Annotated in this window: 49 protein-coding genes and 1 tRNA gene (2 of these 50 only partly in view); 20 read left to right on the top strand and 30 right to left on the bottom strand. The window is 65.4% G+C overall.

What is annotated here, in order from left to right:
• Positions 1–1556: the 3' portion of an ABC-F family ATP-binding cassette domain-containing protein gene (locus ACRVY7_RS02035; RefSeq protein ID WP_431815804.1), read on the top strand. It extends 316 nt beyond the left edge of the window; only the last 1556 of its 1872 coding nucleotides appear in the window; its start codon lies beyond the left edge, outside the window; it ends in the stop codon at positions 1554–1556.
• Between the two features lie 28 nt (positions 1557–1584).
• On the opposite strand, the gene ACRVY7_RS02030 is transcribed toward ACRVY7_RS02035, so the two are convergent.
• Positions 1585–2436, bottom strand: a complete 852-nt coding sequence (locus tag ACRVY7_RS02030; protein WP_431816374.1) for an SGNH/GDSL hydrolase family protein — start codon at positions 2434–2436, stop codon at positions 1585–1587.
• A 175-nt stretch (positions 2437–2611) separates the two neighbouring features.
• On the opposite strand from ACRVY7_RS02030, the gene ACRVY7_RS02025 reads away from it, so the two are divergent.
• Together ACRVY7_RS02025 and ACRVY7_RS02020 are read left to right on the top strand one after the other, a co-directional pair.
• Positions 2612–4900: a carbon starvation CstA family protein gene (locus ACRVY7_RS02025; protein ID WP_431815803.1), complete on the top strand. Its 2289-nt coding sequence runs from the start codon at positions 2612–2614 to the stop codon at positions 4898–4900.
• Between the two features lie 11 nt (positions 4901–4911).
• On the top strand, positions 4912–5106 hold the full coding sequence (locus ACRVY7_RS02020; RefSeq protein WP_270483158.1) for a YbdD/YjiX family protein: 195 nt from the start codon (positions 4912–4914) through the stop codon (positions 5104–5106).
• A gap of 190 nt (positions 5107–5296) precedes the next feature.
• Here the strand turns inward: ACRVY7_RS02020 and ACRVY7_RS02015 are convergent, their stop codons facing one another.
• Both ACRVY7_RS02015 and ACRVY7_RS02010 read right to left on the bottom strand, forming a co-directional pair.
• Entirely contained in the window at positions 5297–6061 is a 765-nt protein-coding gene (locus tag ACRVY7_RS02015; RefSeq protein WP_431815802.1) for an alpha/beta fold hydrolase, read from the bottom strand.
• A gap of 74 nt (positions 6062–6135) precedes the next feature.
• Entirely contained in the window at positions 6136–7677 is a 1542-nt protein-coding gene (locus tag ACRVY7_RS02010) for an ABC-F family ATP-binding cassette domain-containing protein (protein WP_431815801.1), read from the bottom strand.
• A 232-nt stretch (positions 7678–7909) separates the two neighbouring features.
• Between ACRVY7_RS02010 and ACRVY7_RS02005 the strand changes: the two genes are divergently transcribed.
• Entirely contained in the window at positions 7910–8911 is a 1002-nt protein-coding gene (locus tag ACRVY7_RS02005; RefSeq protein ID WP_431815800.1) for an enoyl-CoA hydratase/isomerase family protein, read from the top strand.
• A gap of 5 nt (positions 8912–8916) precedes the next feature.
• Here ACRVY7_RS02005 and ACRVY7_RS02000 read toward each other — a convergent pair whose 3' ends face one another.
• The 4 genes from ACRVY7_RS02000 to ACRVY7_RS01985 all read right to left on the bottom strand — a co-directional run bounded on the left by ACRVY7_RS02000 (position 8917) and on the right by ACRVY7_RS01985 (position 13271).
• Complete coding sequence (locus tag ACRVY7_RS02000) at positions 8917–9801, bottom strand: hypothetical protein (RefSeq protein ID WP_431815799.1); 885 nt, start codon at positions 9799–9801, stop codon at positions 8917–8919.
• A gap of 20 nt (positions 9802–9821) precedes the next feature.
• Positions 9822–11432 carry a peptide chain release factor 3 gene (locus ACRVY7_RS01995; RefSeq protein WP_049697983.1) on the bottom strand — a complete coding sequence of 537 codons (1611 nt, stop codon included), beginning with the start codon at positions 11430–11432 and terminating at the stop codon, positions 9822–9824.
• A gap of 70 nt (positions 11433–11502) precedes the next feature.
• Positions 11503–12519, bottom strand: coding sequence for a beta-ketoacyl-ACP synthase III (locus ACRVY7_RS01990; RefSeq protein WP_049697984.1), 1017 nt, complete (start codon positions 12517–12519; stop codon positions 11503–11505).
• A gap of 50 nt (positions 12520–12569) precedes the next feature.
• Positions 12570–13271 carry a PadR family transcriptional regulator gene (locus tag ACRVY7_RS01985; RefSeq protein ID WP_431815798.1) on the bottom strand — a complete coding sequence of 234 codons (702 nt, stop codon included), beginning with the start codon at positions 13269–13271 and terminating at the stop codon, positions 12570–12572.
• Positions 13272–13537: 266 nt separating this feature from the next.
• Here ACRVY7_RS01985 and ACRVY7_RS01980 point away from each other — a divergent pair, with 266 nt between their 5' ends.
• The gene (locus tag ACRVY7_RS01980) at positions 13538–14551 is read left to right on the top strand and encodes an ATP-binding cassette domain-containing protein (RefSeq protein WP_431815797.1); all 1014 of its coding nucleotides are present in this window, start codon (positions 13538–13540) and stop codon (positions 14549–14551) included.
• On the top strand, positions 14548–15309 hold the full coding sequence (locus ACRVY7_RS01975) for an ABC transporter permease (RefSeq protein WP_270483147.1): 762 nt from the start codon (positions 14548–14550) through the stop codon (positions 15307–15309). Before ACRVY7_RS01980 ends, ACRVY7_RS01975 begins: the two co-directional genes overlap by 4 nt.
• A gap of 116 nt (positions 15310–15425) precedes the next feature.
• Here the strand turns inward: ACRVY7_RS01975 and ACRVY7_RS01970 are convergent, their stop codons facing one another.
• The 4 genes from ACRVY7_RS01970 to ACRVY7_RS01955 all read right to left on the bottom strand — a co-directional run bounded on the left by ACRVY7_RS01970 (position 15426) and on the right by ACRVY7_RS01955 (position 19782).
• On the bottom strand, positions 15426–16496 hold the full coding sequence (locus tag ACRVY7_RS01970; RefSeq protein ID WP_431815796.1) for a beta-ketoacyl-ACP synthase 3: 1071 nt from the start codon (positions 16494–16496) through the stop codon (positions 15426–15428).
• Positions 16497–16609: 113 nt separating this feature from the next.
• Positions 16610–18445 (bottom strand): SLC13 family permease, encoded by a 1836-nt coding sequence (locus ACRVY7_RS01965; RefSeq protein ID WP_431815795.1) that lies wholly within the window; start codon positions 18443–18445, stop codon positions 16610–16612.
• Positions 18446–18538: 93 nt separating this feature from the next.
• Entirely contained in the window at positions 18539–19105 is a 567-nt protein-coding gene (gene pth / locus ACRVY7_RS01960; RefSeq protein ID WP_064862490.1) for an aminoacyl-tRNA hydrolase, read from the bottom strand.
• A 50-nt stretch (positions 19106–19155) separates the two neighbouring features.
• Complete coding sequence (locus tag ACRVY7_RS01955) at positions 19156–19782, bottom strand: 50S ribosomal protein L25/general stress protein Ctc (protein ID WP_064869452.1); 627 nt, start codon at positions 19780–19782, stop codon at positions 19156–19158.
• Between the two features lie 236 nt (positions 19783–20018).
• Here ACRVY7_RS01955 and ACRVY7_RS01950 point away from each other — a divergent pair, with 236 nt between their 5' ends.
• Complete coding sequence (locus ACRVY7_RS01950; protein ID WP_064869498.1) at positions 20019–20474, top strand: limonene-1,2-epoxide hydrolase family protein; 456 nt, start codon at positions 20019–20021, stop codon at positions 20472–20474.
• A 10-nt stretch (positions 20475–20484) separates the two neighbouring features.
• On the opposite strand, the gene eutC is transcribed toward ACRVY7_RS01950, so the two are convergent.
• Genes eutC through eat form a run of 3 tightly spaced genes read right to left on the bottom strand, consistent with a single transcriptional unit; the run spans position 20485 to position 24112 of the window.
• Positions 20485–21273 (bottom strand): ethanolamine ammonia-lyase subunit EutC, encoded by a 789-nt coding sequence (gene eutC / locus ACRVY7_RS01945; RefSeq protein WP_431815794.1) that lies wholly within the window; start codon positions 21271–21273, stop codon positions 20485–20487.
• Positions 21270–22676, bottom strand: coding sequence for an ethanolamine ammonia-lyase subunit EutB (locus ACRVY7_RS01940; RefSeq protein ID WP_064869450.1), 1407 nt, complete (start codon positions 22674–22676; stop codon positions 21270–21272). Before ACRVY7_RS01940 ends, eutC begins: the two co-directional genes overlap by 4 nt.
• Positions 22673–24112, bottom strand: a complete 1440-nt coding sequence (gene eat, locus ACRVY7_RS01935; RefSeq protein ID WP_431815793.1) for an ethanolamine permease — start codon at positions 24110–24112, stop codon at positions 22673–22675. The genes ACRVY7_RS01940 and eat overlap by 4 nt, the downstream gene beginning before the upstream one ends.
• A gap of 210 nt (positions 24113–24322) precedes the next feature.
• On the opposite strand from eat, the gene ACRVY7_RS01930 reads away from it, so the two are divergent.
• Together ACRVY7_RS01930 and ACRVY7_RS01925 are read left to right on the top strand one after the other, a co-directional pair.
• Complete coding sequence (locus tag ACRVY7_RS01930; protein WP_431815792.1) at positions 24323–25825, top strand: APC family permease; 1503 nt, start codon at positions 24323–24325, stop codon at positions 25823–25825.
• Between the two features lie 43 nt (positions 25826–25868).
• Positions 25869–26606, top strand: coding sequence for an IclR family transcriptional regulator (locus ACRVY7_RS01925; protein WP_431815791.1), 738 nt, complete (start codon positions 25869–25871; stop codon positions 26604–26606).
• A gap of 22 nt (positions 26607–26628) precedes the next feature.
• Here ACRVY7_RS01925 and arsC read toward each other — a convergent pair whose 3' ends face one another.
• From arsC to glmU, 4 genes are read right to left on the bottom strand one after another with little or no spacing between them, the layout of a single operon-like run.
• Positions 26629–26985, bottom strand: coding sequence for an arsenate reductase (glutaredoxin) (arsC, locus tag ACRVY7_RS01920; RefSeq protein ID WP_064869442.1), 357 nt, complete (start codon positions 26983–26985; stop codon positions 26629–26631).
• A 43-nt stretch (positions 26986–27028) separates the two neighbouring features.
• The gene (locus ACRVY7_RS01915; RefSeq protein WP_431815790.1) at positions 27029–28225 is read right to left on the bottom strand and encodes an MFS transporter; all 1197 of its coding nucleotides are present in this window, start codon (positions 28223–28225) and stop codon (positions 27029–27031) included.
• 7 nt (positions 28226–28232) lie between these two features.
• The gene (locus tag ACRVY7_RS01910; protein WP_049697995.1) at positions 28233–29210 is read right to left on the bottom strand and encodes a ribose-phosphate diphosphokinase; all 978 of its coding nucleotides are present in this window, start codon (positions 29208–29210) and stop codon (positions 28233–28235) included.
• Positions 29211–29267: 57 nt separating this feature from the next.
• The gene (gene glmU / locus ACRVY7_RS01905; RefSeq protein WP_431815789.1) at positions 29268–30743 is read right to left on the bottom strand and encodes a bifunctional UDP-N-acetylglucosamine diphosphorylase/glucosamine-1-phosphate N-acetyltransferase GlmU; all 1476 of its coding nucleotides are present in this window, start codon (positions 30741–30743) and stop codon (positions 29268–29270) included.
• A gap of 215 nt (positions 30744–30958) precedes the next feature.
• On the opposite strand from glmU, the gene ACRVY7_RS01900 reads away from it, so the two are divergent.
• The 3 genes from ACRVY7_RS01900 (at position 30959) to ACRVY7_RS01890 (ending at position 33054) form a co-directional block, all read left to right on the top strand.
• The gene (locus ACRVY7_RS01900; protein WP_049698121.1) at positions 30959–31714 is read left to right on the top strand and encodes an SDR family oxidoreductase; all 756 of its coding nucleotides are present in this window, start codon (positions 30959–30961) and stop codon (positions 31712–31714) included.
• Positions 31715–32045: 331 nt separating this feature from the next.
• Positions 32046–32117, top strand: a tRNA-Gln gene (locus ACRVY7_RS01895).
• A gap of 151 nt (positions 32118–32268) precedes the next feature.
• Positions 32269–33054 (top strand): TspO-related membrane protein, encoded by a 786-nt coding sequence (locus tag ACRVY7_RS01890; RefSeq protein ID WP_431815788.1) that lies wholly within the window; start codon positions 32269–32271, stop codon positions 33052–33054.
• Here ACRVY7_RS01890 and ACRVY7_RS01885 read toward each other — a convergent pair.
• The 6 genes from ACRVY7_RS01885 to ACRVY7_RS01860 all read right to left on the bottom strand — a co-directional run bounded on the left by ACRVY7_RS01885 (position 32997) and on the right by ACRVY7_RS01860 (position 41423).
• On the bottom strand, positions 32997–34523 hold the full coding sequence (locus ACRVY7_RS01885; protein WP_431815787.1) for an amidase: 1527 nt from the start codon (positions 34521–34523) through the stop codon (positions 32997–32999). The genes ACRVY7_RS01890 and ACRVY7_RS01885 overlap by 58 nt on opposite strands.
• Positions 34520–35803, bottom strand: coding sequence for a M20 family metallo-hydrolase (locus tag ACRVY7_RS01880; protein ID WP_431815786.1), 1284 nt, complete (start codon positions 35801–35803; stop codon positions 34520–34522). The genes ACRVY7_RS01885 and ACRVY7_RS01880 overlap by 4 nt, the downstream gene beginning before the upstream one ends.
• A gap of 49 nt (positions 35804–35852) precedes the next feature.
• Complete coding sequence (locus ACRVY7_RS01875; RefSeq protein WP_270483094.1) at positions 35853–37220, bottom strand: MFS transporter; 1368 nt, start codon at positions 37218–37220, stop codon at positions 35853–35855.
• A 267-nt stretch (positions 37221–37487) separates the two neighbouring features.
• Positions 37488–38402, bottom strand: coding sequence for a LysR family transcriptional regulator (locus ACRVY7_RS01870; protein ID WP_431815785.1), 915 nt, complete (start codon positions 38400–38402; stop codon positions 37488–37490).
• Between the two features lie 115 nt (positions 38403–38517).
• Positions 38518–39897: an aspartate aminotransferase family protein gene (locus tag ACRVY7_RS01865; RefSeq protein ID WP_431815784.1), complete on the bottom strand. Its 1380-nt coding sequence runs from the start codon at positions 39895–39897 to the stop codon at positions 38518–38520.
• A 32-nt stretch (positions 39898–39929) separates the two neighbouring features.
• A complete protein-coding gene (locus ACRVY7_RS01860) occupies positions 39930–41423 on the bottom strand; it encodes a CoA-acylating methylmalonate-semialdehyde dehydrogenase (protein ID WP_431815783.1) in 1494 nt (497 codons plus the stop codon).
• A 168-nt stretch (positions 41424–41591) separates the two neighbouring features.
• Between ACRVY7_RS01860 and ACRVY7_RS01855 the strand changes: the two genes are divergently transcribed.
• The 5 genes from ACRVY7_RS01855 (at position 41592) to ACRVY7_RS01835 (ending at position 50026) form a co-directional block, all read left to right on the top strand.
• Complete coding sequence (locus ACRVY7_RS01855; RefSeq protein WP_431815782.1) at positions 41592–43214, top strand: PucR family transcriptional regulator; 1623 nt, start codon at positions 41592–41594, stop codon at positions 43212–43214.
• 156 nt (positions 43215–43370) lie between these two features.
• Complete coding sequence (locus tag ACRVY7_RS01850; protein ID WP_431815781.1) at positions 43371–44069, top strand: YceI family protein; 699 nt, start codon at positions 43371–43373, stop codon at positions 44067–44069.
• A 706-nt stretch (positions 44070–44775) separates the two neighbouring features.
• On the top strand, positions 44776–46389 hold the full coding sequence (locus ACRVY7_RS01845; RefSeq protein ID WP_431815780.1) for an ABC transporter substrate-binding protein: 1614 nt from the start codon (positions 44776–44778) through the stop codon (positions 46387–46389).
• The gene (locus ACRVY7_RS01840; protein WP_431815779.1) at positions 46386–47351 is read left to right on the top strand and encodes an ABC transporter permease; all 966 of its coding nucleotides are present in this window, start codon (positions 46386–46388) and stop codon (positions 47349–47351) included. Before ACRVY7_RS01845 ends, ACRVY7_RS01840 begins: the two co-directional genes overlap by 4 nt.
• Positions 47348–50026, top strand: coding sequence for a dipeptide ABC transporter ATP-binding protein (locus tag ACRVY7_RS01835; protein ID WP_431815778.1), 2679 nt, complete (start codon positions 47348–47350; stop codon positions 50024–50026). Before ACRVY7_RS01840 ends, ACRVY7_RS01835 begins: the two co-directional genes overlap by 4 nt.
• Before the next feature lie 21 nt (positions 50027–50047).
• On the opposite strand, the gene ACRVY7_RS01830 is transcribed toward ACRVY7_RS01835, so the two are convergent.
• A complete protein-coding gene (locus ACRVY7_RS01830; RefSeq protein WP_064869682.1) occupies positions 50048–50398 on the bottom strand; it encodes a UBP-type zinc finger domain-containing protein in 351 nt (116 codons plus the stop codon).
• A gap of 147 nt (positions 50399–50545) precedes the next feature.
• Here ACRVY7_RS01830 and msrB point away from each other — a divergent pair, with 147 nt between their 5' ends.
• Entirely contained in the window at positions 50546–51028 is a 483-nt protein-coding gene (gene msrB, locus ACRVY7_RS01825) for a peptide-methionine (R)-S-oxide reductase MsrB (RefSeq protein ID WP_431815777.1), read from the top strand.
• Positions 51025–51579, top strand: coding sequence for a peptide-methionine (S)-S-oxide reductase MsrA (gene msrA / locus ACRVY7_RS01820; RefSeq protein ID WP_431815776.1), 555 nt, complete (start codon positions 51025–51027; stop codon positions 51577–51579). The genes msrB and msrA overlap by 4 nt, the downstream gene beginning before the upstream one ends.
• 91 nt (positions 51580–51670) lie before the next feature.
• On the opposite strand, the gene ACRVY7_RS01815 is transcribed toward msrA, so the two are convergent.
• Positions 51671–53188, bottom strand: a complete 1518-nt coding sequence (locus tag ACRVY7_RS01815) for a DHA2 family efflux MFS transporter permease subunit (RefSeq protein WP_049699764.1) — start codon at positions 53186–53188, stop codon at positions 51671–51673.
• Positions 53189–53289: 101 nt separating this feature from the next.
• On the opposite strand from ACRVY7_RS01815, the gene ACRVY7_RS01810 reads away from it, so the two are divergent.
• Positions 53290–53985 carry a TetR/AcrR family transcriptional regulator gene (locus ACRVY7_RS01810; RefSeq protein ID WP_431815775.1) on the top strand — a complete coding sequence of 232 codons (696 nt, stop codon included), beginning with the start codon at positions 53290–53292 and terminating at the stop codon, positions 53983–53985.
• Positions 53986–53991: 6 nt separating this feature from the next.
• Here ACRVY7_RS01810 and ACRVY7_RS01805 read toward each other — a convergent pair whose 3' ends face one another.
• The 4 genes from ACRVY7_RS01805 to ACRVY7_RS01790 all read right to left on the bottom strand — a co-directional run.
• Positions 53992–54918 carry an AurF N-oxygenase family protein gene (locus tag ACRVY7_RS01805; RefSeq protein WP_431815774.1) on the bottom strand — a complete coding sequence of 309 codons (927 nt, stop codon included), beginning with the start codon at positions 54916–54918 and terminating at the stop codon, positions 53992–53994.
• Between the two features lie 103 nt (positions 54919–55021).
• The gene (locus ACRVY7_RS01800; RefSeq protein ID WP_431815773.1) at positions 55022–56017 is read right to left on the bottom strand and encodes a glycine betaine ABC transporter substrate-binding protein; all 996 of its coding nucleotides are present in this window, start codon (positions 56015–56017) and stop codon (positions 55022–55024) included.
• Positions 56014–56754 (bottom strand): ABC transporter permease, encoded by a 741-nt coding sequence (locus tag ACRVY7_RS01795; protein ID WP_005207242.1) that lies wholly within the window; start codon positions 56752–56754, stop codon positions 56014–56016. The genes ACRVY7_RS01800 and ACRVY7_RS01795 overlap by 4 nt, the downstream gene beginning before the upstream one ends.
• Positions 56751–57360, bottom strand: the end of a protein-coding gene (locus tag ACRVY7_RS01790) for an ABC transporter ATP-binding protein (RefSeq protein WP_049699760.1). The gene runs 677 nt beyond the window's last position; the window shows 610 of its 1287 coding nt (coding positions 678–1287); its start codon lies off the right edge, out of view; its stop codon occupies positions 56751–56753. Before ACRVY7_RS01790 ends, ACRVY7_RS01795 begins: the two co-directional genes overlap by 4 nt.

The following is a 57360-nucleotide window of genomic DNA, read 5'->3' as shown; positions in this document are numbered from 1 at the left end:
ATGCGCGAGTGCGCGGCGTCCTCGCGGGAATCGGTATCGACGGCCTTCTCGATCGACGCGTCGACGAGCTCTCCGGCGGGCAGCGGCGTCGCGTCGCGCTGGCGGCCGCGCTGGTCACCGACTCCGACGTGCTGATCCTCGACGAGCCGACCAACCACCTCGACGTCGAAGGCGTGCAGTGGCTTGCCGAGCACCTCGTTTCTCGACGCGGCGCGCTCGTCGTCGTCACCCACGACCGCTGGTTCCTCGACACCGTCGCCACGCGCACCTGGGAGGTGCACGACGGTCAGGTCGACGAGTACGAGGGCGGCTACAACGACTGGATCTTCGCGCGCGCCGAGCGGGCACGACAAGCCGACGTCGCGGAGGAACGTCGCCAGAATCTTGCGCGCAAAGAGTTGGCATGGCTGCGGCGCGGACCGCAGGCGCGTACCTCCAAACCTCGGTATCGGGTCGAGGCGGCCGAGAAGTTGATCGCTGACGTCCCGCCACCGCGAGACTCGGTGGCGCTCTCGGCATTTGCGCGACGCAGACTGGGTCGCGTCGTGATCGAACTCGAGGACGCGCACATCGAGACACCTCCGAGCGACGACGGCGCGCCGGGCCGGGTCCTGCTCGACGACCTCACCTGGCGACTCGCGCCAGGCGAACGTGTCGGTCTCGTCGGGGTCAACGGCTCGGGTAAGACCACATTGCTGCGGGCGCTGGCCGGTGAGGTCGACGTCGAGCCAGGGCGTCGGGTCGAGGGACTGACAGTCAGCATCGGTTGGCTCAAACAGGAACTCGACGACCTCGACCCCGACCAGCGGGTGCTCGACGCCGTGGAGTCGGTGGCAACGCGAATCACGCTGGGCGACAAAGAGATCTCGGCCAGCCAGCTCGCCGAGCGACTCGGTTTCTCGCCGGCACGCCAGCGCACCCCAGTCGGGGATCTCTCCGGCGGCGAGCGGCGTCGACTCCAGTTGACCCGCATCCTGATGGGCGAACCCAACGTGCTGCTACTCGACGAGCCGACCAACGATCTCGACATCGACACCCTGCAACAACTCGAGGACCTGCTCGACAACTGGGCCGGAACCATGGTCGTGATCAGTCACGACCGCTACCTCATCGAGCGCATCGCCGACAGCACGTGGGCTCTGTTCGGCGACGGCAAGCTCACCAATCTTCCCGGTGGGATCGAACAATATCTGCAGCGGCGCAAGGAGATTGCGGCGAGCAGCTCCGGCGACAACCGTTCTGCGGTGCTGTCGGGCGTGGCAGACAAGGCACCGGTGTCGACAGGGGAGGAGTCGGCGGTGACGGCCGGCACCTCGCAGCCCGCCGCGCCTTCGTTGAGCGCTTCGGAGCACCGCGAGGCGCGCAAGGTGATGAACCGACTCGAGCGGCGGATCGCGCAGCTGGACGAGCGGGAGGCGAAGCTTCACGTCGAATTAGCCGATGCGGCAAGCGATCCCGAGCGTCTCGTGACTCTCGGCGCGGAATTGCGCGGCGTCGTCGACGAGAAGGAGACGGCCGAGATGGAGTGGCTCGAAGTCGCCGAGCAGCTCGAATAAGTTTGCGAGAGTAGTTATTTGCGCGTAGTCAGCGGCGGATCGCGCCGTTGACAAGTGTCGCGACACCGATCGACCCCGCCTTGTTCAGGTGATAGGGATACGCGATGCGATTACTCAGACTCGACTCGTACCATGACGTGAGACCGCACGGATCATGGCCTGCCGACGCACGATTGACGTCGACGAACTGTCCGTCGATCTTCGCGGTGGCTCGTGCGAGAGCACGGTTGGCCCGATCGAAAACCCCGTGAAGCCACCGCACGTCTGGATCGCTGATCGGTACCAGCGGCCAGCAGCCGTGCGAACCCATGAAACCGCCGATACCCACGACGATGATCTGAGCGTGTGGGGCTTTTCTGCGGATGGCGGCGAGCGCCGGTGTGACCGCGTTCTCCATGACGGCGATGCGGTTGACGGCGAGCTGCGCCAGCCCGCGGTTGGAGCGGCAGTGTCTGTCGCCGAACGGCGAAGTGCCGCAGGGTCCGACGATGCGTCCCCACGCCATGTCGTTTCCGCCGATACTCACGGTGACGACCTGCGCATCCGACGGGACTGACCACACCTGGGGCGGCTTGTACCCACCGCTGGTCTGCTGGCCGACGCGGTAGAGATGCTCGGCCAACGCGCCCGAGCAGGAGATGTCGATGAAGCGTCGCGGCAATGTCAGCGCCGCGACCACGGTCGGGTAGTTCAGTGCCGAGCGTTTGCATCCTCCGAAGTAGCCGGGTGTCGGAGTGAAGAAGCTGCCCGAGGCGCGTGAATCGCCCAGCGCCACGTACGGCCCGCCCGAGTAGCGCACCGGTGTGCTGCCGGGATCCGCGCCGGCTCGCGAGGACGTGAATCCGCCGCTGGCCAGCAGGATCGCAGTGCACAGCACCACGAGCGCGATCGCGACGATCGGCCGTCGTAGGAACCGCTTCAGATCAAGCCCATCAGGTTGCACAGAATGAACTTTAGGTTGTCTCGCACACATTTTTGGTATGCGGTGTGAATCACATATCCGTGAGTAGAGTGATCCGCGGCATGTGCGAGCTTCCAAGGAAGGGCAGTGAGCGATGACAACCGTGTCAGAATCTTCGACGTCGACGCGTGACGAGTTTCCCGACGTCGAGTTCGTGACTACCGATCCCGACCGACCACCCGTAGCGGTGATCGACCGGAGTCCGATGACACCCGCGAAGAAGGCGATCTTCGCGGTGATCGGCCTCCTCGGTGCCATTGCCTGGGTGGTCATCGCCCTCGTCCGTGGCGAATCGGTGAACGCGGTGTGGTTCGTCATCGCGGCGCTGTGCACCTACGTCGTCGCGTATCGCTTCTACGCTCGGCTCATCGAGATGAAGGTCGTGAAGCCGCGCGACGACATCGCGACTCCCGCCGAGGAGTACGACAACGCTCGCGACTACATGCCGACCGACCGTCGGGTGCTGTTCGGTCACCACTTCGCGGCGATCGCCGGAGCGGGACCACTTGTCGGGCCGGTGCTGGCCGCGCAGATGGGCTACCTGCCGGGCACGATCTGGATCATCATCGGCGCGGTGGTCGCCGGATGTGTGCAGGACTACCTCGTGCTCGCGATCTCGACTCGACGTCGAGGACGCAGCCTCGGCCAGATGGCCCGTGACGAACTCGGGTCCGTCGGCGGCACGGCCGCGATCGTGGCGGTGCTCGTCATCATGGTCATTCTGATCGCGGTGCTCGCGCTCGTCGTCGTCAACGCACTGGCCGAGAGTCCGTGGGGTGTCTTCTCGATCGCGATGACCATCCCGATCGCGCTCTTCATGGGTGTCTACCTGCGATATCTGCGGCCGGGCCGGATCAGCGAGGTGTCGGTGATCGGCGTCGTGCTGCTCCTGTTGGCCATCGTCGCCGGCGGGTACGTCGCCGAGACGTCGTGGGGGCAGGACTGGTTCAGCCTCTCGCCGGTGGTGCTCAGCTGGGCGATCATCATCTACGGCATCGCAGCGGCCGTGCTGCCGGTCTGGTTGCTGCTCGCTCCGCGCGACTACCTGTCGACGTTCATGAAGGTCGGCACCATCGCGCTGCTTGCCATCGGAATCCTGGTGGTACAGCCGGTCATGAAAGCCCCCGCGGTCAGTGAGTTCGCGTGGAACGGAAACGGCCCGGCGTTTGCCGGTGCCCTGTTCCCGTTCCTGTTCATCACGATCGCCTGCGGCGCGCTCTCGGGCTTCCACTCGCTCATCGCGTCGGGCACCACCCCCAAGCTGCTGGCCAAGGAGGGGCAGGCTCGGATCATCGGCTACGGCGGCATGCTCACCGAGTCCTTCGTCGCGATCATGGCGCTGATCACCGCATGCATCCTCGATCAGCACCTCTATTTCGGCATGAACGCACCGAAGGCGCTCACTCAGGGAACCAATCAGGGAGCTGCCGACTACGTCAACGGCCTCGGACTCAGCGGAAAGCCGGTCGACGCACAGTATTTCGCCGACGCCGCACAGAGCGTCGAGGAGAAGTCGATCGTCTCCAAGACCGGCGGTGCGCCGACCCTCGCGATGGGAATGTCGGAGACGCTGCAGCGTGGGTTCGGCGGAGAATCGTTGCGCGCCTTCTGGTATCACTTCGCGATCATGTTCGAGGCCCTGTTCATCCTCACCACGGTCGACGCCGGGACCCGCGTGGCGCGGTTCATGCTGTCCGACGGTATCGGCAACCTGCCGGGCGCTCGTCGTTTCAAAGATCCGTCGTGGCGCCCCGGAGCGTGGGTGTGCACCCTGATCGTCTGTGCCGCATGGGGTTCCATCCTGCTGATGGGTGTCACCGATCCACTCGGCGGTATCAACACGTTGTTCCCGCTGTTCGGCATCGCCAATCAGCTGCTCGCCGCTATCGCGCTGACGGTCGTGACGGTGGTCTTGATCAAGCGGCGCCAGTGGAAGTGGGCGTGGATACCCGGTGTGCCGTTGGCATGGGACCTCATCGTCACCATGTCGGCGTCGTGGCAGAAGATCTTCTCGTCGAATCCGGCCATCGGCTACTGGGCGCAGCACCGGGCATTCGTGAACGCCAAGGACGACGGTCTGACCACGTTCAAGACCGCCAAGACCATCTCGGAGATCGACGCGGTCATCCGCAACACATTCATTCAGGGAACACTGTCGATCATCTTCGCCGTGCTCGTGTTGATCGTCGTCGCGGCGGGCCTCTGGGTCGCGGTCAAGGCCGTGCGCGCGGGCGGACTACCCACCACCGAAGAGAAACCCGTTCCGTCGAAGATCTTCGGGCCGCGCGGACTGTTCCCAACACGCGCCGAGAAGGCGGTGCAGCGCGAATGGGACGAATATGATGCCGCGCACGGGATTTCAGCTCGAAGTAGCGGACACTAGAAGGCGATGACATGAAGACCGGCCTCACCCACGCCCTGACCTCGGTGCGCTGGTACGTGCAGAGCGTCATGGGCGATCGAGACTACGACCGCTACCTCGCACACCACGCATCGGAGCACGGGACGTCGGCTCCACTGACCGAGCGCGAGTACTGGCGACAACGCTTCGCCGACCAGGACCGCAACCCGCAGGGGCGCTGCTGCTAGGCGGAGATGGGGAGCCCCGCCCCAAATGTGTGTCCAATTGAAGGATGTGGGCGCTGCAGCACCCACATCTTTCGATACGACACACATTTAGGAGCGGGGGGCTCGTATGGGCGGGTGATCTCGACAAGCTCGATCAGCGGAGCGGGGCTCGATCGGCGGGCAGAGGCTCGATCAGCGGGCAGAGGCTCGATCAGCGAGTGGTTGCCCGGTCGGCGGAGTCGACCCTGTCCGCGAAGTCGTCGATGAGCCCGGCGGTGAATTCCGGCTGGATGAGTGGGAACAGGTGCATGGCCCGCGGTACGACGACGAGGCGTCCGTCGGCCGCGGTCTCGACGAACCTCTTCTCGTGCAGCCGGAACTGGTCCCACGCGCCGTTCGCGAACAGCGTCGGTCCGGGATAGGCCGCGACGGCGGCGAGGGCGTCGAAGTGGAGCACCGCGTCGACGACGTCGCGGATCGAATGCAGCGCGAGCCCGCCGGCCTCCATGTCGTCGGACACCTCCCGGCCGACGGCGATGCGCGTCAGAACCCTGCTGACCTGGGCGGCTTCGGATGGAAGGACGCTGGTCGCCGCGCCGAAGAGGCGAAACGGCGCGGCGAGCAGGCCACTCGGCTGCGCGGTTGCGCACAGCACACCGAGGCCTGCGACGCGGTCGGGATGTCTCGCGGCCGTCGCCATCGCGACGTAGCCGCCCATCGACATTCCGACGACCAGCGCTGAGCCGCCGACCGAGTCGATCGCGTCGCCCACCGCGGCGACGGCTCCGTCCAACGTGAACGTCTCATCGGCGCGTGAACCGTGGCCAGGCATGTCGGGGCACACCACCTCACGGTCGGCGAGCGAGCCGGCCACACGTCGAAAGGTCTGTCCGCTCACGCGCAATCCGTGCACCAGAACGATCGGTGTGCGTGCTTTGGTGGGGGGAGAGTCGGTGGCAGCGCTGTCGGTGCTCATCGAAAGTCAGTATCCACAAAGAGTTGCGTGGGATCCACAGGTACAAAAATGCCCCCGTGGATCCCACACAACTTTCACCCGGGCGTGACCTCGCGGTCGATTCCGACCTCGTCGCGGAAACCCGCGTCGTGCGAGACGAGCAGCAGCGCGCCCGACCAGTCCCGTAGCGCCGTGACCAACTCCTCGACGGTGTCGATGTCGAGGTTGTTGGTCGGCTCGTCCATGATGAGGAGCTTGGGATCGGGGTCGACGAGTAGCGCATCCGCCAACGCGACGCGAAGCCGTTCACCGCCGGAGAGTTCGTCGAGGCACCGATCGCCTCGTGATCCGCGGAACAGGAATCGTGCGAGATGAGCTCGCACATCCTGACCGTCGACCTCCGGATGCCGCTTGCCGACGAAGTCGACGACGGTCTGCGACGGATCGTCGAACGAGATCTGTTGCGGCACATATGCGTAAGGAACGACGATGTGCTCGTTGTCGATGAGGTCGGCGATCAGGGTGGTCTTGCCGGAGCCGTTGCGTCCGGTGAGTGCAACGCGTTCTGGGCCGTCCATTCGTAGCCGTTCGTCGACGATCACCTGAGCCGAACTGCCAAGTGACACAATCGGCATGGTGATCCGCGCGCCCCGATCGGAGCGCACGTCGTCGCGGACGGACTCGAGCCGTCCGGCGGCGGCGGTCACGTCGTCGCGGTGCTCGTTGCGGAAGCGTCCGGCCGACTTCTCGGCGGCGTCGCGTCGGAGATGCGCGATGATCTTGGGGACACGCTTCTCCCGTTCGGCCTTGGCCGCGGTCCGTGCTCGTCGGTCGAGGGCGATCTGTGCATTCACCATCTCCCGACGCTGCTTGCGAAGATCGTTGGTGGCGTTGGCAACTGCGGCCTGCGCCGTCGCCTGTTCAGACTCGACCACCTCGCGATAGAACGAATAGGGGCCACCGAACACGCGCACGTCGCCGTGATACAGCTCGAGTGTGGCGTCGACGCGTTCGAGGAGCTCGAGATCGTGGGAGACGACGAGTACGGTTCCCGCGAATCTGTCGATCAGCTCGAAAACCCTGGCCCGGGAATCGGTGTCGAGATTGTTGGTGGGCTCGTCGAGCAGCAGTACCGCCGGCCGGTGCACGACCCGCGACACGATCGCGAGCAACGTCGCCTCGCCACCGGACAGTGTTCCGACCGACCTGTCGAGGTCGGTGGGCAGCCCCAGCGCCGCCAGTTCGGAGGTCGCGCGCGCCTCGATGTCCCAGTCGTCACCGACAGCATCGAAGTGCTCGCCGTCGACAGAGCCTGCTTCGATTGCGCTGATCGCGGCCCTGATCGGCTCGATCCCCAACGCCGACGCGATGGTCAGCGAGGTGTCGGAGAAGGCGTGTTGGGGAACGAGCGAGACCTCGCCGGTGGTGGCGATACTTCCCGATGCCGGTGCGAGCTGGCCGGCGATCAGCCGCAGTAGCGTCGTCTTGCCTGCGCCGTTGGCGCCGACCAGCGAATACACGGCGCGAGGAACCGAGAACGACAGTTCGTCGAATACCGATGTCCCGTCCGGCCAGCTATACGAGACGTCCGAGAGTGTGATCGACGGTGCGAGATCGACGGATGACGGTGTGGACATGAACAACTCCGAGAGATTGGTGGGTGCGTACGGCGTCGGATCGACGAGGTCGCGCTGAATGCCAATCTCAGATGTTCATGTCTGTCAGATCACCCCTGTGCTCGTCGAAGAATTGGTGCCGCACATCGTGCGGACCCGATCAACCATAACTCCGACGACCGACCCCCTGTCAACAGAGTTGTGTTCGCCAGCCGATGGAGACGGTGTTCGACGACGCGCTACCGTGAAACGCATGTCCTTCATCCGAACTCAGGTCGGCAACGGCGTCGGTGAGATCATCCTCGACCGCCCCAAGGCACTCAATGCGCTCGATCAGACGATGATCGACGACATGCACGACGTCCTCGGGCGTTGGGGCGACGACGATTCGATCGAGACGGTGTTGGTGACCTCCGCGAGCGATCGCGCTTTCTGTGCGGGCGGCGACATCCGGGCGATCCGCGAGCACGCCGTCGCGGGTGAGTACGACGAGATCCGAAACTACTTTGCCGCAGAGTATCGACTCGATCAGATGATCGCGCACTATCCCAAGGCGTACGTCGCGCTGATCGACGGTGTGGCGATGGGTGGCGGACTCGGGATCAGCGTGCACGGCGAGGTTCGGGTCGTCACCGAGAACTCGCTGATGGCCATGCCCGAGACCGCGATCGGATTCTTTCCCGACATCGGCGCAACCTACTTTCTGCCTCGCCTGCCGCGTGGTGTCGGAATGTGGTTGGGGCTCACCGGTTCACGCGTGCGCGGTGCTGAAGCAGTCCACCTGGGGCTTGCCACCCACTACGTGCCAGCGGCCGAGCTGGAAGTTGTCGCCGACGCGCTGCGAAGCGGTGAGTCGCTCGTCGACATCCTCGGTGGCAGAAGCGAATTGCCCGTCTCCGATATCCCGATCGCCAAGATCGGCGAGTACTTCGGCGACGACAATGTCGCCGCGATTCTCGGCGGGTTGCGCGGCGCGGCAGGTGACGACTGGGCCGCGGAGATGGTCGAACTCCTCGAAGGTGCGTCGCCGACGAGTCTGTGGGTGACCGCAGCACTCCTCGACGCTGGCCGGGATTCGACGCTCGACGAGTGCTTCGACCGCGAATTGCATGCGGCGACAACGATCACGAAGACCAATGACTTCTCCGAAGGCGTGCGGGCGATGCTCGTCGACAAGGATCGCAGCCCGTCATTCGAGCCGTCGACCGTCGACGCCGTCGATCAGTCCGTGGTCGCCTCGATTGTCGAGGACTGAGCCGATCACGGCTGCAGGTCGAACCATCCGGTGAGGCTTGTCGGGCGCTCGGGCTGCGCGCCCGGCGTAGGTGCGCCCGGTGTCGGTGCGGCAGTCGTCGGTGCGCCCGGCGTCGGTGCGGCAGCAGGCGCCGCGCTGTCGTCATCGACGGGCACATCGTCGTTCGGATTGAGCGGATTCTGTTCGGACACAATCGTTTCGGGGCAGTCGAATGATCCTGCGGCCCGCTTCGACGACATCGCGGTCAGCGTCAGCCTGCACGCCGTCGACGACCTGTAGGTCCCCTTCTCCGACAGTCCGACGGTGGCGGTAATCGATGTGGTCAGGGGGCCAACCGGCGGGCGTGGACCATCGGTTGGCGGTAGGTGTTCGCCGGTCAGCGCACCCACCGGGAATTCGATCTGTGCGCCCTCGGTGCCGTCGCCCTTGAACACGAACAGCAGGGAGTCGGGCGGGACATCGGGCGTCGGCTCACCCCAGCGGCCGAACTCGTAACATGTTGGGGCAGGCGACATTTGCTGCGCAGTCGGGCTGGCGGGTGCAACCACCTGCCCGTCCGTCCCTACCTGTCCATCCACGCCCACCTGCCCGCCAACGCCGGCCTGGCCTGTCGATGCCGTGAGTTGTCGCGGCGAGATCAGGACGTGTCCCCGGGTGAATTTCAGGTCGGAGCCCTGCCGGTCGATGGGTCCAGACGGGGGCTTCTCGGCGCAGCGAGCCGGATCCTGTTGCGCGGAGACGGTTGGCGTTGCTGATGACGACTGCGCCGCACGCGTCACCGATGTCGAGTCGGCGCACGCCGAGGTGATCGATGTGAGCGCGGCAGCGACCGCGAGCAGTGCGCAGATCCGCAGCGTGCTCGAGCGGCGTGCGGTCGATCGTCCGATCACGTCTTGTCAGCCCGCCCTGGTCAATCAGCCGTTGCGACAAGCGGTTCGAGCGTCAGGTCGCCGTGTTCCTTCTCGATGTACTGCAGTCGCCATTTGTCGCTGAACAGAGCGAGGATCGCGCCGTCGGTCCGCGTGAACACCTCGACGCCGCGCTGGCGGTTGAGTTCCGACGCGCTGTCGGCGTCGGTGCGTCGGGCGAGGCTGTACCCGAGTGGCTCGATCACGGTGTCGACGTTGAACTCCGTCTTCATCCGTGCGGTGACCACCTCGAACTGCATCGGTCCGACGGCGGCCAGTACGGGAGACGCGTCTCCGCGGGTCTCGTTGCGCAACACCTGCACCACGCCCTCGCTGTCGAGCTGATCCATGGCCTTGCGGAACTGCTTGTACTTGTCCGCAGTGGTGACGCGGAGCGTCGAAAAGTGCTCTGGCGCAAAGGAAGGGATGGGAGGGTACTGGATGCGCGGGCCGTCGTAGAGGGTGTCGCCCGGTGCGAGCGCTGTCGCGTTGACGAGGCCGACGACGTCGCCGGGGTAGGCGGTGTCGACCGTTGATCGATCGCGGCCGACGACGGTGTGAGCGTACTTGGTGGCGAACGGTTTTCCGGTCTGCGCGTGGGTGACGACCATGCCGCGTTCGAACTCGCCGCTCACGATGCGCATGAAGGCCAACCGGTCGCGGTGGCTGGAGTCCATGCCTGCCTGGACCTTGAACACGACCGCGCTGAACGGGTCGGTGACCTCGCGTTCGGTCCCGTCGATGCCGGTGCGACCCGACGGTGCGGGCGCGAGCTCGACGAGCGCGTCGAGCAGTTGGCGGACACCGAAGTTCAGCATCGCCGAGGCGAAGATCATCGGCGACGTCTGGCCTGCGAGGAAGAGTTCCTCGTCGTGATCCTGGCCCATCTCGGAGAGCAGTTCACTCTCTTCGACGGCCGCGATCCAGGCGTCGCCCTCGCGCTCGAGAGCGGCGTCGGGGTCGAGCAGTTCTTCCGGCGCGATCTTGGCTCCACCGGCGGTGCGGGTGAAGTGGATGTACTCGCCGGTGCGGCGGTCGAGGAGCCCGCGGAAATCGCCCGCGATGCCGACGGGCAGGAACAGCGGGGTGGGGATCAAGCCGATGCGTTCGCTGATCTCGTCGATGAGCTCCAACGGGGTGCGGCCGGGGCGGTCCCACTTGTTGATGACGGTGATGACCGGGATGCCGCGGTGGCGACACACCTGGAACAGCTTGAGCGTCTGCGGCTCGAGGCCCTTGGCGGCGTCGATGAGCATGACCGCGGCGTCGACCGCGGTCAGCACTCGGTAGGTGTCCTCGGAGAAGTCGGCGTGGCCGGGGGTGTCGACGAGGTTGATGACCGCGCCGGGGCCGTCGGTGCCCTCGAGGGCGTAGTTGAACTGCAGAGCGGTCGAACTGACGGAGATTCCGCGAGCCTTCTCCATCTCCATCCAGTCCGACACCGTCGACTTGCGGCCGGCTTTGCCGTGGATGGCACCCGCCTCGCTGATCACGTGCGCGTGCAACGCCAGTGCCTCGGTCATCGTCGACTTACCCGCGTCAGGGTGGGAGATGATGGCGAAGGTACGTCGACGCTGGGCCTCGAGCCGCAGCTCACGCGCGTCAGAACTCACCAGACGAGGCTACTAGCCGGGCGAGCGTCGGAGCAAAACGCTCGACGCTGCCCGACGGTCAGGTCAGCCGCTACTCGAACGGGACCGGCGGCATCTTGACCACCTGTGCCGCGTAGCTGAGGCCCGCGCCGTAGCCCAGCAGCAGGGCGGTGTCGCCCGGCTTGGCCTTGCCGGTGGAGAGCAGATCCTCCATTGCCAGCGGGATCGACGCCGCCGACGTGTTGCCGGTGTACTCGATGTCGTTGGCCACGGGGGTGCCCTCGGGCAGATGCAGTGTCTTCGCGAGCAGATCGTTGATGCGGGTGTTGGCCTGATGGGGGACGAAGACGTCGAGGTCTTCGGCGCCGATCTTCGCTGCGTCCAGCGCCCGCTGTGCCACCTTGCCCATTTCGAAAGCGGCCCAACGGAATACCGCGGTGCCCTGCAGGCGCACGTAGGGCCGCTGCACCCGGTCGCCGTCGAGGAAGGTCACCCAGTCGATGTCTTGACGAATCGCGTCGTATTGGCTGCCGTCGCTACCCCAGATCACAGGTCCGAGCTGCTGGTCCTCGGTGGGGCCGACGACGACGGCGCCGGCGCCGTCGCCGAAGATGAAGCAGTTGGTGCGGTCGGTCATGTCGAGGGTCACGGACAACTGCTCGGCGCCGATGACGAGGACGTGCGTCGCGCTTCCGCCGCGCACCATGTCGGCGGCGAGTGCCATCCCGTAACCGAATCCGGCGCAGCCGACGGTGACGTCGAACGCGGGAACACCGTTCGCGCCGAGTTCGGTGGCGACCTTCGTCGCGCCCGCCGGCGTCATGAGTAGATGGGTATTGGTCGCGAGGATGACGGCGTCGATGTCGGAGCCGGAAAGCAGAGCATTGGCGATCGCCGTGCGCCCGGCCTTGATGCCCATCTCAACGACGTCCTCGTCGCGGCGCGCGAAGCGTCGGGTTTTGATGCCGGTCCGCGTGTAGATCCACTCGTCGGAGGAATCGATGTGCTCGCAGATCTCGTCGTTGGTGACGACGCGCTCGGGGCGGTACGCACCGATGCCGAGCATGCCGATGTTGTTGACGCCCGATGTGTCCGCGATCTCTGCCATGATCTTCCTTCCGTTATGCGACCCGACATAGACCGTCTCACATCGCGGAGCTACTCGGAAGTACCGATGCGCGAGGAGGGGACATCGTGGCCGGGCTGACCTCCGAGAATGCGCCTGTAGTCAGTGCGGTCCGCGGTCATCTGGTGCCCGGGATCGTCGGGCGGTGGCGTCCAGTCGGCGTTCTCCAGGAACGACAGCTTCCCCTCGTGCACGTCGGCGATGACGTCGGTGAGCCAGTCCGCCTCGGCCTGCGCGAGACGCAACCACAGGCGAGCGCCCTCCATGGCATGTGGTGGAGCGTAGGGGTTGGCGCCGGGTTCGGTGTCCGCGCTGTATTCGCGTATGACCTCCCTCAGCGTCACCAAACGCTGCTCCAGCAGCGTCGTCGCATGGTCGTCGCCGAGGAGTGGCAGGAGATTGAACGCCGCTTGGAACGCGCTGCGGTCGAAGACGTCGACGCCGATCATCGCGTGCTCGATCATGCTGTGCAGCCTGGCCCGACCCGACTCCGTGATCTCGTAGACGCTGACCTCGCGCGAGCCGTCGGAGACCTCGCGGCGTGTGAGATCGCCTGAGTCGCTGAGCTTTCCGAGCGCGTGGTAGATCGAGCCCGGATTCACGTTGGCCCACTTGTCGACCTGCCACGACAACAGTTCGCGGCGGATCTGATAGCCGTTGACCGGCCCGAAGATGCCGACGACGCCGAGTAGGAGTAGCGGCGTCGTCGGTGGGATGGGTGGCGTGGAAGCCATGACCTGACAGTAATGCGTCGAGAAAGATTTCGAATCGAGGGCAGGGGCTGTCCGCATTTCGATGAATCATCGACGTGTAGGTGGTCAGTACACGCAGACAGTCACGACGGGGCCGTCGGGTTTCAGGGGCCTTTCGACGACTACTCCTGCGACGAAGTAAGCATCTAGTCAACTTTGACTAGAAAGCCTATATTCAAATTTGAACACGATGCGTGAGCGGCTCACTCGACGTTCACACAGAGAGGGGACGAGCTGTGATACCGACGATGATCCAAGCGCGAGGTCTGGTGCAGACCTTCACGACGGGGCGAGGCAAGAACAAACGTGAGGTGCGAGCCGTCGACGGCGTCGACCTCGATATTCACGAGGGTGAGGTGGTCGGCTTTCTCGGCCCCAACGGCGCCGGGAAGACCACCACGCTGCGCATGTTGACGACGCTGCTGCGGCCAACCGCCGGAACCGCGACCGTCAACGGATACGACGTCGTGAACGAGTCGGTGATGGTCCGTCGCAGCATCGGCTACGTGTCACAGGCAGGCGGAACGTTCAGCCAGGCCAGGGCGGGCGACGAGGTGGTCGACCACGGGATGCTCTACGGACTCTCACACGCCGACGCCACTCGGCGCGGGCACGAACTGTTCTCCCGACTGCAACTCGACGGACTGTGGGAACGGCAGCCCAAGAACATGTCGGGCGGTCAGAAGCGTCGCCTCGACATCGCGATGGGACTGATTCACGATCCCTCGCTGGTCTTCCTCGACGAACCGACCACCGGCCTCGACCCGCAGGCGAGGGCGAACCTCTGGGACCACATCAGCCGACTGCGCACCGAGCGCGGCGCCACGGTCTTCCTCACCACGCACTACCTCGACGAGGCCGACGAACTCTCCGACCGCATCCTGATCATCGACAACGGCAAGATCGTCGCGGCCGACACCGCGCAAAACCTCAAAGACCAGGTGTCGGGCGATCTGGTCGACCTCGAGGTCCAGACGGCAGCCGAGGTCGACATCGCCGCAGATCGTCTACGACGCATCGCCAACTCCGTCGAGACCGACGGCCGCCACGTGCGCGGACGTGTGCGGCACGCGGGACGCGAGATACCGGGACTGCTCCGCGAACTCGACGCCTCGGGTATCGCGCTCGACAGCATCGAGGTGTTGCGACCAACGCTCGACGACGTCTTCCTGACGATGACCGGGCGTTCACTGCGCGACGCGCAAAGCGGGACCGAAGACGCCGCACTCGAAGAACTCGACAACGAAGGAGCCATCCGATGAACTTCCTCCGCGATTCCACCATCGTGTTCCGTCGACAGATCCGGATGAATCTGCGCAACCCGGCCTGGGTGCTGATCGGGGTGCTGCAACCCGTGCTCTATCTGGTGCTCTTCGGTCCACTGCTCAAACCCATCGTCAACCAGTTCCCCGGGGGCGCCGACAACGCCTACACGTTCCTGGTGCCGGGACTTCTGGTGCAGCTCGGGTTCTTCGGCGCGTTGTTCGCCGGTTTCAGTCTGATCGGCGAGTGGCGCGAGGGCGTCGTCGAGGCCGAACGCGTGACGCCCGCGAGTCGCTCCGCACTGCTGACCGGTCGGCTCATGCGCGACGTGCTGCAGTTGTTCGTCCAGGCGCTGATCCTGGTGTTCCTCGGCTACGCCATGGGCATGCGCGGATCCGTCAGCGGCGCGATCGTCGGCATCGCCATCACGCTGCTGATCGGCGCAGCGTGCGCCGCGGCGTCGAACGCGCTTGCCCTGACCGCCAAGAGCGAAGACGTCATGGCGCCGGTCATCAACATGGTGATGATGCCGGTGCTGTTGCTGTCGGGAATCCTGCTGCCGATGACGCTCGGACCGATGTGGTTGCAACGGGCCAGCGATTTCATGCCGTTCCGCTGGATCGTCGACGCCGTCCGCAGCAGCTTCGTCGGAGGCGTCGCGACATCGACGGTCGCGTGGGGCCTGCTCACCGCCATCGCGCTCGCGATTCTCGGAACATGGTGGGGCACAGCGGTCTTCCGCAAGGAGAACGCGTAGCGCGCGCTACCCGAGGTCGTCGAAGCTGCTCACCTTCGGCGCCGGGGGCAGCGTCACGGTGCTACCCGAGGTCGTCGAAGCTGCTCACCTTCGGCGCCGGGGGAAGCGTCACGGTGCTACCCCAGGCCGTCGAAGCTGCTCACCTTGGGTGCCGGGGGAAGCGTCACGACGGCCCCGGCGTAGGAGAGGCCCGCGCCGAACCCGAGCAGCAGCGCGGTCTGTCCGCCCTTGGCTTTGCCGGTGGCCAGCATCTCTTCCATCGCGAGCGGGATCGACGCCGCCGACGTGTTGCCGGTGTTCTCGATGTCGTTGGCCATCGGCAGGTCGTCGGGGAAGCCCAGGTTCTTCTTCATCAAGTCGTTGATCCGGGCGTTCGCCTGGTGGGGGACGAACACCTCGATGTCGTCGAGTCCGATGCCGGACCTCTCGATCACCGACGACAACGCCTTGGGCAGTGTGATTGCCGCCCAGCGGAAGACGCGCGAACCCTCCATCGTGACCACCATGCGGCCGACAGGCTCGGTCTCCGGATCCTTGTGCTGGTATTCCTGAGCGCGATCCATGTACTCGGGGATGTCGTAGTTCTGGCCGATCGCCTCGGCGTTCTCGCCGTCAGAACCCCAGACGGTCGGGGAGATCCCGTTCTCGTCGCTCGGTCCGACGACGACCGCACCGGCGCCGTCGCCGAAGATGAAGGCGGTGTTGCGGTCGGTGGGCTCCATGACGACCGACATCGTCTCGACGCCGACGACAAGTACGTACTCGGCTGAGCCCGCGCGCACGGTGTCGGCCGCGACGCCCAGGGCGTACCCGAAGCCGCCGCATCCCGCGGCGATGTCGTAGGCGGGAATCCCGTTGAGCCCGATGTCGTATGCCACGATCGGGCCGCCGTGCGGAATCTTGGTCTTCCAACTGTTGGTGGCCAGGATCAGCGCACCGATCTTCTCCTTGTCGATCCCGGAGTTCTCGATGGCCCGCTCGGCTGCGGCGGCGGCCATCGACCGCGCCGACTCGTCGCCGCTGATCCACCGGCGATTACGGATGCCGCTGCGTTCGAAGATCCACTGATCCGAACTGTCGAGGACCTCGCACACCTCATCGTTGCTGACCAGGCGTTTTGGTCGGTACGCGCCGATGCCCAACATCGCTACGTTCTGATGGCCTGTGTTGGCGGCGATGACGGTCACGCGTACTTCCCTTCGACAAACGGATCACGCAGCGGATAGCCCTGCGCCCGAAAAGAGTGTAGGCCCCGCCACATCCGGTGACGAACAAGGCCGCTTCTCACGGCGCCTGCTCGTCAGCCGTTGATCGGCCAGAACACCGGGACCAGGGTCACGGTGACGATCAACCAGCAGACCATCAGCACGATCCCCAGCCGCCAATAGTCGCCGAAGCGGTACCCGCCCGGATTCATCACGATCATGTTGGCGGGAGTGGCGATAGGCGTCAGCAGGGAAGCGGCGGCAGCGACGCAGACCACCATGAGCACCGTTCGGGCGTCGACACCGACGTCGGCCGCGGCGACGAGCGCGATCGGTATGACGATCAGCGCGGTGGCGACGTTGGAGATGAACTGCCCGAGTACGGCGGTCAGCACGAACAGCACGGCGAGCAGGAGATACGCACTGTGCCCGGACACGAGGTCGACGATGGGTCGTGCGATCAATTCGGCACCGCCACTGCTCGTGATCGCCGCCGACATCGGGATGAGCGCGGCGATCAGGACGAGCGTCGCCCAGGGAACGGCACGGTATGCCTGCTCGCTCGACAGCACGCGGAACAGCACCATCGCACCCGCACCGAGCAGACCCGCGACCACCGGCGGCACGACCCCGCTGGCCAGCAGCGCGATCGTCACCACCAGGATGACTGCCGCACGTGGAGCGCTTCGACCGAGCGGAACCGTCTGCCGCCGAACGGTTTCCGACGATGCGACCACCAGAACGTCCTTGTCGTCGGCGAGAGCGTCGAGCGCGCCCCACGGGCCGTACACGAGTAGGGCGTCGCCTTCCTGCAGCGTCGACGCACGTGACGAGACGTCGTCGTTCTGCCTGCGCACCGACAACACGAGCAGCCCGTCTTCTGCGCGCACCATCCCGCCGAACGCCGGCCGCCCGATCCACGACGAGCGCGGTGGGATCACCAACTCACAGATTCCGTTGTCGCGGTTGATGAGACTGTCGCGCTGGCCGCTCATGCGCCTGCCGATGGTGTCCTCGACGGTGAGGTCGGCTTCCCGCGCGAGTGCCTCGACGGCTGTGCCGACACCCGAGACGACGAGCACGTCCGACGGTTCGAGGCGATGCGTCGAACTAAGCACGCGGCCACGTTCGGACTGTGCGGCGACGGTGTCGATCGCGTCGTCGGTGATGGCCGCGCGGACCGTCTTCCCGACGAGCGTCGACGCTGGTTCGACGTGCAGGCGAAAGGTACGCACGCCGGTCGTCGCCAATCCCGACAGTTCGTAATGCTCGACGACGTCGCGTTGATATCTGCTGAAATCCTCTGGAAGTGACTGAGATTCACGACGAGGGATCAGCCGGTCGCCGACGAGGGCGATGACGACCAGCGTCACCACGACGAGGGGGACGCCGATGAGGGAGAAGCCGAAGTAGCCGATGGACGAACCGGTTTGCTCGGTGGCCGCCTCGTCGATGATGACGTTGACCGGACTGCCGCTCAGGGTGAGTAGCGAACCGGCGCTCGCGGCGAACGCGAGAGGGAGCAGTACGCGCGACGGCGACAGATGTGCTCGCCGCGCGACGGCGACACTGACCGGGACCAACGCTGCCGCTGCACCGTTGATCGTGATGAGCGGACTCAACGCCGCGGCGAGGACCATGATGGCGGCAACCACCCTGGTGCGCGTACGACCTGCGACGCGCGTCAACACGCTGCCCAGCCAGGCTGTGATTCCCGACGCCTCGAGTCCCTCGCTGATCACGAACAGGGCGGCGATGAAGGCAATGACGCTCTGACCGAGCCCCGAGGTCAGTTCGTCGAGCTGTACCAGTCCGAGAAAGTAGAGCGCCAACGCCGACCCGATGGCGACGAGCCCGACCGGCAGCTTGTTGATGATGAACAACACGACCGTGACGCCGAGGACGATGAGACTCAGGGCGGCGTCCGACATTGGACCATCGTTGCACCGCGAGGGGGTTCATGCTGCGGTGTCGGGCAGTGCGTGCCGCTGCTCAGTCGGCGGCGGCGTCGTCGAATCGCGGTATCACCAGGTGTGGACGACGTTCTGCGCTGCCTCGAGACCTGAGGCGATCAGCGCCTCGGTGGCGTCGGCGCCGTGCTGGATGAGTAGTTCGACGTCGGCGCGTGCCGACGACGGAAAGGGTTTGAGCACGAAGTCGGCGGGATCCTGGCGGCCGGGCGGGCGACCGATGCCCAAGCGGACGCGGTAGTAGTCACGCGATCCGAGTGCCTGGCTGATCGAGCGCAGCCCGTTGTGGCCGCCCTCGCCGCCGCCGAGTTTGAGCCTGACAGCGCCGAAGTCGATGTCGAGTTCGTCGTGCAGCGCAATCAGATCCGACGGGCCGATGGAGTAGAACTTCGCGAGTGGGCCGATCTCGCGGCCGGTGGTGTTCATGTACGTGCGTGCACGTGCCACCAACACCGACTGGCCGGCGAGCGTGATGGGTGCCACCATCGCGCCGGAGCGCTTGTGCACCTTCCATCGCTCGCCGGCCGTCGTGACGAGATGATCTGCGACCATCGCGCCGATGTTGTGACGCGTCCGCTCATACTTGGAACCCGGATTGCCGAGTCCGACAACAAGTTTCATGATTCCTGTGTCATCAGTAGGTGCGGCGCGTCGGCGGAAATGACGCCGAATTACTCGGCTTCGGCCTCAGCGGCGGCAGCGTCGGCGTCAGCCTGCTCGGCGTCGGTCTCTTCCTCGAGCTCTGCGGCGGTGGTCGCCTCGTTGACCGCGACGATGAGGGTCTCGGGGTCGGTGACGAGCTCGACGCCCTCGGGGAGGACCAGGTCCGACGCGTGGACCGACGTGCCGACTTCCTTGCCCTCGACGTCGACGACGATCTGCTCGGGGATCGACAGTGCGTCGGCCTCGATCTCGACGGTGTTGGCGTCCTGGGTGACCAGGGTGCCGGGAGCGGCGTCGCCCTCGACGACGATGGTGACCTCGACGGTGACCTTCTCGCCGCGCTTGATGACGAGCAGGTCGACGTGCTCGATGTAGTTGCGGATCGGGTGGATGTCGATCTGCTTGGTCAGCGCGAGCTGGCTGGTGCCCTCGATGTCGAGGTCGAGGACAGCGTTGGTTCCGTTGTTACGCAGGATGGCGGCGAAATCGCGAGCCGGGAGGTTGAGGTGCTGCGGGTCGGTGCCGTGGCCGTACAGCACGGCGGGCACGTTGCCTGCGCGACGAGCGCGTCGAGCGGCGCCCTTGCCCTTTTCGGTGCGGGTGGTGACTGCCAGTGCGTTTGCCTGGGTTGCCATGTGACTCTCCTTGGTGGTTCGGCCGCGTCTGTGCGTGCAGCCGGATGGTCGGTGCTCGGCGCTCTGTGGCAGTTCCGCAGGCCGACAATCCACGACCACCTGCGGAAACTCGAGTCCGCAAGGAGATGTGTGATGGTCGCGCCGATTACGGTGACTGCTCACCCTCGCCGAGACAACCCGTCAAGAATAGACGACGACCTGCGGTGAAGTCACATCGCGCACCGTACGGTGACACCATGACCTCCCGTACCCCTGATCGCGTCGTCACCGACTTCCTCGACGCCCTCGCCCGCGACGACAGTTCCGCAGCCATGGCAGATCTCGACGAGAACGTCGTCTACACCAATGTCGGACTGCCGACGGTCCGTGGCAAGCGCAACGTCGCCAAGGTCTTCGGTGCGATGGACGCGTCGTCGTTCGCAGGCTTCGACTACGGGATGATCAACGTCGCCACCGACGACACCGTGGTGCTCACCGAGCGGATCGACGAGATTCGCCTCGGTCCCGTACGTATCCGGTTCTGGGTGTGCGGACGCTTCGAGGTTCTCGACGGTGCGATCGCCGTGTGGCGCGACTACTTCGACTTCTGGGACTTCACCAAGGGCATCGTGCGTGGACTCGTGGGCGTCGTCGTCCCGTCGGCAGTGCAGTCGCTGCCGCCGCGCACGGTCGACGTGCCTGGAATTGCCTAGCCCCCGCGACCTAGCCGAGTTCGCCCTGCGCAGCGGCCGCGGCGACGGCAGGGTCGGCAGACGAGGTGTCTTTGAGTGCGACGCCCGACGCCCCGAGTTGCCGTGCCCCGGACACCAGTGCTCCGACGATCCGCGCGGCATCGCGGTATCCGAGCCCGTCCGGCGGATGGATGTTGGAGATGCAATTGCGTTCGGAGTCACGACGTCCCGGCTCCGGGCGATACGTCAAGTAGATGCCGAGGCTGTCGGCGACGGACAGTCCCGGACGTTCGCCGATGATCACGAGAAGGATCTCGACGCCGAGCGCCTCCCCGATGTGATCACCGAGCGCGACGCGCGCCTGGGTGGCCACTACCGGTGGAGCGATCGAGAATTGCCGCGACAGTTCGGCGGCGATCGTCTCGACGAGCGTGACCGCGTGCGTGTCCACCGCCGTTGCCGACAAACCGTCGGCGATCACGAAACCGATGTCGGCGCCCGAATGCTCCACTGCGGAAAGGTCATTCGGGATTCGGCCGAGGTCGGGCCGGCGCAGGTATTCCGCCCGAGACGACGCCTGGCTCGTGACGACCGCCGGCTCGCCCAACCCGAGTCCCCGCAGACCGTCGACGACGCCGTCGGAGTCCATGGGCGTGTGCACGGCGTCGCGCGCTGCCGCGTGATCGGCCTGGAACTGTAGGACATCCGTACTCGACAGCGCATTCCCGCTGCGCTGCAACCCGATTCGCGCCTGGGTGAGTCCGCGCATCGATCCCCACGGATCGACAGACGGGGTCGACTGTGTGTCGGGCGTGTTCACGACGCCGCCAGTCCGCGCAGCGCCGAGGTCTGCGGGTCGAGTGGCACGACGTGGCCGCCGTCGTCGGCCATGCCGATCGTCTGCATCCACGCCTCGAACTCCGGTGCCGCGCGCAGGCCCAGGACGTCGCGCAGGTAGAGCACGTCGTGGAACGAGAGGCTCTGGTAGCCGAGCATGATGTCGTCGGCGCCCGGCACGGTGATGACGAATCCGACTCCGGCCATCCCGAGCAGGCTCAGCAGCGTGTCCATATCGTTCTGGTCGGCCTCGGCATGGTTGGTGTAGCAGACGTCGACACCCATCGGCAGCCCGAGGAGTTTGCCGCAGAAGTGATCTTCGAGTCCCGCTCGGATGATCTGCTTACCGTCGAAGAGATACTCGGGGCCGATGAATCCGACGACGGTGTTGACCAGCAGAGGCTCCAGCGACCGTGCGACCGCGTAGGCGCGCGCTTCGAGGGTCTGCTGGTCGACGGGCCGGCCACCGGTCCCGAGGTGTGCGCCCGCCGACAGTGCCGAACCCTGCCCGGTCTCCAGATACATCACGTTGTCGCCGACGGTCCCGCGGTGCAACGACCGCCCGGCCTCATTGCCTTCGTTGAGAACTGCCAGATCGACGCCGAATCCGCGGTTGGCGCCCTCGGTGCCCGCGATCGACTGGAAGACCAGGTCGACCGGCGCGCCCGCCTCGACCAAGCCGATCGTCGTGGTGACGTGCGAGAGCACGCACGACTGCATCGGAATATCGAAACGCTGCCGCACGTCGTCGAGGAGTTCGAGCAGCGTCGACGTCGCCTGTGGTGAGTCGGTTGCGGGGTTGATTCCGACGACGGCGTCGCCGCAACCGAGGAGCAGGCCGTCGAGCAGCCCGGCTGCGATGCCGCGCGGATCGTCGGTGGGGTGGTTGGGCTGCAATCGTGTCGCGAGGCGGCCGGGCAGTCCGATCGTGGTGCGGAATCCGGCGGTGACCTCCATGCGGCGGGCGACGGAGATCAGATCCTGATTGCGCATCAACTTGCTCACCGCCGCAACCATTTCCGGGGTCAACCCGGGGGAGACGGCCTGCAGGCGCTGCGTTCCACCCGACGCCACGACCTGCTCGAGCAGCCAGTCGCGTAGACCGCCGACGGTCAGGTGCGCGATGGGGGCGAACGCCTCTCGGTCGTGGGTGTCGATGATCAGCCGTGTGACTTCGTCTGATTCGTAGGGGACGAGCATCTCTTCGAGGAAGACGGTGAGCGGAAGGTCGGCGAGAACCCATGCCGCTGCGGCCCGCTCGGCGTCGGATTGTGCTGCGCACCCGGCCAATTCGTCACCCGAACGTGCGGGGGTGGCCTTGGCCATCACATCGATCAGGTCGGCGAACTGGTAGGTGTGCCCACGAAGCGTGTGGCGGTAGATCACGAGAGTCCCTCTTCGGCGTCGGCAATGGCCTCGAACTCTTCGTCGGCGCTGGCGAAGACCAACCGGTTGCGGCTGTACAAGCCAAAATACGTCATGAAGAGCGCGAACACGATGAGACAGCCGGTCGCGGCCTTGATGTCGACGAGGAACGTCGCGACCAATGCGAGCACGGCGATCACGAGGGCGAAGCCCGTCGTGACCATGCCGCCGGGTGTGCGGTAGGGGCGCGCCAGTTCCGGCTCCCGGATGCGCAGCACGATGTGGCTCACCATCATCAGCACATAACTCAGCGCGGCACCGAAGACGGCCATGTTCAGCAGCGTCGCGCCCTGTCCGCTGAGTGACAGGAGGAACCCGACGATGCCGGGGACGATCAGCGCCAGCGTCGGAGACTTGCGAGAGTTGGTGACGGACAACGACTTCGGCAGGTATCCGGCGCGCGAGAGCGCGAACAACTGCCGCGAGTAGGCGTAGATGATCGAGAAGAAGCTCGCCACGAGCCCCGCCAAGCCGATGTAGTTGACGACCGTGTGTGCGGTTCCGCTTCCCAGCGCCTCGACGAGCGGGTTACCCGAACTCTGCATGGCCGATGCCCCACCGGCGCCCGGCACCAGGAACAACACCAGCGCACACGTGAAGATCAGCGCGCACATCGCCGCGATGATCCCGCGCGGCACGTTGCGGGCAGGATCCTTGGCCTCCTCCGCGGCGAGGGGGACGCCTTCAACCGCGAGGAAGAACCAGATGGCGAACGGGATGGCCGCCCAGATGCCGAGGTATCCGTGGGGCAGGAACGAACTCGCGCCCGCTGCATCCGTCGGGGCGATATCGGTGAGGTTCGACCACGAGAAGTCGCCGATTGCCGCGACCGCGAACACGATGAGGCCTGCGAGCGCGACCGCGGTGATCACGAACATCACCTTCAGTGCCTCCCCGACACCGGCGAGATGTACGCCGATGAACAATGCGTAGACCGCGAGGTACACCCACCAACCGTCGGTGATGCCGAACAGGTGCAGCGACTCGACGTACGCGCCGATGAAGGTCGCGATCGCTGCGGGCGCGATCGCGTATTCGATCAGGACCGCGGTACCGGTCGCCATCCCGCCCCAGGTGCCGAGGGCTCGGCGCGCGAAGGTGTATCCGCCTCCTGCCGCGGGCAGTGCGGAGCTCATCTCGGCCATGCCGAGCACCATCGCGAAGTACATCGCGGCGATGATGACGGCCGCGATCGCCAGGCCGCCGAAGCCGCCCTGCTCGAGCCCGAAATTCCACCCGGAGTAGTCGCCGCTGATGACGTAGCTGACCCCGAGGCCTGCGAGCAGCACCCACCCGGCCGTGCCGGTCTTGAGTCGACGTTTGTCGAGGTAGTCGGTCGAACTCGCTGCCGACGACGTGGCAGCCGTCGTGCCGCCTCCGGATTCGATTGTGCTCATGAACGCGCCTTTCGTGCGGAGGCGAGATCACCGTCGGTCTCGCTGCTTACTTGATTCCGGCAAGACGGTACGGAGTGTGTGTCACATCACAATGGCGTCGACGTAAGAGCGGCTGAGAAATGAGAACCCCGGATTTCTCACGCGGGTTAACACGCTGGAAACACGAAAACGATGCGTCGCAACGACTGCTCCGTCACGGTAGAGGGCGCTATGCCGACATCCTCCACCGCCGAATCATCGTCCAGCGCAGAATCGCCGTCAGCGACGTACCCGTTGGTCGCCGACGAGTCGCCGGTGCGCGGCCTGACCCGTCGTCAGCTTCCCTTCATACCCGTCTTCGCGCAGTCCGTCGCGGCGATCGCGCCCGCCGGGACGTCGGCGGTGACGCCGTTGTTCGTGATCGCCGCGATGAGTGGTGCCGGGGGAGTCATCTCGTTCGCCGTCGCGATGGTCGTCGTCATGATGATCTCGGCGTGCGTACGGCCGATGGCACAACGACTCGCCGTCGTCGGCGGTCTCTATTCGTACGTGGCTCAGGGGTTCGGCCCGCGCGTGGCGCTGCCGACGGCATGGTCGGCGATTGTCGGATACGGCTCGGTGAGCATGGCGGGACTTCTCGCAGTTGGCTTGTACCTCAACCACATTGCCGTCAGTATCGGCGTGTCGACGTCGGTGTGGCTGCCGATCGTCTGTGTGATCATCGTCGTGGCCGCTGTCGCGATGACGGTGCTGATGGTTCGCGGGATCAAGGTATCTGCGACCGCGACACTTGCGATCGAGGTCGTCGCCGTTGTCATTCTGGTGGGCTTGATGGTGTGGCTCGGGATCACGCACCATTCGGCTGACTGGTCGAAGGTGTTCGCACCGCAGGTCGACGTCGGGTCGATGGGTCTGATGATCGTGGTCGCGGTCAGCGCGTTCGTCGGATTCGAGAGTGCGACGACGCTGTCGGCAGAGGCGCGTCGACCGTTCCGCAGCGTTCCGCGGACCCTGCGCTGGACCCCGATCGCCGCCGGGCTCATCTATCTGCTCGCCGTGACCACTCAATCGGTCGCGATGTTCGACGCCCCCGCGGGCGTACGGACGAGCTCCACACCCCTCGCCGCACTGTTCCTCTCCGACGGCACCCGCGTCACGGCGGTCATCCTCGACATCGGGATCGCGACGTCGTTCTTCGCATGCGCGCTCGCCTCGGTCAATGCGCTCGTGCGCGTGCTGTTCACTTTGGGCCGCGAGCGGGTGGCGCCGCGGGCACTCGGCACCACACACCCGCGCTTTCACACACCCGCGTTCGCCACGGTCTGTGCGATGGCGGTCGTGACGCTCGGGCCACTGGTGTTCCTCTGGTGCGGTGGCGATCCGCAGAACGGGATTCGCGACTTCCTGACACTCAGCGCCCTCGGCTACATGGGTAGCTACCTCACCGCCTGTCTCGCATCGCCGCGGCTACTGGCGCGGATCGGCGAGGGCAGCAGGCTCATCCTGGCGCTCGGCGTGTTCACGGCGACCATTCTCGGAGTGCTGCTGCTGACGGCTTTCGGGACCGGCGTCGGACATGGACGCATTCTGGGCGTCGTCTACGTTGCGTCGATGGCTGTCGTGACCGTGTTCGTGCTGGGCGTGGCGCGACGCCGACCTCGTCTGCTCGCCGGAGTCGGAGTCTTCGATGCGACGACCAGTGCCGACATCCTCACGACTGCGACTCTGCGGTGACAACTCGGCGACTCGCGTGCGCATGCCACGGTGAGGGGGCGACATGGCGATAGGCCGTGCGCCGCGGTCGGATTCGGTGGTGCGCGCCCTGCAGATCATCGAGACCGTTGCCGACCTCGGAATCGGTACGACGGCCCGCGACATCGCCGATCGGCTCGACCTCCCTTCCGCGAGCACGTATCGGCTGCTCAACAGTCTCGTCGCCGACGAGTTCCTGGTGCGGACAGCCGACCTGCGCGGCTTCGCGATCGGCACCCGCCTCGCGTCGTTCGTCGACGGAGTGGTCACGCCTCCGGTACCCGCGCGCGCCGCGGAACTGATCGACGAGTTCCGCGGCTCGGTGCGGTTCGCCGTGCATCTGCTCTACTTTCGCCCCGCCTCGGTGCGCGTCCTCGACGCCGATCCCGACCATCCGCTCGACGGAGTGGGTGAACTCATGCGGTACCTGCACGCATCTGCCGCCGGCAAACTGCTGCTGGCGTCGTTGTCGCAGTGGCGCGACGCGCTGGAGATGCCGTTGCTGCCGGTCACGCCCGCCACGATCATCGACCCGGCGCGGCTCGAGGAGCAGATCGCCGAGATCCGACGCACCGACGTAGCGCGCGACGACGGCGAACTCGTGGTTGCCCACGCCCACCTCGCGGTCCCGATTTACGACGTCACCGGCGCTGTGCGCGGGGCGGTGATGATCGGCGGGGTATCGAACAGGCTCGAGGCGATCTGCTCACTCACCGACGCCGCGCGCGGACTCGCGAACGCCGTCGGGCCGCTGCTGTTCTGAGTGGCCGTGTGGGTCCGGCCGACTACAGAATCTCGTCGAGCTTGTCCAGCGGGCGGGCGAGGCGAGTTCCCTTGTCGGTCACCACAAACGGACGTTCGACGAGGATCGGGTGCGCCACCATCTCGTCGAGCAGTTTCTCGTCCGACGCGGCGTCGAGGTCGAGTTCCTTGTAGAGCGCTTCGCGCTTGCGCGCGGCCTGGCGAACGGTGATGCCGGCATCGGCGAAGAGCTGTTCGAGTTGTTCGCGGGTGTACGGCTCGTCGAGGTACTTCACGATCGTCGGCTCGACGCCCTCGTCGCGGAGGCGCTGCAGGGCTTTGCGCGACGTCGAGCATTTGGGGTTGTGATAGATCGTCGCGTTGTCGGTCGCAGCAGCCATGAGGGTGACACTACCCAAGCGCCCAACTACCCGGACCCTAGCGCTACCCGGACGCTGCGGCGACGTCGTCGGGTGTGACGCGCCGGGGGAGCGTGAGGGCCACGGCGAGAGCGACAACCGCGCACACGGCTCCGACGATGATGGGTGCGAGCGCACCGCCGTGCTCGATCGCCAGTGCGCCGATCAGTGCGCCGACGCCGATCGAGAAGTTGAACGTCGTGGAGTAGAGCGTCGTCGCCGACTCTCGGTAGGCGGGCGCCACGCGGAACACCGTCGTCTGGAGGCCGATGGGGGCGGCGGCGTATCCGGCGGCCCACACGAGGAGGCCCACGAGAGCAGCGGGAAGCCACAGACTCGCGACGGGCGTGAGTATCAGTGCACCCGCGAGGACCGCGATGATCGCCGCCAGCGACCACCGCACGGACTGGGTGCGGGAGAGGAATGCCCCGGCCGCGAAGTTGCCCGCGACCCCTGCCACGCCCATCACCAGCAGGACGACACCGACCAGGTCGGCGTCGATGCCGAGGATCTCGACGATGAACGGGGTGACGTAGGTGTAGGCGGCGTACGCGCCGGTGATGACGAGCGCGGTGACGATCAGCGTTGTCCGGAGGTCGCGCATGCGGAGCAACCGCGGCAGACCCCGCAGCCCGATGGTCTCGCTGTCGCCGGGGACCGAGCGCAGCAGCACCGCCAGCGCGACGAGGCTGACCAGGCTCAGTCCGGCGAGCGTCCAGTAGGCGGCCCGCCAGCCGAACGCCTGCCCGATCACGGTGCCGACGGGCATGCCGAGGACCGACGCCAGCGACACTCCCGAGAACGCGATCGTGGTCGCGCGGACGGCAGCATTCGGCGGGACAAGGCGCACGGCGGTCGCCGCGACGATCGCCCACATCAACCCGAGGGCGACCCCGATCGCCATGCGCACCGCCAGGAGCATCGCGTAGTTCACGGCGAGCGCGGTGAGCGTGTTGCCGACGACGAATGCGGCCATCACGCAGAGCAGAATCGGACGGCGGTCGAGTCGTCGAGTCGCCGTGGAGAGCGTGGGTGCACTGACCGCGGCCACGAACGCGAAGAACGTGACAGTGAGGCCGATGGTGCCCTCGGAGACGTCGAGGTCGGTGGCCATCGGACGGAGTAATCCGATGGGCATGATCTCGGTGGTAGTGATGGTGAACACACCGAGGCCAAGTGAGACCACCGCCGCCCAATCGCGTCGGGCGGCGGTGGTCGTCATCGAAGTGTCAGGCGTTGCCGTCGAAAAGGCTTGTCACCGAACCGTGTTCAAACACCTCGCGGATGGTCTGTGCCAGCAGCGGGGCGATCGAAATCACGGTCAGCTTGTCGAAGCGCTTCTCCTGCGGGATCGGGAGCGTGTCGGTCACGATCACCTCGTCGGCCTCGGAGTTGGCGAGGCGCTCGGCGGCCGGATCGGAGAAGACGGCGTGCGTCGTGGCGATGATGACGTCGCCCGCGCCCGCTTCCTTGAGCTTCGACACCGCGCCGACGATGGTACCGCCGGTGTCGATCATGTCGTCGATGACCACACAGGTGCGGCCTTCGACCTCACCGACCACGCGGTGCGCGACGATCTGGTTGGCGACCAACGGGTCGCGGGTCTTGTGGATGAACGCGACGGGAGCGCCACCGAGCGCATCCGACCACTTCTCCGCGACGCGCACACGACCCGAATCCGGCGAGACGACGACGAGGTTCTCGATGCCGTACTTGCCGCGAACGTAGTCGGAGAGCTGACCCTGGGCGTGCATGTGGTCGACTGGGCCGTCGAAGAAGCCCTGGATCTGATCGGTGTGCAGGTCGACCGAGATGATGCGGTCGGCGCCAGCGGTCTTCATCAGGTCGGCGATGAGGCGTGCCGAGATCGGTTCACGACCGCGGGCCTTCTTGTCCTGGCGTGCGTACGGGTAGAAGGGCAGGATCACGCTGATGCGCTTGGCCGAGCCGCGCTTGAGCGCGTCGATCATGATCAGCGCCTCCATCACCCACTCGTTGAGGGGGGCGGGGCAGCTCTGGATCACGAACGCATCCGAACCGCGCACCGACTCCTCGTAGCGAACGAAGATCTCGCCGTTGGCGAAGTTCCGCGCGGTCTGCGGAGTCAGCTTGATGCCGAGTTCGTCGGCGACAGCCTGCGCCAGGTCGGGGTGTGCACGCCCCGAGAACAGCATCAGGTTCTTCTGGTTGTCGGTGGTCCAGGTCATGAAAACTCTTCTACTCGATCGTCGGCCGGTGGGCGGCTCTGCCAGCGGGTCACGTGGCTAGGAGCCGGGCTGTTCGGGCTGAGTATCGGCCGCGCCTGCCTCGATCGCTGCGCGTGCGGCAGCCGTGTCGGGGCGTTTGCGGGGTACCCAACCGTCGATGTTGCGTTGTGGACCCGACGAGACCGCGAGGGCGCCGGGCGGGACATCGTCCCGAATGACCGTACCTGCCCCGGTATACGCGCCGTCACCGACCTGCACCGGAGCGACGAACATGTTGTCCGATCCGGTGCGGCAATGCGACCCGATCACCGTTTGATGCTTGTTCACCCCGTCGTAGTTGACAAAGACGCTCGACGCCCCGATGTTCGACTCCTCGCCGATCGTCGCGTCACCGACATAGGTGAGGTGCGGAACCTTGCTACCTGCACCGATGGTGGCTTTTTTGGTCTCGACGAAGGTGCCTATCTTGCCGCGCTCACCCAATTCGGTACCCGGCCGCAGGAAGGCGAACGGGCCCACGGAAGCGTCGTCGGAGATCACCGAGTCGGAGCCGTGCGTGCGGATCACCGACGCCCCGCGGCCGATCGTCACGTCGGTGAGAGTGGTGTCGGGACCGACGACGGCATCCTCGGCGATACGGGTGGCGCCGTGCAGTTGGGTGCCCGGCTCGATGCGTACGTCGCGCTCGATGCGTACGTCGACGTCGATCCACGTCGAGCCTGGATCGACGACGGTGACGCCCGCGAGCTGGTGGCGACGGATGGTCGACGCGTTGAGCGCGGCACCGAGCGCGGAGAGTTGTGCACGGTCGTTGCAGCCCGCGACGACCAGCGGATCGTCGACGACATGCGCGCGGACGGTCTTGCCCGCGGTGCGCGCGATCTCGATGACGTCCGTCAGGTAGAACTCGCCCTGGGCGTTGTCGGTGGAGAGTTGCTGTAGCGCTGAGCGCAGTGCCTGCGCGTCGAAGGCGTAGATGCCCGCGTTGACCTCGGTGATCGCGCGCTGAGCGTCGCTTGCGTCCTTTTCTTCGACGATGGCCTGCACCGAGCCGTCGTTGGTCCGGATGATCCGGCCGTATCCGGTCGGCTCGTCGGCGATGAAGCCGGTGAGCGTGACTGCGGCGCCGTCTCCCGCGGTGTGTGTGGCGACGAGGGCCTCGATCGTCTGGCCGTCGAGGAGTGGGATGTCGGCGGCGGTGATGATCACCGTTCCGGTGAAGTCGTCGGGGAGTGCGGTGAGACCCGCGCGGGCGGCGTCACCAGTCCCGGCGGGCGAATCCTGAACGGCCACAACAATATCGGTGCCGATCTCGGTGGCGATCTCGTTGACGGCCGCGGTGACGCGTTCACGCTCGTGGCCGACGACGGCGACGAGTTGATCGGGCGATGCCGATGCTGCGCCATGCAGCACATGGCCGACGAGCGAGCGTCCACCGATGGTGTGCAAGATCTTGGGAGTCTTGGATTTCATCCGAGTGCCCGCGCCCGCGGCGAGGACGATCACGGCTGTCGCGGCTGACTTCTCTGTCATGTCCACCTCCGGGATTCGACGACTGCGCGCCGCGCGCACCGAGTGACGGCGTCGGGCGTGGCGACGGACCGATACTACTGACTCGTCTACGGCACAGAAGCGTCAGTGCAGGTAGTGGCCGGGGTGCAGGTGGTGACGGCCGCCCGAACGGCGACTGATAGAACCGAGGGGACGCACGTCACACAGGAGACGTACACGCAATGGAGGAGTTCGTAATGAGCGCTCAGAAGACAGCAATCGTCACCGGATCGGGTCGGGGCATCGGCGCGGCGGTGGCCAAGCGCCTCGCCGACGACGGTCTGGCCGTCGCCGTTCTCGACATCACCGAGGAAGCCGCAGCCGACACCGCCAAGGCGATCAACGACGCCGGTGGCAAGGCGATCGCCGTCGGCGCAGACGTATCCGACGAGGCATCGGTCAACGCGGCCGTCGAGAAGGTCGCCGCCGAACTCGGCGCGCCGACCGTGCTGGTGAACAACGCGGGCATCCTGCGCGACAACCTGCTGTTCAAGATGAGCGTCGACGACTGGGACGCAGTTATGGGCGTGCACCTGCGCGGCGCCTTCCTGATGAGCCGTGCATGCCAGAAGTACATGGTCGACGCCGGCTGGGGCCGCATCGTGAACCTGTCGTCGACCTCCGCGCTGGGCAACCGCGGCCAGGCCAACTACTCCGCAGCCAAGGCGGGCATGCAGGGCTTCACCAAGACGCTGGCGATCGAGCTGGGCAAGTTCGGCGTGACCGCCAACGCGATCGCCCCCGGCTTCATCGAGACCGACATGACCGCCGCCACCGCCGCCCGCGTCGGCATGGACTTCGAGGAGTTCAAGAAGCTCAACGCCTCCGCCATCCCCGTCGCCCGCACCGGCAAGCCCGAGGACATCGCCCACACCGCGTCGTTCTTCGCCTCCGAGGGCGCCGGCTTCGTCTCCGGCCAGGTCATCTACGTCGCCGGCGGCCCGCGGGACTGACCCCCGCCGCCGCTGGTAGAGCTGACCACCGCTGGTCGAGCTGGCCACCGCTGGTCGAGCTTGTCGAGACCACCCCGCTGGGTAGATGTGGGTCGAACGTAAGGACGTGGGCGCTGCAGCACCCATTTCTTTACGTTCGACACACATTTAGGTCGGGGTCTGGTCGGTCGAGCGTGCACTCGCTGGCCGAGCGTGCACCCCGCTGGCCGAGCCGACCGCCGCTGGTCGAGCTGATCACCGCTGGTCGAGCTTGTCGAGACCACCCCGCCCAGCTCGACGCCCCTGTGGCACAATCGTCTGCCGTGCCTGTGGCACACTTCTAGGCGAGTAATCCCCCATGGTGTAATCGGCAACACTTCTGATTTTGGTTCAGGCATTCCAGGTTCGAGTCCTGGTGGGGGAGCAGCACCTAGCCCGACTTGTACGCCGGGGCAACGCAACCGCCCCGGGAGTGTCCGCAGTCCCGCCAGAATCCCGCGGACGGTTCAGAACCAGTCACGACCGGCCTGATCGGACACGCCGTCGCGCTGCGGCTTGCCCGTAGAGTCGGACATATGCCCCGCAAAGACGCTTCGTCTCAGCTGACCGCGCCGCTGGCGTGGACCGTGCTCATTCTGTCGGTCGCCCAGGCCGTGGCGGTGCTCATTCCGCTCGCCCTGTTCGGTGGAGAGCCCAACGACGACGGTGTCGACTTATTGATCAGTCCCGCCGGCTATGCCTTCGCGATCTGGGCCGTCATCTACGTGTTGTCGGCCGTGACCGGCTACATCTTCGTCCGAGGGCTCGACTCGGGCACGCAATACGGTAAGCGCCTCGCCGTCGATCTTGCCATTGCCTGTGGTGCGGCGGCGCTGTGGCTGATCGTGTCGGCAGCCTCGATCGACTGGCTGCCCTCGATCCTCCTCACCGTCATGGCGCTCGCATTGCTCGACGCTGCGCGCATCGCGGCACTTCCAGTCGAAAATCCCTCCTCGACAACCACTCTCGCCCGCATCACGATCGGGATCTACGCGGGATGGGCAACCGCCGCGGTGTTCGTCAACTGGGCATCAGACATCGCGCGCAGCGGTGCGGCCGACGAGTCGTCGGCCGGTTGGCAACTCGTCGTCCTGATCGTCGCCGCACTCGTTGCTGTCACCGTCACTTACCTCTACGGCAGCGCGCTTCCAGCGCTCCCCATCACCCTTGCGTGGGCGCTGCTGGCCATCGCTGTGAACGCGTGGTCGGATTCGACGCCGGTCGCGGTTACCGCCGTCGTGGGCATTGTCGCTGTGGCACTGGCCTATTGGGCGTCGACGCGGCGGACTTCCGTCTCAGAGGGTGCGCTGTCGCGAACCTGAGCCTCCCGCCACAACGGAACTCCCAGGGCATCTTCGACTGCTCTGCCCAACCGGAACGGCATGACTTCGTCGAGTGGCTTGCCTACCAACTGAACCCCGATCGGCACGCCGTCGGTTGCGATACCTGCGGGGACCGCTAGTACCGGGCAGCGGTTCGCGACGTTGAACGGACTTGTCAGATGCGCCTGCCAATAGTGTTGCAGGTGAACAGGAGTCGCGTCGGGGCCGACGACCTCGATGCCGTCGAGATAGTTGCCATCCGCGGCAAGGGATGTCACAGCAGAAACCGGGCACAACAGAGCGTCGACGTCGGCCATCGCGGAGGCGACTTGCGCCTGCAGCCGTGCGTCGGCGGCTACCGAGTCGAGGTGTGAGAGTCGTTGCGCGGCAGCCTCGGCGTCGCGCATGAACTGCTCGGTGTAGGCGGCGACAGGCGGTCCGCCCGCCGTTTCGGCGCGCATCGCGGGAGCGAGTAGGTGGCCGAAGTGGGCGAAGATGGTCACCCTGATCTCGTCGCTACGCCACGGGAGCGTCACGTCAATGATTTCTGCGCCTCGTTGCCGCAGCGCTTCCGCGGCGCGGAGGGTGGCGGAAGCGACGTCGGGGTGAACATCGAAGTCGCCCAACGTGATACTGATGCCGACGCGTACCCCATCAAGAGAAGTATGCGTATCCAGTGTGTCGGCAAGCTGCCCGCTGCCGCCCCAACTGAAGTGATCGCTGTGATGGTGGCCGGACATGACATCGGCCAGCAGGGCGGTGTCGTCGACGGTGCGCGCCATCGGGCCGTCGCCACGATAGGTGTCGGCGCTCAGGGGCGGCGCCCCAGGGATGCGCCCGTACGGTGCCTTATAGCCGACGGTTCCGGTGAAACCTGCTGGGATTCGGGTTGATCCGGCGATATCGCTTGCTGTGGCTAGAGTGGCCATGCCTGCCGCAAGTGCGGCACCGGCGCCACCCGACGAACCGCCGGGGGAAGCCGCAAGGTTGTAGGGGTTACGAGTGACGCCCCACATCGGAGAATGTGTGACGGTCGCGCAACTGAATTCGGGAGATGTAGTCCGCGCGTGGATGATTCCACCGGCTGCACGAATACGCGCGACGATCGGGTGATCGGCGTCGGCGATACGACCGCGGTGCGCTGCAAGACCTTGCTCAAGAGTGCGTCCGGCCAGCGCGTGCTTCTCCTTGGTGGCGACTGGAATCCCGAACAACGGTGGCAGTAGATCGCCACGACGACGCGCTGCATGGAGCCGCTCCGTCGCAGACGCCGCCTGACTGGTTGCCTCGTCGTCGAGAACCTCGGTGAAAGCGTTGATGCCGGTTGCGCGGTCTCCGTTGACATCACGAATGCGCGCCAGCGTCGACGCCATCACCTCGCTCGGTGTGAAGTCGCCGCTGAGATAACCGACGCGCATCTGTGCTGCCGAGAGATCGCAGAGACTTGTCGTCGACACCGCGGTGCTCATGCGTGCGCTCCTGGCATTCCTGCTGCAACGCCGTCGAGTGCGCCTTCGGTGAGGCGGCGGACGACGCCCGTAAGTGCCTCGACACCAGCCAACATGTCTGCGTCAGTGGTGAATTCGCGCTCGCAGTGGGAGACGCCGTCGACCGACGGGACAAACATCATCACCGTGGGAACGATGCGGTTCATGGCCACCGAATCATGTCCCGCCATGGTCCGGATGCGTCGAACGCTCAGTCCGGCGTCGGCAGCGACCTTCTCGGCGAGTTCGAGGCCGGCCTCGGGGTAGTACTGGATCTCACGGATATCGACGTCGTTGACCTCGATGCGAACGTCGTATCGCTCTGCCACCGTGGCGATGTCACGGAGCAGACTGTCGCGCGCGGCGAGTACGTCGGCTTTGCGTTCCGCACGCAGATCGGCCACCAACGTCACGAGTCGTGGCACGACGATAGGCGAGTTGGGCTCAAGGGTGAGTTGACCGACGGACGAGACGAGCGACTCGGGCTCGGCCACACTCGTCACCTTGTGGACGAGCAGAACCACCTCACTTGCGGCAACCAGAGCATCCCTGCGATCAGCCATCGCGGTGGCGCCAGTGTGCGACTGTTCTCCGACGACACGAATGTCGAGTTTCTGCGTGTGCCAACTGAAGTCGACGGCGCCGAGGCCGATCTGCTCACGTTCGAGAATGCGGCCCTGCTCGATGTGGATCTCGGCATAGGCGACGGCCTCCGGGCGGGGATCGTCGCCCAGCGCCCCGATGTTTCCCATCGCCTCGCGGACAGTGGTTCCGGCGAGGTCGGTGACCGCCAGCATCTCCTCCTGGTCCATCAGTCCGGCGAAGACCGAACTACCCATGATCGACGGGGCAAACCGGCCGCCCTCCTCGTTGAACCAGTCGACCACGGCGACGTTGTACCGGGGCTGTGCGCCGCCCGCCGTCACCTCCCGCTGCAGACGCTCGGCGGCATGCAGCGCAGCGATGACACCGTAGGCACCGTCGAAGCGCCCACCGAGTGGTTGAGAATCGAGGTGCGATCCGACGAGCACGTACGGAGCACCGGGTGCGAACTCGATGAGAGCGAAGAGATTTCCGATCCCGTCGCGACGCACATCCCAACCGCGCTGCTCGGCGAATTCGGTGAACCAAGCGCGAACGTGCTTGTCCTCCAGAGTCCCGGCTTGACGTTCGACGCCGCCGCCGTCAGTGGCCCCGATGGTCGCGACGTGATGAAAGTCGACGAGGAAGGACTCGTTGGTACTCGAATCATTGGTACTCATCTGTGAAAACTCCTGTAACTGCGTGGAAAGCGTTGCTGGCGCGGCGGTTCTACAGTGCCGCGTGCCGGGTCTCCGGGACGCGCGTTGCGACGATCACTGCCAGGACGACGGCGGCCGCGATGGCCATGTACACGCCGGGCGCTGCGTCGAATCCCGTCGACCCCACGAGCCATGTGCCGACGAACGGCGCGGTCCCGCCGAAGAGGGCATAGCCGGTGTTGTAACTGATTGCCGCGCTGGTGAATCGGGTGCGGGTGGTGAATGCCTCGACGAAGAAGGTGTAGCAACCTCCGCCGTAGATCGTGAGCGGGATGACGAACAGCATCTGTCCAGCGATCGCCATCGCCAGAGAGCCGCTGGTCACCATGGCGAAACACGGCACCGCCAAGATGGCGATCGAGATGGTGCCCGCGATGAGCATCGGCCGACGGCCGAACCTGTCGCCGAGCATGCCGGTGAGCGGGAGCATCAGTGTGTAGAGCGACATCGCGGCGGCGTTGGCGATCAACGATTGCTGCTGGGAGAGTCCTCCGGTCGTCTTCACATAGGTGACGAAGTAGCCGGACAGGAAGTAGAAGCCCATCGCGGTCAGACCCATCACGAACACAACCTGAACCATGCGAAGTCCGTTCTCGCGGAATGCTTCACGGATCGGCGACGACTCGCGGTGCTCAACGTTCGACAATGTCTCCTTGAACGCATCGGACTCTTCGGTGCGAAGACGAATCCACAACCCGAAGACTGCCAGCGGCGCGGCCAGCAGGAACGGGATACGCCATCCCCAGGACTCGAATGCGTCGGAACCCATGGCGGCGGTGAGTCCGAGGATCAACGCGCCGCCGAAGACGGACGGCAGTGCTGTTGCAGCGATCGTCGTATTCAGCCACTTTCCGCGATGCGCGGTCGGGGCGTGCTCATAGGTGAAGGTCGGTGCGCCGACCGACTCGCCACCGGCAGAGAACCCCTGGAGCAGTCGACACAGCACGAGCAGAATCGGTGCGGCGACACCTATCTGTTCGTACGTGGGCAGCAACCCGATGAGTGCGGTCGCACCACCGATGGTGAGCAACGTGACGAACAGGACGTTCTTGCGCCCCACGCGGTCGCCGAGAGCGCCGAAGAAGAGACCGCCGAGCGGCCGGATCACAAACGCCGCCGCGAACGTGGCGAACGTCGCGAGTAGACCGGTGAGATCGTTCGACGACGGGAAGAAGTGATGGGCGAGAACAACTGCCGACAATCCGTACAGTGTGAAGTCGTAGAACTCGATGAACTGACCGATCGCACCACCAGCGAGAACGCGTCGCTGCAGCGGGGTTGCGGGTTGAGACTTGCCGTTGACGTCCATCTCCGCTGTCGCGGCTGATGACTGTGCCGGAGCCTCGGTGTTCGTCGAGGGCGTCTGGGTGGAATTCATATCGGTCACGCTAGGGACGCACCATTGCCGAACGTTGGCACTCGTGTTGCAAGACGAGCACGTGGTGTGTTTCTGATGTGCGACGGACCTCGCGCACAGGTCCGAGCAGGTAACACAGTGGTCATCGGTATTGCCTTCCTCTGCGCCTCGATCGGCGATCTGCCAAGCGAATCGGGTTCGCTCGAGGGTGCTGCACCATAGAGTGCGTGACCCGGATCACGTAACTCAAGCGAATCTTTTCGTTTGCTGCCATCGACAAAATCGATGTCAAAGGTCGACGCCGTAGAGCTGCCGGCACACAGCGGCAAACGCCTGGGCACGTCGTGTCGGGGTGCCGAGTGACGGGAACAGCAGAACGACCTTGATCGGCGGCAGGTCTTCGACGATCCGCAATGGAACCACTGAACCGCCGGAGTATGTGAGGTCGTGGTGCAGACGCTGGTTCAGAATCGAATAACCGTGTCCCCGTGACACAAACGACCGCACGGTCTCGTAACCGCTGGCCCGGTGCCTCACACGTGGGGTGAGTCCGAGCTGCCGGAAGAGCGCGAGAAAGTAGTCGCGCGAGTGGGGAACGTCGTAGAGCACAAACGGGTCGGCTTCGAGGTCGCGCAGTGACACCTCGCCGAACGGGTTGGCAGCTGCTGGATGATCGGCAGCGACAATGACGTGTGGGGCAACGGTTTCCACCACCTGCGACTCGGCGTCGACTGCGACACCGAGGTCGTACATGAGAGCTACCTCGCAGCGTCCCTGCGCCAGTGCGAGCCTCAGGCCCTCCTGGTCGGCCTCGAAGAATCGCACATGGACTCGGGGGTAGGCGCGCTCGAACGCCTGCAGAATGACCGGTGCGCGAAAGGGTGCAAGCGGTGCGAATATCCCGACAGTCATCTCACCCTCTAGTTCGGCGTCTTCGTCTCGAACGGCGGCGAGGAGCGTCCCTGCGTCTTCGAGGAATCCGAGCGCACGAGACCTGAGTCGACGCCCCGCAGGCGTCAGCTCCAGGCCGCGACGAGCGAGCCGGAGGAAAAGGGGTTGCCCCACTTCGTGTTCGAGTTGTGCGATCGCCGCGGACACCGTCGATTGCGTGACAGACAGCGACTGCGCGGCCGCCGTCATGCTACCGGCCTCGGCGACAGCCATGAAGTACCGCAACTGCGTCAGGGTGAAGTCATTCGACACCGCTGGCTCCTAATGTTGTGGCCCGCACCGGCTCGATAACGCGACACAACCCGGTGCCGACGGCGTGTGCCGGAACCGGGTTGTGTCGCGCTCGTGCGAGCGCAGAGGGAGCCTCTCACAACGCCGCGTCGGCGACCTCCAGCGCGGCGTCGAGGATGGCAAGTCCTTCGCGGACCTCGTCGTCGGAGATGGTGCACGGCGGGCAGACGTGGATGCGGTTGAAGTTCGCAAACGGCAGCATTCCACTCGATTTGCATGCCGCGATCACCTTGTTCATGGCATCGCTGCTCGCGCCGTAGGGGGCCAGAGGCTCGCGAGTCTCCTTGTCCTTCACCAATTCGACGGCCCAGAAGACGCCTGCGCCGCGTACCTCGCCGACGCTGGGATGCCGCTGTGCGATCCGCTCGAGCTCGGGGCCGATCACCTCGGCGCCGATTCGTGCGGCATTCTCGACCATTCCCTCGTCGGCCATCGCGTTGATCGTCGCGACAGCGGCCGCGGTGGCGAGCGGATGACCCGAGTAGGTCAGGCCGCCGGGGTACGGGGTCTCGGCGAAAGTTGCTGCGATATGCGGACTTATCGCGACGCCACCGAGCGGGACGTAGCCCGAGTTGACGCCCTTGGCGAAGGTCAGCAGGTCGGGGACGATGGGGCCCTGCTCGTCGTCGCCGTGCTCGATTGCGAACCACTTGCCCGAGCGTCCGAACCCGGCCATCACCTCGTCGGCGATGAAGACGATGCCGTAGCGGTCGCAGATCTCCCGCACGCCGCGCAGGTAGCCGGGCGGCGGGATCATGATGCCTGCGGTGCCGGGAATGGTCTCCAGGATGATTGCCGCGATCTGCGACGGACCTTCCATGCGGATGGTCTCTTCCAGGTGGTCGAGCGCGCGTTCACACTCCTGTTCCTGCGTGGTCGCGTGAAAGCGCGAGCGGTACAGGAACGGTCCGAAGAAATGCACGACGCCTGCGTCGCCGTAGTCGTTGGGCCAGCGTCGTGGATCGCCCGTCAGGTTCACCGCGGTGTCGGTGCCGCCGTGATAAGAGCGGTAGCGCGACAACACTTTTCGACGACCCGTGTGCAAGCGGGCCATGCGAACTGCGTGCTCGTTGGCGTCGGCGCCGCCGTTGGTGAAGAAGACCTGGTTCAACTCACCGGGAGTGCGCTCGGCGATGAGCCGTGCGGCCTCTGAGCGCGCATCGTTGACGTGTGCAGGCGCGACGGTGCACAACTTGGCGGCCTGCTCCGCGATCGCGGCGACGACCTTGGGGTGCTGGTGGCCGATGTTGGTGTTGACCATCTGCGACGAGAAGTCGAGAAGGCGATTGCCCTCGCCGTCCCACACGTAGCACCCGTCGGTGGCGGTGATCGTCATCGGGTTGAGCTTCGCCTGCGCCGACCACGAGTGGAAGACGTGCTTGCGATCAAGTTCGTAGGCACGCTTCGCCGCGTCGAGATCGATGGCGGGCGTCGTGCGTTCAGACTGAATGGTCATATGCGGCAATCCGTTTCGGTACTCGGTGAAGCTCAGGCGTTCTGGGGGAATCCGAGGTTGATTCCGCCGTGGCTGGGGTCGAGCCAGCGGGTGGTGATGGCTTTGGTGCGTGTGAAGAAGTGTATTCCCTCGGTGCCGTGGGCGTGGCTGTCGCCGAAGAGGGAGGCCTTCCAACCGCCGAAGCTGTAGTAGGCCATGGGCACGGGGATGGGGACGTTGATGCCGACCATGCCGACTTCGACTTCGTTGCCGAAGCGTCGTGCCGCGCCGCCGTCGTTGGTGAAGATCGCGGTGCCGTTGCCATACGGGTTGTTGTTGATCAGGTCGAGCGCTTCGTCGTAGGTGTCGACGCGAACGACCGACAGGACGGGCCCGAAGATTTCGTCGGTGTAGATGCTCATGTCGGGGGTGACGTTGTCGAAAAGCGTTGGGCCGAGCCAGAAGCCGTCGGATCCGCCGTCAGCCTCGACCGTGCGGCCGTCGAGAACGACCGTGGCTCCGGCCTTTTCGCCTGCGTCGACGTAACCGGCGACCTTGTCGCGGTGAGCCTTGGTGACCAGGGGTCCCATGTCGGCGTTGGTTGTGCCGTCGCCGGTGACGATGGTGGTGGCGCGTTCGGTGATCTTGGCGACGAGGTCGTCGGCGATGTCTCCGACGGCGACGGCGACGCTGATGGCCATGCAGCGTTCGCCTGCGGAGCCGAAGCCTGCGTTGACCATGGCGTCAGCGGCGAGGTCGAGATCGGCGTCGGGCAGGATGATGGCGTGGTTCTTGGCGCCGCCGAGAGCTTGGACGCGCTTACCGTTCGCGGTTCCGGTGGCGTAGACGTACTGCGCGATGGGGGTGGAGCCGACGAAGCTGACGGCCTTGATGCTCTTGTTGGTCAGCAACTCGTCGACGGCGGTCTTGTCGCCCTGCAGGACGTTGAATACGCCGTCGGGCAGGCCTGCTTCTTTCCAGAGTTCGGCGAGCCAGATCGATGCGCTGGGGTCTTTCTCCGACGGCTTGACGACGACGGTGTTGCCCGCGGCGATGGCGATGGGGAAGAACCACATGGGGACCATGGCGGGGAAGTTGAACGGGCTGATGATGGCGACGGGCCCGAGTGGCTGGTGCACGGAGTGGATGTCGACGTTGGTCGAGGCGTTCTCGGTGTAGCCGCCCTTGAGCAGATGCGGGATGCCGCAGGCGAATTCGACGACTTCCTGGCCGCGGCTGATCTCACCGAGCGCGTCGGAGAGCACCTTGCCGTGTTCAGCGGTGATGATCGCTGCCAGCTCTTCCTTGCGCTCGTTGAGAAGTTCGCGGAAGCGGAACAGCACCGCGGTGCGCTTGGCCAGTGACGTGTCGCGCCATTCGGGGAACGCATCGGCGGCCGCGGCGATGACCGTGCGCGCATCCTCGACCGACGCCAAGGCCACATTCGCGGTCACGACGCCGGTTGCCGGATTGGTCACCGGCGCCGTCGCCGACGAGTCGCCGGCGAACGCCTTGCCGTCACACCAGTGCTGCACGATGGCTGTCATCAGAACTCCTCCACAAGAACGGAATTTGGCACGCGACTCCACAGTGGGCAGAGTCGTCGCGCGAGTACCTCCCAGTCTGGTGCAGAACGCAGAGTTTGGCGCGCTACACTCTGTCAGTGAAATTCGAGCGGGATTTACACCTCGTAAAGCTCTGCGGATGAGATTCGGATGACTCTGACTGTCGGCGACGTCATCGATCTGCCGGTGATCCGCGCTGGGCTCCCCGACGTGCTGAGCGCGGCGGGCGTCGAGCGCACGGTGAGGTGGGTTCACGTCAGCGACGTCGGCGATCTCGGGCACCTGCTCGAGGGCGGCGAACTCGTCCTGACCACGGGCGATGCTCTGCGACGTGACCCGCGGCGTTACCTCGAGAATCTCGCTCGGGCGGGTGCGCTCGGGGTGATCGCCGAGTTCGACGATTCGTCGGCCATACCGTCGGAGATCGGGCCGGTGGCCGTCGAGCTGGGTTTGACGGCAGTGGTGTTGCGCCGGGAGATCAAGTTCGTCGAGGTGACCGAACAGGTTCACCGCAGCCTGGTTGCCGAACAGTATGCCGCCGTGGAGTTCGCGCACCGCACTCACGAGACTTTCACGCAACTCACCATACGACGTGCGTCGCCAGCGGAGATCACGAACAGTGTTGCGGCGCTGCTTGATTCACCAGTGGTGTTGGAGAATCTGCAGCATCACGCGGTGGCGTCGGCCGGAGCTCCGGCGGCGTCACTGCTTCACGACTGGGAACGCCGTTCGCGGCTACACGCATCTGACGTCGCGACGGCTGAGGTTTCCGATCACGCACCGTGGAGAATCGTCGACGTCGGTCGCGGCGACGACCACTGGGCCAGGCTGATCGTCCCCGAATCGCGCTCCGACGAACAGCGAACGGCGATGGTGCTCGAGCGAGCGGCGCAGGCACTCGTGATGCATCGGATGGCCGAGCGTGGCCGCCTCGACATCGAGCGGCAGGCACAGGCAGGACTCGTCGACGACGTTCTGCAAGAACGGATTCGAGACGAGGGCGAGGTGGCGGCGCGAGCGTTCGCGCTCGGCCTGCGCGAAGCCAACGAGTACGTGCCGATCTCGGTGCGAGTGCCCGGCTGGCCGGCGAGTGACGATCCGATCTCCACGCGACGTCGCACCGCGCAGTTGCTCGACGTCGTGGTGCGGGTTGTCGGCGCGCAGGGACACAGCGCGCTCTTCTCCGTGCGAGGCGACGGGGAGATCCTTGTGGTGCTCGCGTTGACGACGGCACGTGGCAGGTCGCGTCAACACGCACTGGACACACTCGCCGCCGCCACACGGCGCGACGTGGAGCGAACCGTCGGCCATGCAGGTGCCGTCCTTGGTCTGGGCGCGCCCGGACGACAGGTGATGTCGACAATCCACACGCTGCTGCAGGCGTCACAGGTTGCCGAGGTTGCTGCCGGAATGCCGACGTCGGAGCGTGTCGTATTCGGAGTGCAGGACATCGGAATTCGAGGATTGATCTCATTGCTACGCGACGATCCGCGATTACAGCGGTTCGCCGAATCCGAACTACGCGACCTCGTGCTCGACGACATCAACACCGGCGGTGACCTGCTCGACGTCTTGCGCGGCTACGTGCAGCACGTCGGCAACAAGTCGGCACTCGCCTCTCATCTACACATGAGCAGACCGTCGTTGTATGCGAAGCTTGCGCGCATCGAGCAGATACTCGGCGTCGATCTCTCCGACGGTGAATCCGTCACCTCGCTGCACGTCGCTCTTCTTATTCTCGACGGGCGATCACAGGGAGCCGCAACTCCTTAGCTGCGAGAAATTTTCCGGACTGCGGTCCGTTTTGCAATGTAGTTTTGTACGAATTTTCAGGCGATCGTAAGAAATCGGTGGTGAGGTAAGCCTTATGGAACCTCCAGAGACGATCACCGACCCGAACCTCTCCTCCACGATCGGGGAGGTTGCACGATGAAGCGACGCTACCTGTGGTGGGGGCTTGGAACGCTTGTCGTTCTCATTGTTGTCGTCGTCGCGGCAGGCCCGTGGGCGTACTCCAAGTGGATTGCGGGCGACGCCGACGAGGAGCTCAAGCTCCCGACGTCGACGCAGGCGGCGTCGGAAAGCGTCGACGGCGCATGGACGATCGTGCCCGGGCCCTCCGCCGAGGCGACCCGAACGCAGGCCGGATATCGAGTCGACGAGACGCTGCGTGGGCAACCCGTCACGGTGAACGGACGCACGACATCGGTGACCGGCGCGGCGACGGTGGCGTCGTCGAAGTTGGAGAGCGCCGACATCACGGTCGACGTCGCGTCGATTACCAGTCCGGAGTCGATGCGCGACAACCGTTTCCGCGGTGAGTCGATCATGGACACCGAGAAGTATCCGACCGCAACGTGGAAACTGACTCAGCCGGTAGATATTTCGTCCGTCCCCGAATCGGGACAGCCGCAGGCCGTGCAGGCAACCGGCGACATCACCATCAAGGGAGTGACCAAGACAGTCACGACGACGCTCAACATCCAGCGGTCCGGGGCATCGGTGATCGTGCAGGGATCGATACCCGTCACGTGGACCGACTTCGGCGTCACCCCACCGTCACTGGGCTTCGTCGAGGTGGAGAAGACCGGCAGCATCGAGTTCCTGGTGAACCTCGAGAAGAAGTGAGCGGCGGTCTCGACCAGAGGGTGTAGCTCGGCCTCTTTCCGCTGGTTGAGCCGGCCGCGAGCGTAGCGAGCTGCCGAGTCGAAACCACTTGTCCGCGGGGGAGTGGTCTCGACAAGCTCGACCAGCGGTGGCGGCTCGACCCCTCCGCTGGTTGAGCTGGCCGCGAGCGTAGCGAGCTGCCGAGTCGAAACCACTTGTCCGCGGGGGGTGGTCTCGACAAGCTCGACCAGCGGTGGCGGCTCGACCCCTCCGCTGGTTGAGCTGGCCGCGAGCGTAGCGAGCTGCCGAGTCGAAACCACTTGACGGCGGGGGGTGGTCTCGACAAGCTCGACCAGCGGTGGCGGCTCGACCAGCGTGGCGACGCTCGACCAGCGGGTGTAGCTCGGCCTCTTCCGCTGGTTGAGCTGGCCGCGAGCGTAGCGAGCTGCCGAGTCGAAACCACTTGTCGGCGTGGGAGTGGTCTCGACAAGCTCGACCAGCGGGTGTTGCTCGGCTGGCGGTGGTCTCGACAAGCTCGACCAGCGGTGGGGCGGCGCTCGACCAGCGGGAAACGCTCGACCAGCGTTGGGGGCGCTCGACCGGCGGGTGTGGCTCGACCCGCGGCCCGGACACGCGGGCGCCCCTTACGCTTGCGAACTTTCGGTAAGCGCGGCAGACTCCAACACGGACCACAGCGTCGCCGCGGCGCGGGAGGGATCGCGATCGGATGACCGACGAGCGCCAGCAGTGCAGGTCATCTCCGTCGGTCTCGTCTATTCCGCTGAACCGTCGTCGATTCTTCACTCTGAGCGCCGCTGCAGGCGTGGGTGTGTTCGGAGCGTCTGCGCTGAGCGCGTGCTCGCCCGGCTCGGGCTCGGGATTAGCGGGTTCTGCCAACACAATTCGGGCAGCGATCGCCGGTGAGCCCGATCAACTCGATCCTCACAAGACCTCCGCGTACTTCTCGTTCGAGGTACTCGAGAACGTCTTCGACACTCTCGTCGAACCCAACGAAAAGCTCGAGATGGTCCCTGCGCTCGCACAAAGCTGGCAGGTCAATCCCGAAGAGACGCAATACGTTTTCACGCTGCGCCCGAACGTCCGGTGGCACAACGGTGAGCCGCTGACCGCATCCGACGTTGTCTACTCCTATCGGCGGATCATCGACGGTGAGCTCTCGGCGTCGTGGCGGTTCGACAACGTCGCCACCATCACGGCACCCGACGATGCACACGTCGTGATCACTACCCGCACGCCGAGTCCCAACCTGCTCAGCAGTATTGGCGGTTTCAAAGGGCTCGCCATCGTCAACAAGCGCAACGTCGAGTCGGGCCAGATTCTGACGCGTCCAATCGGTACCGGACCGTTCTCATTCGAATCACGTTCGCCCGCAACGTCGATTGTGCTCAAAGCCAACCCCGGCCACTGGTCGGGCGGACCACACGTCGACGGTGTTGCCTTCAGCTTCATCTCCCAGGGGACGACGGCCGTCTCGTCGCTGAGGTCTGGCGAGGTCGACTGGACTGACGCCATCCCCGCGCAGCAGCTCCGCATCCTCGACAGCGACGACGAGATCAACGTCGGCACCGTGACCGCCAACGACTACTGGTACGTCGCAATGAACTTCGCACGCAAGCCGTTCGACGACCGACGCGTGCGGCAGGCGGTGGCCTACGCGATCGACCGCAAATCCATCGCGCAGGTCGTCGGATACGGCACGGCGACCCCCAATCAACTGGCGATTCCCAAGACCAGCCCGTGGTTCACACCCTATGACCGATTCACCGCCGGTCTGGATAGGGCTGCCGCGGTGGACAAGTCGCGGTCACTCCTCCGCGATGCCGGTCATTCGTCATTGTCGATGGGTCTGATGGTCTCCACCGAGTATCCCGAAACCGTCACTGCCGCACAGGTCATCGCGTCGAATCTCGCCGACGCGGGTATCAAGGTCACCATCGAGCAACTCGACTTCGGCGTCTGGCTCGATCGCCAATCCGCTGGTCAATTCGACTCGTTGCTGATGGGCTGGCTCGGAAACATCGACCCGGACGATTACTACTACGCGCAGCATCATTCGGCTGGAACGTCGAACTCGCAGAAGTACTCCAATCCGGAGGTCGATCGCCTCCTCGACGCCGGCCGTACCGAACTCGACGTCGGTCGTCGTAAACAGATCTACGCCGACGTCTCGTCGCGGATCGCCGACGACGTCAGCTACCTCTATCTCTACAACCCGTCCGCCACGCAGGCGTTCTCGAAGTCGGTGCGCGACTACACCGTGCGAGCCGACAAGGCCGTCCGATTCCGCAACGCCCGACTCGACAGGGGAGGTGCGTCATGAGCGACTTCGGTTGGCCGCTCATCAGGTTCATCCTGATCCGACTGCTCTACACCGTCCTGGTCTTGATCGGTGTGACGATCGCGGTGTTCTTCCTGATGCAGATCGTTCCCGGTGACCCGGTCAAGATCGCGCTGGGCACCCGCTACACGCCCGAATCCTATGCGGCACTGCGTAGTGCGTCTGGGCTCGATGAGCCGTTGTTCACCCAGCTCATCCACTACATCGGGAATGCTGCGACCGGAGACCTGGGCGTCAGTTTCCGCAACAATGAACCGGTCACTCAGATGTTGATGGATCGACTGCCCGCGACGATCGCCCTCGCGGTGGCGGCCATCCTCGTGGCGCTGGTGATCGCGATTCCGTTCGGTACGTGGGCAGCGTTGCGTGAGGGTCGCGCTGCGGACAACACAATTCGCGTCGTCTCGCAGTTCGGTATCTCGGTGCCCGACTTCTGGATGGGCATTCTGCTCATCGCACTGTTCTCGACGTCCCTTGGCTGGCTGCCGTCATCGGGATATCGTTCGCTCGCAGACGGATTCGTGCCGTGGATATCTCACCTGGTGCTGCCGGCGATCACCGTCGGCGTCGTCACCGGCGCCATCATGACCCGATACGTTCGCGCCGCTGTCCTCGAGGTGGCGAACGCGCCGTACGTCACCACCGCGGAGTCCAAGGGGCTGAGCCGTAGACGAATCATGGTGTCGCACATCGGCCGCAACGCGTTGGTCCCGGTACTCACCATCTCGGGTATCCAGCTCGCAGGACTGCTCGGCGGCGTGATCGTCGTCGAAGTGGTCTTCGCCTGGCCTGGCCTGGGGCGACTCGTCTACGACTCCGTTGCCGCACGCGACTATCCGATGCTGCAGGGAGCGATTCTGCTCATCGCAGCGATCTTCCTCATCATCAATCTGATCGTGGACATCCTCTACGCCGTCATCGATCCGAGGATTCGGTTGTCATGAGCGAGCTACCCGAGCCAGAACGCACCGCACAGACCGCACTCGACGACGCGGGCGAACCGACCTCCGCAGGTACCGGCAGCACCGACTCGGCGTGGCGACTGTTGCTGCGCAACAAGGCGTCGGTGGTCGGCATCGTCGTCATCCTGGTGATGGTCATCCTGGCGATCTTCGGTTCGTTCATCGCCCCGTACGGCGCCAACGACATCGACGTCCCGAATGCGCTGCAGGCACCCGATTTTTCGCATCTGTTCGGCACCGACGACCTCGGCCGCGACGTGTTCTCACGAGTGGTGCTTGCGGCGGCGGTGAGTATGCGTGTCGCCGTGATCGCCGTGGCGATCTCGTTGGTCGCGGGCGTGATCATCGGCATGGTGTCGGGTTTCGCGGGCGGAATCACCGACACCGTGCTCATGCGGGTGATCGACGTCGTCTTCTCGTTCCCGGTGATGTTGCTGGCGTTGGCGATCGTCGCGATCCTCGGCCCGGGCGTCACGTCGGCGACCATCGCCATCGGCATCGTCTACATCCCGATCTTCGCCCGTGTCGCGCGAGCCGACACCCTGCGTGTTCGCGAAACACAGTTCGTGCAGGCCGCCCGCACGATGGGGGTGTCGACGCCCCGCATCCTGTTCGGCCATGTGCTGCCGAACATCTCGGGTCCCGTCGTGGTGCAGACGTCGATCTCGTTGGCCTTCGCCATCTTGTCGGAGGCCGCCCTGTCGTTCCTCGGACTCGGAGTTCAACCACCCGAGCCCTCCTGGGGCCGCATGCTTTACGACGCCCAGGGCTTCCTCACCACCGCGTGGTGGATGGGTGTGTTCCCCGGCCTGGCGATCCTCGTGACCGTCTTCGCCTTCAACCTGCTCGGCGACGGAGTGCGCGACGTCCTCGACCCTCGGCAACGAACTCTGTTGCGAGATCGGGGCAAAGCGGGTCGACGCCCCGCCACCCGCAGCACGAAGGCGGCGACTACCGAAGCGGCACAGGCAACGTCGGACGCCGCGGCGCACGACGACGACCAGGGGCGAACCGACCCGGTCTTCTCCGTCTCACAGCTCGTCGTCGGCGTCGGTCCACGGGAGATTGTGCATGGCATCGACTTTGCCGTGGCCAAGGGCGAAACCCTGGGCATCGTCGGCGAGAGCGGCTCGGGCAAATCGCTGTCGGTGCTGTCGGCGACGGGGTTGTTCCACGCACCGAGCTCGTACGTCGACGGATCGTCGACTCTCGCTGGCACACAGGTGATCGGCGCCTCCCGCGCGGTTCTGCAGTCCCTGCACGGGGCGCGCGTGGGATTCGTGTTCCAGGACCCGTCGTCGAGCCTGAATCCGTTGCTCACCATCGAACAACAACTGACCGAGGGTCCGCGCCGGCACCTCGGATTGAGCCACACGCAAGCCCGCGAACGTGCGGTGCAGTTGCTGACCGACGTCAACCTCCCCGACCCCGAGAGTCGTCTGCGTGCCTACCCGCATCAACTGTCCGGCGGTCAACGGCAACGCGTGATGATCGCGATCGCGCTCTCCTGCGATCCCGACGTCCTGGTCGCCGACGAGGCGACCACCGCGCTCGACGTCACGACGCAGGCCCAGATCATCGACCTCGTCGCGCGGTTGCAGCGCGAGCGAGGCATGGCGGTGGTGTGGATCAGCCACGACCTGGGGGTGATCGGACGGATCGCCGACCGCGTCGTCGTTCTCCGGCAGGGCGAGGTCGTCGAAACCGGTGACGTCGCAGAGATATTCGCCGATCCGCAGCACGAGTACACCCGCGAGCTGTTGGCGTCGCGTCCGCTGTTGTCGAAGGTTGACGATCGTGACGACACCGACCTCGAGTCCGGAAAAGACACCGCCGCAACACCTCTCGTCACCATCTCTGACCTGGACGTGAGGTTCGCGGTACGTACCTCGACCGGTCGCGACGTGGTGCACGCGGTCAGCGATGTCACCCTCGACGTCGCACGCGGGACGACGCTGGGCATCGTCGGCGAATCGGGATCGGGCAAGTCGACGATCGCGGGCGTCCTCACCGGATTGACCACCACTGGCCACGGCACGGTGGTTCGCGGCAGCGCACGAATCAATGTGGAGGACAAGGAGATCGACGCTGTCGGCGTGCACGGTGCCGAGCAGAAGGCGCTGCGTCGACGGGTTGCCATGGTGTTCCAGGACCCGGGCGCCTCACTCGACCCGCGGATGACCGTCGTCTCGTCGATCGGCGAGGCGCTACGCGCGCACAACCTGGTATCGGGTAAGGACGCATTGCGGAGTCGCGCAACGCAATTGCTCGACGACGTCAGCCTGGACAGTTCGTACCTCGACCGCTATCCACACGAGCTCTCCGGCGGTCAGCGGCAGCGCGTCTGCCTCGCCCGCGCACTCGCGTCCGACCCCGAGCTACTGATCCTCGACGAGTCGACGGCCTCGCTCGACGTGACGGTGCAGGCGTCGGTTCTCGATCTGCTCGCCGAACTTCAGCGCGAGCGCGGGCTGACGTACCTGTTCATCGCGCACGACCTCGCGGTCGTCGAGCAGATCAGCGACACGGTGGCTGTGATGGAGAAGGGGCGGGTCCTCGAGACGGGCCCGGCGTCGAAGATCCTGCACCACCCCGAGAGCGACTACACCCGCAAATTGCTGGCTGCCATCCCGCCGGAGACGCCCGCCCGGGCCTGAACTCCGGGAGACGAGCGACCGTCAACCGTGCAGCAGTTGCTGCCAGTTCGACGGCACGCGGTCGGCCGGACCGGGTGCGGTCTGGTCGTCGGGGTGGCTTGTCGGCGGAGCCAACTCCGGACCGCTCGCCATGGCGGAGTCCGGGAAACTCCAGAACCAGTCCTCGCCGGGTTCGAAGCTCTGGATGTACGGGTGCCCCGTGTCGTCGGCGTGATGCGAGGCGTGTTGGCCGGGGGAGGAGTCGCAACATCCGACGTGTCCGCAGGCGGCGCAGCGTCGAAGATGAAACCACCAGCCGTCGGCGGTGTCGAGGCATTCGACGCAGCCGGTACCCGACGGCGGGACTGTGGGATCGATGAGGTTCTCAGCCATAATCCGACGCTACGCTCGGGTGGAGACGAGTTCGACCCTCACGCGACTCGACTCTCACATGACTCGCAGAAGGGTCGGGACCAAATCCGGCGTGGCTGCTGTTGGAGTAGATGACATCGCAGCCAGCGGTGATCAGAAGGAGGATCAATGTCCCACGACTACCGCAAGAACCCGCAGGCCCTCGAGGCCCTCACGGCGGACCAGTACCGAGTAACCCAGGAAGACGGGACCGAGCCCGCGTTCCACAATGCCTACTGGGACAACCACGAGCCAGGCATCTACGTCGACGTGGTCTCCGGAGCGCCCCTGTTCAGCTCGCTCGACAAGTACGACAGCGGCACCGGATGGCCGAGTTTCACCCGCCCGATCAGCGACGACGCGGTCTCGACGCGCACCGACCGATCGCTGTGGATGAAGCGAACCGAGGTCCGCTCGGCGTACGCCGACAGCCATCTCGGCCATCTCTTCGACGACGGACCGCGAGCCGAAGGCGGCAAGAGGTACTGCATGAACTCGGCGTCGCTGCGGTTCATCCCCGTGGCCGAGCTCGACGAGCAGGGTTATGGCGAGTACCGCCGCCTGTTCGAGAACACCGATAGTTCCGACACCACGCAGGAGAACGCATCATGACCAGTGGAAGCAACGACGACGGCCGCATCACCGAGCAGCCCGGCACCGAGACCGCGGTGCTCGCAGGGGGCTGCTTCTGGGGCGTCGAGGATCTGATCCGCCGCCAGCCCGGCGTGCTCGCGACGCGCGTCGGCTACACCGGCGGCAGCAACGACCACCCGACCTACCGAAATCATCCCGGGCACGCCGAGGGGGTGGAGATCGTCTTCGATCCGACGCAGACGAGCTACCGCGACATCCTCGCGTTCTTCTTCCAGATCCACGATCCGACGACGAAGAACCGGCAGGGCAACGACGTGGGTAGCAGTTACCGATCGGCGATCTTCCCCGTGACGCCCGAGCAGGAGCGCGTCGCGCGTGACACCATCGCCGACGTCGACGCCTCGGGTCTCTGGCCCGGCCGGGTGGTCACCACGATCGAGCCTGCCGGCCCGTTCTGGGAGGCCGAGCCCGAGCACCAGGACTACCTGGTGCGCTACCCCAACGGGTACACCTGCCACTGGCCCCGGCCGGACTGGGTGCTCCCACACCGCGACGAGGCGCACGCTTGATCTGAGCTGTTCCGACGGAGAACGGCCCGGTCACCGAGTTGCTCGGTGGCCGGGCCGCGTTCATTCAGAGCTGCAGCGGCAGTACGACGACTCAGTGAGCCATCGCGGGAGCCTCGTCGCCCTCGGTGACGGGGAGTTTGCCGTTCGGGACGAGCAGCGCGGAGATCACCGCGCCGGCCGCGAACACTGCGGCCGCAACCCAGAAGGCGGTCGTGTACGAGTGCACCGCCGCAAGCTGTTGCAGCGCAGCGGGATTCGCCACCTGGCCCGCGTGCGACGTCGCATACGACGCCGCGGCGCTCGCCGCGATCGTGCTGAGCAGCGCGGTACCTACCGAGCCGCCCACCTGCTGCATGGTGTTGACGGTCGCCGACGCGACGCCCGCGTCCTCGGGCAGCACGCCCGACACCGCACCCTGCATGGCCGGGGCCATCGACGCGCCGAGTCCGACGCCCATGATCAACAGTGCGGGCAGGACGTGAGCCGCATACGTGCTGGTGTCGGTCAGTTGCGTCAGCAGCACCATGCCCACCGCGGCGATCAGCATGCCGCCCGCCATCAGCCAGCGCGGTCCGAATCGGGGCAGTAGGACACCCGTCGACGTCGTTGCGGTGACGATCAGCATTCCGATCATCGGCAGGAACGCCAAGCCGGTCTGGATCGGGCTGAAGTGCAGATTCACCTGCAGGTAGTAGGTGAGGAACAGGAAGATGCCGAACATTCCGATGCCGACGATGAACACCGCGAGGTACGAGCCGCCACGAGTGCGATCAAGAATCACGCGCAGGGGGAGCAGGGCATGCGGGGTACGCGACTGCCACCAGACGAATCCGGCGAGCAACACGGCTCCGACGACCAGCCAGGTGATCGTGGCCCAGTCGGCCCACCCATTGGTCTCGGCGTTCGAGAAGCCGTAGACGATCGAGAACAGTGCGATCGACACCGTGATCACACCGGGAAGGTCGAGCTTCGGACGGTGTTCGGTCTTGTGCGCGCCGATGAACAGCACCGCGCCGACGAGCGCGATCGCGGCGATCACGAGATTCACGTAGAGGCACCAGCGCCAGTCGGCCCATTCGGTGAGCATGCCGCCGAGGAGGAGTCCGAGTGCACCGCCACCGCCGGCGATGGCACCGAAGATGCCGAACGCCTTACCGCGCTCGGCCGGGTCGGTGAACGTGGTGGTGAGCAGCGACAGTGCTGCGGGCGCGAGGAGTGCACCAAAGACGCCCTGGCCTGCGCGGGCGACGACGAGCATGTCGAAATTGACTGCGGCGCCACCGATCGCGGACATCACGGCGAATCCGACGAGGCCGACGATGAAGGTGGTCTTACGGCCGAGGAGATCGGAGAGTCGGCCACCGAGGAGCAGCAGGCTGCCGAATGCCAGCGAGTATGCGGTGACGATCCATTGCCGATCGGCGTCGCCGAATCCAAGTGACTCCTGCGCGTGCGGGAGTGCGATGTTCACGATGGTCGCGTCGAGCACCACCATCAACTGTGCGAGGCCGAGTACGCCGAGGACGACCCACCGAAGGCGATGGTGTCGTTCCTCCCGAGACTCCCCGTTCGCCGACAATCCGTCGGCAGTGTCGTAGGTTGTGGTCATCAGTCCTCCAAGTGGCGGAATAGTGGAGAAGACTCCTCCGTTTACGAGGGTGGCAACGAAGCGAATCCGGAGATGATTCCTCCGGTTGAGAGAATGTGACGATGACCACACAACAGAGCCCGGTCGCACCGACCGGACGACCCCTGCGCGCCGACGCCGAGCGCAATCGTCGTCGGATCATCGCCGCTGCTCACAAGCTGTTCGCCGAGCGTGGCCTCGACGTCTCGCTCGACGACGTCGCGGCAGCGGCCGGTGTGGGTGTGGGGACGGTTTATCGACGATTCGCCAACCGCGACGAATTGATCGTCGGAGTTTTCGCTGCCCATCTGGAAGAAGTGGCCGAGCAGACCGAGGGGGTCCTCGCGGCGGACAGCGACCCGTGGGCGTCGGTGGTGACGATGGTGTCGACAGTCTGCACGGCAATGGCCGAGGATCGCGGGCTGGCCGCCATCATCATGCAGATCGACCACACGGATCCCACGATCGCGACGGTGAAGGCGCGGATGACGAAGCGGATGGGCGAGGTCTTCGATCGGGCCCACGCCGCCGGTGTGCTGCGCGAAGACATCGTCGAGACGGACATCTTCTCCATCTTCTCGATGGTGTCGTCGTACGCGGATATCACCGAGGCGACGGTCCCCGGAGCGTGGAAGCGCTACCTCCAGCTACTGCTCGACGCCATCCACGCCGCCCCGCCGTCGGAGCCTCTGCGGACCCCGGCGCTGACCGAAGAGCAGATCCACGAGGTGCAGGCGTGCCGCATTGCGTTCCGACGCGGCGGCGGTGCGTCGACCTGACGTCGGTCAGAGCATGTGCACCTTGCGGTAGACCGATGCCGCCGCGGGTGTCAGCAGCCCGACCTCGTCGAGAAAGCTCATCAGGTGCGAGCAACTCGTGCGGACCATCGCCTGGAAGTGATGATTTCGTCGCATCTCCGAGACAGCGCGGTACTTGTCGAGCCCCGCGTCGGCGTAGGCCTGCGGTCGGACGAGGCTGGTGAAGATGAACGACGCCGCCACTGCCGTGTAATACGCGCTGGCGTGGCGACGCACCGGGCCGACGCCGGCCATCGACTCCCGGATCTGCTCCCGCGCGAAGCGCATATGGCGTGATTCCTCGAGCACGTGGATCTCGTTGACGGTGCGGACAAACGGCAGTACGCGTTCGTCGCTGGTGCAGCCGCGTTGGAATACGTCGAGGATCTCCTCAGCGGCGAGGATGCCGCCATACGCGATCTCGCCCCCGGTGGTGGCCGCAAAGAACTTGCCTCCCTTACCGATTCGAGGATGCGGCACATACGACGTCCCGGCGAGTTTCTGCGACGCCTTCGCGAACATCAGCGAGTGCCTGCATTCGTCGGCGATCTCGGTCATGGCGAACCAGTACTCGGGACGATGTCGGTCGGCGAGGTACTGATCGCGGAGTACCAACTGCTGCAACAGCATCTCGAACCAGATTCCGATCGACATCACCGACGCCGTCTCGTGTCTGGTGAGCCGCACGCGCTGCTCCTCCGTCATCTCCGCCCAATAGGAGGTGCCATACAGCGTCGACCACTCGGGGCTGCAGCCGTAGAGCGTCGGGTCCATCGGAGCGTCCCAATCGATCTCGACCAGAGCGTTGCGCGACAATCGCGCCGACGAATCGACGAGTCTCGCCGACACCTCATCGGTGCCGCGGTCGAGCGTGCTGACTTGCGATGCTGACCCGTCGACGACCTCGACCGACACGTGCGCCTCCTGGTCCCAATGCCATTGGATGATGTAACCGTAACATCAATGAATGGCACAGTAGAGAGGCGACGCAGAGTCGGCGCTGAACGCGTAGTGGCAACTAATCCTTGGGGACGATCAATTTCTCGCTGAGCAACCAGTCGTATGCGACGTCGGCAGGGTCTTCGCCGTCGATGTCGACGCGGCCGTTGAGGTCCTGCATGACGTCGTCGGTGAGACGCTCCGAGATGGTTCCGAGCAGTTCGTTGAGTTGCGGGTAGCGCTTCATGACGTCCTCGCGAACGACGGCGGTTCCGCTGTAGGGCAGGAAGAACTTCTTGTCGTCCTCGAGGACGGCGAGATCGAGGTTCTTGATCCGGCCGTCGGTGGTGTAGACCATGCCGAAGTTGCACGGCGAGCTCTTGGCCGTCGACGTGTAGACGACGCCGGCGTCCATGCGTGTCACGTTGCCGAGCGGAACTCCGTTCGGACCGTCGAGCGGCATACCGTACTTCGCCAGCATCGGCTTGAAACCATCTGGGCGGGAGAAGAATTCGTCGTCGACGCAGAAGGTCCGATCAGCGACAGGAAGTTTGGCGACGTCCGAAAGAGACTTCACGCCAAGGCGTTTCGCCGTGGGTGTCGACGCCGCAAACGCGTAGGTGTCGTTGAAGTTGGCGGGAGGCAGCCAGACGAGCTGGTTCTCCTTGAGCTCGATGTCGTGGACCTTCTGCCAGAGTTCCTTCGGGTCGGCGATGGTCTCGGTTTCGTTGTGGTAGTTCACCCATCCGGTTCCGGTGTACTCCCAGAGGATGTCGGCGTCGCCGTTGAGTTGCGCCTGGCGAGACGACGCCGAACCGGGGGCGCCGGTGAGGTCGGTGACGTCGGCGCCTGCCGCGGCCAGATAGGTGGCGGTGATCTTGCCGAGGATCACGCCCTCGGTGAAGCTCTTCGACGTGACGGTGAGCTTGGCTCCGTCGAGCGGTCGGGAACCGTCGGGAAGCGACGCCTGCTTGAAGGTGCCCGACGAACTGACCAGACCACATCCCGCAAGGCCGATGACAGCGACGACGAGAAGTGTTGCGACGGTGGCGAGTCGTGCTCGCGTGGCGCTCATGCGACGCCCTTCGGTGTAGCGACCAGTTCGAAGACCCGGCCGAGCCAGTCGATGATCATGGCGAGCAGAGCGACGAGTATCGCGCCCGAGATCAACAGCTTGGGCAAGAAGAGCGTGACGCCGGTGGTGATCAGCGTGCCGAGGCTCGTCGCGCCGATGAAGGTACTCAGGGTGGCCGTGCCGACCAGGATCACCAGGGCGGTGCGGACACCGTTGAGGATGACGGGCACGGCCAGCGGGAGTTCGACCTGCACGAGCGTGCGCGCCGCCGAGTATCCGATACCGCGCGACGCCTCGATGGTGCGTTGGTCGACCTGGCGCAACCCGACGATCGTGTTCTGCAGGATCGGCAGGACCGCGTACACGACCAAACCGATGACGGCAGTACGGAATCCGGTGCCGAGCCAGAATGTGAACAACACCAGCAGTCCGACGGCGGGCGCAGCTTGACCGATGTTCGCGATGTTCACCGCGATCGGCGAGAGCCATCGCATCGACGGCCGGGTCAACAGGATTCCCAAGGGAATTGCGATGACGATGACGACGATGGCCGCGACGAGAGTGAGCTCGATGTGGTCGATGATGGTGGACTGCAGAGTCGACCAGCCCAGCGACGCCTGCTCGGTCTCGGTGAATGTCGTCGTCGCATACCAACTGAAATATCCGACGGCCAGCACGATGAAGACGAGTGGCTCGAACCACACGTCGATCGGGAGGTTGCGGAATCGTTGTTTCATGCGCCCGCGTTCTGCTCGGGGTCGTCGGCAGCGATCACCGGCGTCTCGGTGGGTGCGGTTCCCTCGGTGTGACTTTCGTACGAGCCGTCGTCCTCGTCGGGGCGGGCTTCGGAAAGTTGCGTACGGATGATGTCCATGACCGAGGCGATGGTGAGCATGCCGACGACGGCGCCGTGACGATCTGTCACCAACGTGCCGCCCTGGCTGGCCGCGAGCATGGTGTCGAGGGCGTCGTTGAGCGTCGACGATTCGGCTACGACGGGCAGCCGCGGATCGAGGTAGTCGGAGACCTCCGGCTTGGAGGCAACCTCATCCAGCGACGGCCATGCACGCGGGCGGTCGTGCTTGTCGACGACGACCACCCAACTCTGCCCCGCGGCCCGTGCGCGGGTGATGACCTCTCCGGAACCCTCGCCGACGCGCGCGGTGATCACCGAGTCTTGTTCGACGTCGCGCACGCGCGACAGCGTGAGCTGCGCAAGCGTCGCCCCCGACCCGATGAACTCTTCGACGAAGGGTGAGGCGGGGTTGGCCAGAATCTCCTCGGGCGCCGCGTACTGCTCGACGTGAGCCCCCTGCGACAGGATCAGCACCTTGTCGCCGAGC

The sequence above is a fragment of the Gordonia jacobaea genome, from assembly GCF_965344965.1.
GTDB lineage: Bacteria > Actinomycetota > Actinomycetes > Mycobacteriales > Mycobacteriaceae > Gordonia > Gordonia jacobaea.
The sequence above is the reverse complement of the archived record's forward strand: the minus strand, read 5'-3'. Positions and strand labels throughout refer to the sequence as shown.

What these genes read in the sequence shown, in the direction of transcription:
- ACRVY7_RS01915 (WP_431815790.1), bottom strand. Translation starts at nt 28,225, where the DNA reads ATGACGACCACCGCCGCCCGACGCGATTGGGCGGCGGTGGTCTCACTT.
- ACRVY7_RS01990 (WP_049697984.1), bottom strand. Translation starts at nt 12,519, where the DNA reads ATGGCAGAGATCGCGGACACATCGGGCGTCAACAACATCGGCATGCTC.
- ACRVY7_RS01925 (WP_431815791.1), top strand. Translation starts at nt 25,869, where the DNA reads ATGGCGATAGGCCGTGCGCCGCGGTCGGATTCGGTGGTGCGCGCCCTG.
- msrA (WP_431815776.1), top strand. Translation starts at nt 51,025, where the DNA reads ATGACCAGTGGAAGCAACGACGACGGCCGCATCACCGAGCAGCCCGGC.
- ACRVY7_RS01955 (WP_064869452.1), bottom strand. Translation starts at nt 19,782, where the DNA reads ATGGCAACCCAGGCAAACGCACTGGCAGTCACCACCCGCACCGAAAAG.
- arsC (WP_064869442.1), bottom strand. Translation starts at nt 26,985, where the DNA reads ATGGCTGCTGCGACCGACAACGCGACGATCTATCACAACCCCAAATGC.
- ACRVY7_RS01965 (WP_431815795.1), bottom strand. Translation starts at nt 18,445, where the DNA reads ATGTCGGACGCCGCCCTGAGTCTCATCGTCCTCGGCGTCACGGTCGTG.
- glmU (WP_431815789.1), bottom strand. Translation starts at nt 30,743, where the DNA reads ATGACAGAGAAGTCAGCCGCGACAGCCGTGATCGTCCTCGCCGCGGGC.
- ACRVY7_RS01795 (WP_005207242.1), bottom strand. Translation starts at nt 56,754, where the DNA reads ATGAAACAACGATTCCGCAACCTCCCGATCGACGTGTGGTTCGAGCCA.
- ACRVY7_RS01930 (WP_431815792.1), top strand. Translation starts at nt 24,323, where the DNA reads ATGCCGACATCCTCCACCGCCGAATCATCGTCCAGCGCAGAATCGCCG.
- ACRVY7_RS01815 (WP_049699764.1), bottom strand. Translation starts at nt 53,188, where the DNA reads ATGACCACAACCTACGACACTGCCGACGGATTGTCGGCGAACGGGGAG.
- ACRVY7_RS01850 (WP_431815781.1), top strand. Translation starts at nt 43,371, where the DNA reads ATGAAGCGACGCTACCTGTGGTGGGGGCTTGGAACGCTTGTCGTTCTC.
- ACRVY7_RS01810 (WP_431815775.1), top strand. Translation starts at nt 53,290, where the DNA reads ATGACCACACAACAGAGCCCGGTCGCACCGACCGGACGACCCCTGCGC.
- ACRVY7_RS01910 (WP_049697995.1), bottom strand. Translation starts at nt 29,210, where the DNA reads ATGACCTGGACCACCGACAACCAGAAGAACCTGATGCTGTTCTCGGGG.
- ACRVY7_RS01840 (WP_431815779.1), top strand. Translation starts at nt 46,386, where the DNA reads ATGAGCGACTTCGGTTGGCCGCTCATCAGGTTCATCCTGATCCGACTG.
- ACRVY7_RS02010 (WP_431815801.1), bottom strand. Translation starts at nt 7,677, where the DNA reads ATGTCCACACCGTCATCCGTCGATCTCGCACCGTCGATCACACTCTCG.
- ACRVY7_RS01875 (WP_270483094.1), bottom strand. Translation starts at nt 37,220, where the DNA reads ATGAATTCCACCCAGACGCCCTCGACGAACACCGAGGCTCCGGCACAG.
- ACRVY7_RS01865 (WP_431815784.1), bottom strand. Translation starts at nt 39,897, where the DNA reads ATGACCATTCAGTCTGAACGCACGACGCCCGCCATCGATCTCGACGCG.
- eat (WP_431815793.1), bottom strand. Translation starts at nt 24,112, where the DNA reads ATGAGCACAATCGAATCCGGAGGCGGCACGACGGCTGCCACGTCGTCG.
- pth (WP_064862490.1), bottom strand. Translation starts at nt 19,105, where the DNA reads ATGAAACTTGTTGTCGGACTCGGCAATCCGGGTTCCAAGTATGAGCGG.
- ACRVY7_RS01830 (WP_064869682.1), bottom strand. Translation starts at nt 50,398, where the DNA reads ATGGCTGAGAACCTCATCGATCCCACAGTCCCGCCGTCGGGTACCGGC.
- ACRVY7_RS01950 (WP_064869498.1), top strand. Translation starts at nt 20,019, where the DNA reads ATGACCTCCCGTACCCCTGATCGCGTCGTCACCGACTTCCTCGACGCC.
- ACRVY7_RS01980 (WP_431815797.1), top strand. Translation starts at nt 13,538, where the DNA reads ATGATCCAAGCGCGAGGTCTGGTGCAGACCTTCACGACGGGGCGAGGC.
- ACRVY7_RS01800 (WP_431815773.1), bottom strand. Translation starts at nt 56,017, where the DNA reads ATGAGCGCCACGCGAGCACGACTCGCCACCGTCGCAACACTTCTCGTC.
- ACRVY7_RS01845 (WP_431815780.1), top strand. Translation starts at nt 44,776, where the DNA reads ATGACCGACGAGCGCCAGCAGTGCAGGTCATCTCCGTCGGTCTCGTCT.
- ACRVY7_RS01975 (WP_270483147.1), top strand. Translation starts at nt 14,548, where the DNA reads ATGAACTTCCTCCGCGATTCCACCATCGTGTTCCGTCGACAGATCCGG.
- ACRVY7_RS02025 (WP_431815803.1), top strand. Translation starts at nt 2,612, where the DNA reads ATGACAACCGTGTCAGAATCTTCGACGTCGACGCGTGACGAGTTTCCC.
- ACRVY7_RS01835 (WP_431815778.1), top strand. Translation starts at nt 47,348, where the DNA reads ATGAGCGAGCTACCCGAGCCAGAACGCACCGCACAGACCGCACTCGAC.
- ACRVY7_RS01985 (WP_431815798.1), bottom strand. Translation starts at nt 13,271, where the DNA reads ATGGCTTCCACGCCACCCATCCCACCGACGACGCCGCTACTCCTACTC.
- ACRVY7_RS01860 (WP_431815783.1), bottom strand. Translation starts at nt 41,423, where the DNA reads ATGACAGCCATCGTGCAGCACTGGTGTGACGGCAAGGCGTTCGCCGGC.
- ACRVY7_RS02020 (WP_270483158.1), top strand. Translation starts at nt 4,912, where the DNA reads ATGAAGACCGGCCTCACCCACGCCCTGACCTCGGTGCGCTGGTACGTG.
- ACRVY7_RS01855 (WP_431815782.1), top strand. Translation starts at nt 41,592, where the DNA reads ATGACTCTGACTGTCGGCGACGTCATCGATCTGCCGGTGATCCGCGCT.
- ACRVY7_RS01900 (WP_049698121.1), top strand. Translation starts at nt 30,959, where the DNA reads ATGAGCGCTCAGAAGACAGCAATCGTCACCGGATCGGGTCGGGGCATC.
- ACRVY7_RS01885 (WP_431815787.1), bottom strand. Translation starts at nt 34,523, where the DNA reads ATGAGCACCGCGGTGTCGACGACAAGTCTCTGCGATCTCTCGGCAGCA.
- ACRVY7_RS02005 (WP_431815800.1), top strand. Translation starts at nt 7,910, where the DNA reads ATGTCCTTCATCCGAACTCAGGTCGGCAACGGCGTCGGTGAGATCATC.
- ACRVY7_RS01880 (WP_431815786.1), bottom strand. Translation starts at nt 35,803, where the DNA reads ATGAGTACCAATGATTCGAGTACCAACGAGTCCTTCCTCGTCGACTTT.
- msrB (WP_431815777.1), top strand. Translation starts at nt 50,546, where the DNA reads ATGTCCCACGACTACCGCAAGAACCCGCAGGCCCTCGAGGCCCTCACG.
- ACRVY7_RS02015 (WP_431815802.1), bottom strand. Translation starts at nt 6,061, where the DNA reads ATGAGCACCGACAGCGCTGCCACCGACTCTCCCCCCACCAAAGCACGC.
- ACRVY7_RS01890 (WP_431815788.1), top strand. Translation starts at nt 32,269, where the DNA reads ATGCCCCGCAAAGACGCTTCGTCTCAGCTGACCGCGCCGCTGGCGTGG.